At 28.8% G+C, this 57,671-nt stretch carries 49 protein-coding genes (1 of these 49 running past the window's edge); 13 read left to right on the top strand and 36 right to left on the bottom strand.

All coding sequences use genetic code 11. The annotated features are described in order from the left end of the window. The 6 genes from CP965_RS07715 to CP965_RS07690 all read left to right on the top strand — a co-directional run. Nucleotides 1-39 carry the final stretch of a dihydrofolate reductase gene (locus CP965_RS07715; protein ID WP_129061521.1) on the top strand. The gene continues 465 nt to the left of window position 1, outside the view, so 39 of the gene's 504 nt are visible here — the last part of the coding sequence; its start codon lies off the left edge, out of view; its stop codon occupies nt 37-39. Between the two features lie 184 nt (nt 40-223). After that, entirely contained in the window at nt 224-1,129 is a 906-nt protein-coding gene (locus CP965_RS07710) for a bile acid:sodium symporter family protein (protein WP_129061520.1), read from the top strand. Between the two features lie 37 nt (nt 1,130-1,166). After that, nucleotides 1,167-1,892 (top strand): amino acid ABC transporter ATP-binding protein, encoded by a 726-nt coding sequence (locus CP965_RS07705; protein ID WP_228712706.1) that lies wholly within the window; start codon nt 1,167-1,169, stop codon nt 1,890-1,892. A gap of 17 nt (nt 1,893-1,909) precedes the next feature. Further along, a complete protein-coding gene (locus CP965_RS07700; RefSeq protein WP_323807970.1) occupies nt 1,910-2,689 on the top strand; it encodes an NUDIX hydrolase in 780 nt (259 codons plus the stop codon). 36 nt (nt 2,690-2,725) lie between these two features. After that, nucleotides 2,726-3,109 (top strand): RidA family protein, encoded by a 384-nt coding sequence (locus CP965_RS07695; protein WP_129061517.1) that lies wholly within the window; start codon nt 2,726-2,728, stop codon nt 3,107-3,109. A 142-nt stretch (nt 3,110-3,251) separates the two neighbouring features. Next, the gene (locus CP965_RS07690; RefSeq protein ID WP_129061516.1) at nt 3,252-4,325 is read left to right on the top strand and encodes a hypothetical protein; all 1,074 of its coding nucleotides are present in this window, start codon (nt 3,252-3,254) and stop codon (nt 4,323-4,325) included. Between the two features lie 45 nt (nt 4,326-4,370). Here CP965_RS07690 and CP965_RS07685 read toward each other — a convergent pair whose 3' ends face one another. Then, on the bottom strand, nt 4,371-6,494 hold the full coding sequence (locus CP965_RS07685; RefSeq protein ID WP_129061515.1) for a helix-hairpin-helix domain-containing protein: 2,124 nt from the start codon (nt 6,492-6,494) through the stop codon (nt 4,371-4,373). Then, on the bottom strand, nt 6,487-7,221 hold the full coding sequence (locus CP965_RS07680; protein WP_129061514.1) for a phytanoyl-CoA dioxygenase family protein: 735 nt from the start codon (nt 7,219-7,221) through the stop codon (nt 6,487-6,489). The genes CP965_RS07685 and CP965_RS07680 overlap by 8 nt, the downstream gene beginning before the upstream one ends. Nucleotides 7,222-7,408: 187 nt before the next feature. Here CP965_RS07680 and CP965_RS07675 point away from each other — a divergent pair, with 187 nt between their 5' ends. Beyond that, a complete protein-coding gene (locus CP965_RS07675; RefSeq protein WP_129061513.1) occupies nt 7,409-7,837 on the top strand; it encodes a hypothetical protein in 429 nt (142 codons plus the stop codon). A gap of 3 nt (nt 7,838-7,840) precedes the next feature. On the opposite strand, the gene sucD is transcribed toward CP965_RS07675, so the two are convergent. Together sucD and sucC are read right to left on the bottom strand one after the other, a co-directional pair. Next, nucleotides 7,841-8,710, bottom strand: coding sequence for a succinate--CoA ligase subunit alpha (gene sucD / locus CP965_RS07670; RefSeq protein WP_129061512.1), 870 nt, complete (start codon nt 8,708-8,710; stop codon nt 7,841-7,843). Beyond that, complete coding sequence (sucC, locus tag CP965_RS07665; protein ID WP_129061511.1) at nt 8,710-9,879, bottom strand: ADP-forming succinate--CoA ligase subunit beta; 1,170 nt, start codon at nt 9,877-9,879, stop codon at nt 8,710-8,712. Before sucC ends, sucD begins: the two co-directional genes overlap by 1 nt. Nucleotides 9,880-10,079: 200 nt before the next feature. Here sucC and CP965_RS07660 point away from each other — a divergent pair, with 200 nt between their 5' ends. Continuing rightward, nucleotides 10,080-11,426 carry an MBL fold metallo-hydrolase gene (locus CP965_RS07660; RefSeq protein ID WP_129061510.1) on the top strand — a complete coding sequence of 449 codons (1,347 nt, stop codon included), beginning with the start codon at nt 10,080-10,082 and terminating at the stop codon, nt 11,424-11,426. 26 nt (nt 11,427-11,452) lie between these two features. Here CP965_RS07660 and CP965_RS07655 read toward each other — a convergent pair whose 3' ends face one another. From CP965_RS07655 to CP965_RS07615, 9 genes are all read right to left on the bottom strand, one after another. Further along, the gene (locus CP965_RS07655) at nt 11,453-12,418 is read right to left on the bottom strand and encodes a multidrug resistance efflux transporter family protein (protein ID WP_129061509.1); all 966 of its coding nucleotides are present in this window, start codon (nt 12,416-12,418) and stop codon (nt 11,453-11,455) included. Between the two features lie 87 nt (nt 12,419-12,505). After that, complete coding sequence (locus tag CP965_RS07650) at nt 12,506-13,897, bottom strand: aldehyde dehydrogenase family protein (protein ID WP_129061500.1); 1,392 nt, start codon at nt 13,895-13,897, stop codon at nt 12,506-12,508. Nucleotides 13,898-13,926: 29 nt separating this feature from the next. After that, a complete protein-coding gene (locus CP965_RS07645; RefSeq protein ID WP_129061508.1) occupies nt 13,927-14,364 on the bottom strand; it encodes a universal stress protein in 438 nt (145 codons plus the stop codon). A gap of 9 nt (nt 14,365-14,373) precedes the next feature. After that, on the bottom strand, nt 14,374-15,699 hold the full coding sequence (locus tag CP965_RS07640) for a TRAP transporter large permease (protein WP_129061507.1): 1,326 nt from the start codon (nt 15,697-15,699) through the stop codon (nt 14,374-14,376). Further along, nucleotides 15,689-16,234 (bottom strand): TRAP transporter small permease subunit, encoded by a 546-nt coding sequence (locus CP965_RS07635; RefSeq protein WP_129061506.1) that lies wholly within the window; start codon nt 16,232-16,234, stop codon nt 15,689-15,691. Before CP965_RS07635 ends, CP965_RS07640 begins: the two co-directional genes overlap by 11 nt. A 17-nt stretch (nt 16,235-16,251) precedes the next feature. Next, complete coding sequence (locus tag CP965_RS07630) at nt 16,252-17,277, bottom strand: TRAP transporter substrate-binding protein (RefSeq protein WP_129061505.1); 1,026 nt, start codon at nt 17,275-17,277, stop codon at nt 16,252-16,254. A gap of 110 nt (nt 17,278-17,387) precedes the next feature. Next, nucleotides 17,388-18,668, bottom strand: a complete 1,281-nt coding sequence (gabT, locus tag CP965_RS07625) for a 4-aminobutyrate--2-oxoglutarate transaminase (protein ID WP_129061504.1) — start codon at nt 18,666-18,668, stop codon at nt 17,388-17,390. A gap of 275 nt (nt 18,669-18,943) precedes the next feature. Beyond that, nucleotides 18,944-21,424, bottom strand: coding sequence for a transporter substrate-binding domain-containing protein (locus CP965_RS07620; RefSeq protein ID WP_129061503.1), 2,481 nt, complete (start codon nt 21,422-21,424; stop codon nt 18,944-18,946). Between the two features lie 24 nt (nt 21,425-21,448). Next, complete coding sequence (locus CP965_RS07615; RefSeq protein WP_129061502.1) at nt 21,449-22,642, bottom strand: hybrid sensor histidine kinase/response regulator; 1,194 nt, start codon at nt 22,640-22,642, stop codon at nt 21,449-21,451. 180 nt (nt 22,643-22,822) lie between these two features. On the opposite strand from CP965_RS07615, the gene CP965_RS07610 reads away from it, so the two are divergent. Next, nucleotides 22,823-23,554, top strand: a complete 732-nt coding sequence (locus CP965_RS07610; RefSeq protein ID WP_129061501.1) for a response regulator transcription factor — start codon at nt 22,823-22,825, stop codon at nt 23,552-23,554. A 65-nt stretch (nt 23,555-23,619) separates the two neighbouring features. Here CP965_RS07610 and CP965_RS07605 read toward each other — a convergent pair whose 3' ends face one another. From CP965_RS07605 to CP965_RS07500, 22 genes are all read right to left on the bottom strand, one after another. Further along, nucleotides 23,620-25,011, bottom strand: a complete 1,392-nt coding sequence (locus CP965_RS07605) for an aldehyde dehydrogenase family protein (protein ID WP_129061500.1) — start codon at nt 25,009-25,011, stop codon at nt 23,620-23,622. A gap of 29 nt (nt 25,012-25,040) precedes the next feature. Further along, nucleotides 25,041-26,696: an acetolactate synthase large subunit gene (locus tag CP965_RS07600; protein ID WP_129061499.1), complete on the bottom strand. Its 1,656-nt coding sequence runs from the start codon at nt 26,694-26,696 to the stop codon at nt 25,041-25,043. Between the two features lie 217 nt (nt 26,697-26,913). Then, on the bottom strand, nt 26,914-28,932 hold the full coding sequence (locus tag CP965_RS07595) for a dynamin family protein (RefSeq protein ID WP_129061498.1): 2,019 nt from the start codon (nt 28,930-28,932) through the stop codon (nt 26,914-26,916). Continuing rightward, nucleotides 28,929-31,268, bottom strand: a complete 2,340-nt coding sequence (locus CP965_RS07590; RefSeq protein ID WP_228712693.1) for a dynamin family protein — start codon at nt 31,266-31,268, stop codon at nt 28,929-28,931. Before CP965_RS07590 ends, CP965_RS07595 begins: the two co-directional genes overlap by 4 nt. A 90-nt stretch (nt 31,269-31,358) precedes the next feature. Next, the gene (locus CP965_RS07585) at nt 31,359-32,090 is read right to left on the bottom strand and encodes a fumarate reductase iron-sulfur subunit (protein ID WP_129061497.1); all 732 of its coding nucleotides are present in this window, start codon (nt 32,088-32,090) and stop codon (nt 31,359-31,361) included. Continuing rightward, nucleotides 32,090-34,075, bottom strand: coding sequence for a fumarate reductase flavoprotein subunit (locus CP965_RS07580; protein WP_129061496.1), 1,986 nt, complete (start codon nt 34,073-34,075; stop codon nt 32,090-32,092). The genes CP965_RS07585 and CP965_RS07580 overlap by 1 nt, the downstream gene beginning before the upstream one ends. A gap of 1 nt (nt 34,076) precedes the next feature. Beyond that, nucleotides 34,077-34,868, bottom strand: a complete 792-nt coding sequence (locus tag CP965_RS07575) for a fumarate reductase cytochrome b subunit (RefSeq protein WP_129061495.1) — start codon at nt 34,866-34,868, stop codon at nt 34,077-34,079. A 219-nt stretch (nt 34,869-35,087) separates the two neighbouring features. Further along, entirely contained in the window at nt 35,088-36,596 is a 1,509-nt protein-coding gene (locus CP965_RS07570) for an NADH-quinone oxidoreductase subunit N (protein ID WP_129061494.1), read from the bottom strand. Beyond that, complete coding sequence (locus CP965_RS07565) at nt 36,593-38,074, bottom strand: complex I subunit 4 family protein (protein WP_129061493.1); 1,482 nt, start codon at nt 38,072-38,074, stop codon at nt 36,593-36,595. Before CP965_RS07565 ends, CP965_RS07570 begins: the two co-directional genes overlap by 4 nt. A 1-nt stretch (nt 38,075) precedes the next feature. Beyond that, nucleotides 38,076-39,965 (bottom strand): NADH-quinone oxidoreductase subunit L, encoded by a 1,890-nt coding sequence (gene nuoL / locus CP965_RS07560; RefSeq protein ID WP_228712692.1) that lies wholly within the window; start codon nt 39,963-39,965, stop codon nt 38,076-38,078. Further along, entirely contained in the window at nt 39,962-40,276 is a 315-nt protein-coding gene (gene nuoK, locus CP965_RS07555) for an NADH-quinone oxidoreductase subunit NuoK (protein ID WP_129008480.1), read from the bottom strand. Before nuoK ends, nuoL begins: the two co-directional genes overlap by 4 nt. Next, complete coding sequence (locus tag CP965_RS07550; protein ID WP_129061492.1) at nt 40,273-40,791, bottom strand: NADH-quinone oxidoreductase subunit J family protein; 519 nt, start codon at nt 40,789-40,791, stop codon at nt 40,273-40,275. The genes nuoK and CP965_RS07550 overlap by 4 nt, the downstream gene beginning before the upstream one ends. Further along, complete coding sequence (locus CP965_RS07545; RefSeq protein WP_129061491.1) at nt 40,784-41,290, bottom strand: NuoI/complex I 23 kDa subunit family protein; 507 nt, start codon at nt 41,288-41,290, stop codon at nt 40,784-40,786. The genes CP965_RS07550 and CP965_RS07545 overlap by 8 nt, the downstream gene beginning before the upstream one ends. 1 nt (nt 41,291) lies before the next feature. Continuing rightward, nucleotides 41,292-42,575: a complex I subunit 1/NuoH family protein gene (locus tag CP965_RS07540; RefSeq protein ID WP_129061490.1), complete on the bottom strand. Its 1,284-nt coding sequence runs from the start codon at nt 42,573-42,575 to the stop codon at nt 41,292-41,294. Then, complete coding sequence (locus tag CP965_RS07535; protein WP_129061489.1) at nt 42,572-44,008, bottom strand: 2Fe-2S iron-sulfur cluster-binding protein; 1,437 nt, start codon at nt 44,006-44,008, stop codon at nt 42,572-42,574. Before CP965_RS07535 ends, CP965_RS07540 begins: the two co-directional genes overlap by 4 nt. Before the next feature lie 28 nt (nt 44,009-44,036). Next, nucleotides 44,037-45,323 (bottom strand): citrate synthase, encoded by a 1,287-nt coding sequence (locus CP965_RS07530; RefSeq protein WP_129061488.1) that lies wholly within the window; start codon nt 45,321-45,323, stop codon nt 44,037-44,039. A gap of 22 nt (nt 45,324-45,345) precedes the next feature. After that, a complete protein-coding gene (gene nuoF / locus CP965_RS07525; protein ID WP_129061487.1) occupies nt 45,346-46,605 on the bottom strand; it encodes an NADH-quinone oxidoreductase subunit NuoF in 1,260 nt (419 codons plus the stop codon). Continuing rightward, nucleotides 46,605-47,081, bottom strand: coding sequence for an NADH-quinone oxidoreductase subunit NuoE family protein (locus CP965_RS07520; protein ID WP_129061486.1), 477 nt, complete (start codon nt 47,079-47,081; stop codon nt 46,605-46,607). Before CP965_RS07520 ends, nuoF begins: the two co-directional genes overlap by 1 nt. Beyond that, nucleotides 47,081-48,715, bottom strand: a complete 1,635-nt coding sequence (nuoD, locus tag CP965_RS07515; protein WP_129061485.1) for an NADH dehydrogenase (quinone) subunit D — start codon at nt 48,713-48,715, stop codon at nt 47,081-47,083. Before nuoD ends, CP965_RS07520 begins: the two co-directional genes overlap by 1 nt. Further along, nucleotides 48,708-49,223, bottom strand: a complete 516-nt coding sequence (locus tag CP965_RS07510) for an NADH-quinone oxidoreductase subunit B (RefSeq protein WP_129061484.1) — start codon at nt 49,221-49,223, stop codon at nt 48,708-48,710. The genes nuoD and CP965_RS07510 overlap by 8 nt, the downstream gene beginning before the upstream one ends. After that, complete coding sequence (locus tag CP965_RS07505; protein ID WP_129061483.1) at nt 49,214-49,576, bottom strand: NADH-quinone oxidoreductase subunit A; 363 nt, start codon at nt 49,574-49,576, stop codon at nt 49,214-49,216. Before CP965_RS07505 ends, CP965_RS07510 begins: the two co-directional genes overlap by 10 nt. A gap of 131 nt (nt 49,577-49,707) precedes the next feature. Then, nucleotides 49,708-50,856, bottom strand: a complete 1,149-nt coding sequence (locus CP965_RS07500) for a MalY/PatB family protein (RefSeq protein ID WP_129061482.1) — start codon at nt 50,854-50,856, stop codon at nt 49,708-49,710. 84 nt (nt 50,857-50,940) lie between these two features. Between CP965_RS07500 and CP965_RS07495 the strand changes: the two genes are divergently transcribed. Beyond that, complete coding sequence (locus tag CP965_RS07495; RefSeq protein ID WP_129061481.1) at nt 50,941-52,755, top strand: menaquinone biosynthesis decarboxylase; 1,815 nt, start codon at nt 50,941-50,943, stop codon at nt 52,753-52,755. A 13-nt stretch (nt 52,756-52,768) separates the two neighbouring features. Here CP965_RS07495 and CP965_RS07490 read toward each other — a convergent pair whose 3' ends face one another. Continuing rightward, the gene (locus CP965_RS07490; protein WP_129061480.1) at nt 52,769-55,045 is read right to left on the bottom strand and encodes a diguanylate cyclase; all 2,277 of its coding nucleotides are present in this window, start codon (nt 55,043-55,045) and stop codon (nt 52,769-52,771) included. 94 nt (nt 55,046-55,139) lie between these two features. Here CP965_RS07490 and CP965_RS07485 point away from each other — a divergent pair, with 94 nt between their 5' ends. From CP965_RS07485 to CP965_RS07475, 3 genes are read left to right on the top strand one after another with little or no spacing between them, the layout of a single operon-like run. Next, a complete protein-coding gene (locus tag CP965_RS07485) occupies nt 55,140-55,709 on the top strand; it encodes an aminodeoxychorismate/anthranilate synthase component II (protein WP_129061479.1) in 570 nt (189 codons plus the stop codon). Further along, complete coding sequence (locus CP965_RS07480; RefSeq protein ID WP_129061478.1) at nt 55,706-56,911, top strand: glycosyltransferase family 39 protein; 1,206 nt, start codon at nt 55,706-55,708, stop codon at nt 56,909-56,911. The genes CP965_RS07485 and CP965_RS07480 overlap by 4 nt, the downstream gene beginning before the upstream one ends. After that, entirely contained in the window at nt 56,901-57,521 is a 621-nt protein-coding gene (locus tag CP965_RS07475) for a type II secretion system protein (RefSeq protein ID WP_129061477.1), read from the top strand. The genes CP965_RS07480 and CP965_RS07475 overlap by 11 nt, the downstream gene beginning before the upstream one ends. Nucleotides 57,522-57,671: the final 150 nt, after the last annotated feature.

Below are 57,671 nucleotides of genomic sequence, written 5' to 3'. Positions count from 1 at the left end.
CCAGCTTGGAAATTTAAAGTATATGAGAAAAAGGATTAATCCTTTTTCTTTTTTATTTTATTTAATATCTTCATCTACAATACTTATTTCCTTAAAGATAACAAAAGATACTTTTTTTAACTTCTATAGAATATAAAATTAAGCTTACAAGAAATGAGTAAGAACAGATAATAAATATTTGTGATAAAATTCTTACTAAATTACAAGTAAAAGAAGGATACAAATGATAAAAACTTTTTCCACATTATTCCCTTTATGGGCGATAGCTGTTTCAGTTTTTGCATATTTTCAACCAGATTTAATGAGTGGCTTTAAGTCTTGGATAATTCCATTATTAATTTTGATTATGTTTTGTATGGGGGTTACTCTTAAAATAGAAGATTTTAAAAGAGTTTTAAAGCGTCCAAAGATTATTGCAGTAACAGTTCTTTTACAGTTTTTATTAATGCCTTTCATTGCTTTTGGTATTTCTACTATTTTTGATTTTTCCACTGAGTTATTAATTGGAATGATATTAGTTGGGGCTGTTTCTGGTGGTACAGCATCTAATGTAATTGCATACTTAGCAAAAGCTGATGTTGCTTTATCTATTACAATGACTGTTGTTTCTACTCTTTTATCAATTATTGTAACTCCTTATTTAACTTTATTATATGTGGGACAGACTGTTCCAGTTCCTGCTTTTAGTATGCTTTTAAGTATTTTAAAGATTGTTTTTATTCCAGTTGTTATTGGAGTTATAATAAACCATTTTTTCAATAAGCATATTGAAAAAAGAGAAGATCTTTTTGCTTTTCTTTCTATTCTTTCAATTGTTTTTATTGTTGGAATAGTTGTTGGACTAAATCAAAGTAAAATAGGAACTGTAGCTGTAACACTATTTTTAGGAATTATTTTACATAATTTATTAGGTTTATTTGGTGGTTTTTATATATCAAAACTATTAGGTTATAGTAAAAAAGAGTGTAAAACTGTTGCTATAGAAGTTGGAATGCAAAATTCAGGTTTAGCTGTTGCTTTAGCAATGAAATACTTTACTCCTTTAAGTGCTTTACCTGGAGCTATTTTTAGTATTTGGCATAATATATCAGGTTCAATACTTGCTGGATATTGGTCTAAAAAAGATTAAATAATAAGTAAAAAAAGGTATTAGTATCAGTAATTTTATAACTATAAAAGAAGTTAATAAGTACTTTGATGATTTTCATGTCTTGAAAAATATAAATTTTTCTGTGAAAAGAGGAGAAATTGTTGTTGTTTGTGGACCTTCAGGTTCTGGAAAATCAACTTTGATTAGATGTCTAAATGGACTTGAAGAAATAGACTCGGGTCAAATTATTATAGACAATATTGATATTTATAAAAATAAAAATAGTTTACAAAAAATAAGAAAAGAAGTTGGAATGGTATTTCAACATTTTAATTTATTTCCTCATTTAACAATTTTGGAAAATATTACTTTAGCTCCTATGCTTGTAAAGAAAGAGAAAAAAGAAATTTCTAAAGAATTTGCAAAAGAATTGTTAAGAAAAGTAAAATTAGAAGAAAAAATATTATCTTATCCTTCAGATTTAAGTGGAGGACAAAAACAAAGAGTAGCTATTGCAAGAACTTTGGCCATGAAACCTAAGGTTATACTTTTTGACGAACCTACTTCTGCTTTGGATCCTGAAACTATTGGTGATGTTCTTTCTGTTATGAAGCAATTGGCAAAAGAAAATTATACAATTGTTTGTGTAACTCATGAAATGGGTTTTGCAAAAGAAGTATCAAATAGAGTAGTTTTTATGGATAAAGGCGAAATAGTAGAGGAAAATACTCCTGAAAAGTTTTTTCAAAATCCAAAAAGTCAAAGAGCAAAAATCTTTTTAAATGAAATTTTGAGTCATTAAAATATTTATATAAAGGAATTAAAATCTTACAAAATTGTGGTGTAGAAACTATTGCAAGTTTTACTTTAATATTAGACCCTTATAATGGAGTTACTATAAATAAAGATAAACTACCAAATGCAAAAGATAGTTTTGAATTTAATCTTGAACTTTTAATAAAAGAAATAGAAAAAAGAAGAAACCTTATTTGGATATATGTTCCTATAGAAAAATCAGATTTTATTCCAGTATGTGTTAAATATGGTTTTTTCTTTCATTCTTGCGATGAAGATTATGTTTTATTGGTAAAAAGACTAAAGGAAAATGCAATTGTTCCTACCGCAGCAAATCATACTTTAGGTGTAGGAGCTGTAGTTATAAATGAAAAAGATGAATTACTTGTAATAAAAGAAAAAATATCTACAATTGGATATAAACTTCCTGGAGGACATATTGATAATGCTGAGCAAATTTCAACAGCTGTAGTACGAGAAGTTTACGAAGAAACAGGTATAGACGTAGAGTTTGAATCAATAATTTCCTTAGGACATTTTTATCCTCATCAATTTCATAAATCAAATCTTTATATTCTGTGTTTAGCAAAACCATTAAGCCATAAAATCAATATCCTAGATACTGATGAAATAATTGATGCTAAATGGGTAGCTGTTGATAAGTATTTAAATGATGAAAAAGTTCTTGCTTATTCTAAGGCTATTGTTAATGCAGCTTTGAAATATAAAGGCTTAAAATTAGATAATAACACTTTATCTCATATCAAAAAAGATATAGAGTTATTCTTTCCTTTAGAAAAATAAAAGTATAATCTCCTCAATTTTTACAAAGGATTATAAATGAAAAAAATAGTATCAACAAATAAAGCCCCAAGTGCAATTGGACCATACAATCAAGGTACATCTTTAGATAATTTAGTATTTACATCTGGTCAAATTGCATTAGTTCCTGAAACAATGGAATTAGTTGAAGGTGGAATAGTAGAACAAAGTAAACAGGTTATGGAAAATTTAAAAGCTGTATTAGAAGAAGCAGGAAGTTCATATGAAAATGTTTTAAAAACAACTTGTTATTTATCTGATATGGATAATTTTGCAACATTTAATGAAGTATATTCAGAATACTTTAAAGCTGAAACAGCACCTGCTAGATCAACTGTTGCAGTAAAAACTTTACCAAAAAATGTTTTAGTTGAGGTAGATGCAATAGCTTATAAAAACTAGAAGTTTCTTCTAGTTTTTATATTTTTATATTTTTATATAATATTCAATATTTTACTTTCATTATTTCTTTTTAAATAAATAATTTTGATAATTTTTAAATTATATGATACAATTCTTATTATTAGTTTAAAAAGGATAAATTATGATTGTAGAAAATTCACAAGTAGGTCTTTATTCAGAGTCAAAATTCACTTTTGAACATAAGTCAAGTACAAATGTACAGTTACATTATGGATATGAAAATCAAAATGAGGAATCCCAAACTAACAGAAATGAGGCATTTTCTTTAGATTTTCAATATTCATATACTTCAAGTATTCAGTATGAAAGGGTAGTTTATAATTATGAAGATAATCTAAGCTTAGAAGACAGGATAAAAAAAGCTATTATTGAGAAACTACTTGAACGACTTTATAATGAAGATGAGATTTCTTTATATCCAAATAAAAAATCCCCTGTTAGTCTAAAAGAAGATATGTTTAAGTCAACTCTTCCTTCAAACCCTTATGAAAAAGCTGAACAGCTTCCTACACGAGAACTAAAAGCAATGACTTTTGATACAAAAGAATCATACTATCACAAACAAAGTGTAGAGTTTTCTGCTTCAATTAAATTTCAAACTCCTAATAAAAGTTATGAAATGAGTATAGACTTATCCTTTTCACAAGAATTATATGAATCAAAAAGTAGTCGTATGATAATTGGAGATGAACGTTTTGTTGATCCTTTAGTTGTTAATTTTGATGAAGATATAAACCCTTTTGATAATATCAGTCCTTTCAGGTTTGCCTTTGATTTAGATAGTGATGGAGAGACTGAAATGATTCCTTATTTGAAGCATGGAGCAGGTTTCTTAGCTCTTGATAAAAATGAGAATGGAAAAATTGACAATGGTAAAGAGCTTTTTGGACCTCAAACAAATTATGGCTTTAAAGAACTTGCTATGTATGATGAAGATAATAATAGTTTTATTGATGAAAATGATTCAATCTTTGATAAATTAAAAATTTGGAGTATTGATAGTTCTGGTAATAATTCTTTAATTTCATTATTAGATGCAAATGTTGGAGCTATTTATTTAGGCGATGTACAAAGTGGATATGCATATAAACAAAGTATAGAAAGTACGGATGCTATTCAAAAAAGTAATGGTATTTTTATAAAAGAAGATGGCTCAGGTTTGGGAGTAGTAAATTCTATTGATGTGGTTGTTTAAACAATTTGTAGGTATAAATAAACAAAAAATAATTTTATTTTTTGTTTATTTTAAACTCAAACTTACTCTTTGCTTCTCTACATCAACACTTAAAACTTTTACTTTTTCTAAATTTTGATTGATACTTAAAACCTCACTTGGGTGAGAGATTCTTTTATTTGATATTTGTGAGATATGAAGTAGGGCGTCATTTTTTAATCCCACATCAATAAAAGCTCCAAAGTCAGTTATGTTTCTAACTATTCCAGATAAAATAAAACCTTCTTTTAAATCCTCTATTGAAGTTACATCGCTAGCAAATTTTACTTGATTGAAGTTTTCTCTGATATCAAAACCAGGCTTTTTTAGTTCTTCAATTATATCTTTTAGTTTAAGTAAAGAAGAACCTAGCTCCTTGGATATACTTTGTATTTGTGACTCTTTAATATCTTCTATTTTATAATTTTTTTGCAAGTTTTTTGTTACTTCATAATCTTCTGGGTGAATAGCAGTGTTATCTAAAATTGATTTACCATCTTTGATTCGTAAGAAACCAACTGCTTGTTCATAAGCTTTTGCTCCAATCCCTTTTACTTTTAGAAGTTCTTCTTTTGAAGTAAACTTTCCTATCTTTTCTCTGTGTTCTACAATATTTTGTGCTAGTTTTTCAGTAATACCAGAAACAAAAGATAGTAGTTTATATGAAGCAGAGTTTATATCAACACCTACTTTATTTACTAAGTCAATTGTTGTATTTTCTAATTTTAGTGCTAACTCTTTTTGATTTACATCGTGTTGATATTGACCAATACCTAGTGATTTTGGATCTATTTTTACTAAAGCTGCCATTGGGTCACGAAGTCTAGCCGCAATTGAAATAGCTCCTCTAATAGTTACATCAAGATTAGGATACTCTTTTTGTGCAATTTTAGAAGCAGAATAAACACTTGCACCTATTTCACTAACAATTGCATAATTTATATTATAGTCTACATCAAGGTTTTTTTCTTTGATTAATCTTGCTATAAAATCAGCACTTTCCCTTGAAGCAGTTCCATTTCCAATTGCTATTGCTGTGATATTATATTTTTCAATTAAAGAGCAAACTATTTTAGAAGAGTTTGTAAAATCTTCTTTAGGTTTTGTAGGATAAATTACAGTAGAATCAAGATATAAACCATCTTCATCTATAACTGCTAATTTACAACCAGTTTTATATCCTGGGTCAAGCCCTAAAATAACTTGATTTACTAATGGTGCTGTTTGGAGTAACTCTTTTAAGTTTTTACCAAAAAGTTCAATAGCTTCGCTACTTGCTTTTTCTTTTAAAGTTGTAAGAGCTTCTCTTTTTAAACTAGGAAGCAAAAGTCTTTTTAGTCCATCTTTATAGGCATCAAATACAATCTCTTTTGAAGAGTTTGCCCAAGAAGGGATTTTGTATTTTTTAATATTTTCTAAAATATGCTTTTCATCAATATTTATTTTAATAGTTAATTGTTTTTCATTTACTGCTCTTAAAATTGCTAATGCTCTATGGGATTTAATATATTTTATTTTTTCTTCTTTTTCCAGAAAGTTTGAGTAAAGACCATCTTTTTGAAACTCTTTCCCTTCTTTTATCTCTATAGTTCCCCAGTTTGAGATTAGCTTTCTTATTATCTCTTTTGATTTAAAATCATCGGCATATCTTTGAGCTATAATATCTTTTGCACCAGTTATAGCATCTTCAGTAGATGTAACTTCTTTATTTAAAAATTGTTTTGCTTTTTGTGAAACTTCTTCTTTAGTGTATTTTAAACTTTGAATAATATTTGCTAAAGGCTCTAAACCATTCTCTATAGCCTTACTTGTTCTTGAAGATTTTTTATCTTTAAAAGGAGTGTAGATATCTTCTACTGCTTGTAAAGTTGTTACTTCACTTAATTGTGATAAGACTTTGTCATTTAAAAAGTTTTTCTCTTTTAAAATAGAGATTATCTCTTCTTTACGTGAAAGTAATTTTTGAGAGTAAGAATAAACTTCCTCAAAAGCTCTTAATGCTTCATCACTTGCATTGTTTGTTAAGTCTTTTCTATATCTAGCAATAAATGGAATAGTACAGCCTTCATTTAGAAGGTTGATTATATTTTTTATAACAGAAGTTGGTAGTTGTGTTTTCTCTTTAAGTAACTCTAACAAATCTTTAGTCAAGAACTATTTCCTTAAAATCACTTCTTGTATTTTTAAGTGGTTTATTACTTTTTGCACGTACAGTATATACAAAAGATATTTTTGCTTCATCTGTAGTATTTTTACTTGCATGGTGAAGTGTTTTACAGTGAAATAATACAATGTCACCTTTTTCTAGATTTTGGTGAGTTCTTTTTTCTATGATTTTTTTATTTTCTTCATTTTCATCTAAAAAATTATCAGCATCATCAAAACAGGCTTTTGTAAAGTTTATTTTATGTGTTTCAGGAATAAATTCTAAAAGACCATTTTCTAAATATTCATCTCCTAAAGCTAACCAAACTGATACTAAATCATCATTTTCAAAATGCCAATATCTTCTATCTTGATGCCAATAAGTTCTTGTACTTTCATGGGGAAGTTTAGTCATTATTGAGTTGTGATGTGCTAAAGTTAAAACAGGAGTATCATTTAAGATTTGTTTTAAAATTGGTCTTATTTCCTTATCTGTCATCCACTCTTGGAAAATTTCTTCTCTATCATATACTTGTCTTAATCTTCTAACTGTAATTTTATCTTCATTTAGACTCATATATTCTTGTTCTGTTTCTATTGGAGCTTGTTTTTTTATTAGATGTTTTTTTGCTTTTTCTAATATTTCATCACATAGTTTAGGATTAGCAAAATTTTTAAGAATTAAAAAACCATCCTTTTGGAATTGTTGTAGTTGTTCTTGCGTTAATTTCATTTTTTACTTTCATGTAAATTTTTTGTATTATACAAAAAAATCTATTTTTATTAGGTTATATATCAATTAGAAAATTATAATATAAGTAAAACTAATAATATATTTATAAATATTTATTATAATATAAGATTAAAATAAATATACTGTAAGCACTCATTTATGAGAATGACTATTATTAGGAGAAAAGATGAAAAAAGTAGTATTTCTATCAGCTTTATGTTTTTCTTTATTGGCTTCAAGCTCATTTGCAGCAGAAGCTAAAAAGGGATTAAATGTAGTTTTAACAGCAGCAGATGCACAAACTCAGCAAATGGCAATGGTATTGTCTTTAATGACTTTAAAGCAAGGTAAACAAGTAAATATGACACTTTGTTCAAAAGCAGGGGATTTAGCTGTAAAAGGAATGAAAAGTGAAAAACTAAAACCTAAAGGTAAAAGTCCTAAAATGATGTTACAAGCTATTATGAAAAATGGAGCAAAAGTAGAGGTTTGTCCTTTATATTTACCAAATGCAAATAAAGACAAATCAGTATTATTAGAAGGAATTAATGTTGCAAAACCAGCAAAAGTTGCAGAACAACTTTTAAATAGTGATTTTACAACTTTAAGTTATTAATACTTATGGGTGAACAGCCTTTAGGGCTTCACCTATAGCAGTTATAGTTTTAACTGTAGTCACACCAGCTCTTTGAAGTGCTGCATATTTTTCATCAGCAGTTCCTTTGCTTCCATCAATAATTGCTCCTGCATGTCCCATTCTTTTACCTTTTGGTGCAGTTACTCCTGCAATATAAGAAACCACAGGTTTTGTAATATTTGATTTAATAAATTCAGCAGCAGCTTCTTCTTTTGCCCCACCAATTTCACCAATCATTACAATAGCTTTTGTATCTGGATCATTCTCAAATCTTTGTAAGATATCAATAAAGTCACTTCCTGGAACAGCATCTCCACCTATTCCTACACAAGTACTTTGTCCAAAACCAGCTAAAGTTGATTGATTTACTGCTTCATAAGTTAGTGTTCCTGATCTTGAGATAATACCAACACTTCCTGACATATGAATAGATTCTGGCATAATTCCCATTTTACATTGACCTGGTGTTATTATTCCTGGGCAGTTTGGTCCAATAAGCGTAGAACCATTTAAATCAATAGCTGCTTTAACATCTAACATATCAATTGTTGGAATACCTTCTGTGATACATACAATTGTTTCAATACCATTTTCACTAGCTTCAATAATTGCATCTTTACAAAATGGAGCTGGAACATAAATGATTGAAGCATTTGCTCCAGTTAATCTTTTAGCACATTCTACTGTATTATAAATTGGTAAGTCTAAGTGTTTTTGACCTCGCTTACCTGGAACTACACCACTTACAACAGTTGTTCCATATTCTATAGCTCTTTGTGTATGGAAGCTTGCTTGTGCTCCTGTTAAACCTTGAACTAGCACTTTTGTATTTTTATCAATTAAAATTGCCATTACTTTTTCCCTTGTGTTAATTCAATAATTTTTTCTGCTGCTTTGTCTAGGTTTGCTTCTTCATAAACTGTTACATTTGAATTTTTAATTAATTCTAAACCTTCTTTAGCATTTGTTCCTTCAAGTCGCACTACAATTGGTATATTAATATTCATTTTCTCAACGGCTGAAATAATACCTGAAGCAATAATATCACATCTTACAATACCACCAAAAATATTTACTAAAATTCCATTTACTTTTTCATCTGAAAGGATTATTTCAAAAGCTTCAATAACTCTTTTTTCATTTACACTTCCACCAACATCTAAGAAGTTTGCAGGATTTGCTCCATGCGTTTTAATTAAATCCATGGTAGCCATGGCAAGACCTGCCCCATTTACCATACAACCTATATTTCCATCTAAACTTACATAATTTAAGTCTAATTTTTCTGCTTTCAATTCCCTTGCATCTTCTTGTGATTCATCTCTTATTTCATTTATTTTGGCTTGTCTATAAAGAGCTGAATTATCTACTTGGATTTTTCCATCAAGACACATTAAATAACCTTGCTTTGTTACAACAAGGGGATTTACCTCTACTAAAGATAAATCATTTTTTATGAACATTTTATACATTTTTTGTAGAATATCAATCATTTGAGCACTTAAAGTTTTATCTAAACCTAAATCATCACAAATTTGCCTACACTGTGCAGGCATAATACCTACAACAGGGTTAATAGGGTTTCTTAAAATTTTTTCAGGAGTTTTATCTGCAACTTCCTCAATTTCTACACCACCTTCACTTGATGTGATAATCATAACTCTTTGAGTAGTTCTATCTACAATAAATGCTAAATAAATTTGTTGAACAACATCACAAGGTTCTTCAATATAAATAGAGTTTATAGGTTGACCTTCTTTTGTAGTTTGTTTTGTTACTAATCTACTTCCTAAAAGTCTTCTTACTTCTTCATTTGCTTGAGCTTTTGAGTCTACTAAAACAACTCCTCCAGCTTTTCCCCTTCCTCCTGCATGTACTTGAGCCTTTATAACCCATTTGTTAGTACCAATTTTTCTTAGAATATCATCTAATTGAGAAGGGTGAGTAAGTAGCTTACCTTTAGTTGTAGGAATATCATATTTTCTATATAAATTTTTTGCTTGATATTCATGAAGATTCATAAAAGTTCCTTTCAAAGTGGCTCCACTTTTCATAGGAACCTATTATATTATCTTATAAAATGTTTTCAAATAGGAACTTATATCAAAACTATCTTGTAATAGTCCTTAAGCTTAATATGATATTAAAAAAACTTAAAAAATATCTAATCATAAATCAATTGAAAAGATTGTATCATTCCTTATAAATATAAAGGAAAATTATGGCTTATTATTCGTCTTATGGTGCAGCTCAAGGAGTAACAGGTTCTTGTCATCTTCTTGAAGTAGGTTATTTAAAGATTTTAGTTGATTGTGGTCTCTTTCAAGGAAGAGATGAAGAGTTAAATATTGAAGAGTTTGAGTTTGACCCTAGTGAAATTGATTATGTTATTATCACTCATGCTCATTTAGATCATATTGGAAGATTACCTTTATTAGTTAAAGAAGGCTTTAATAAAAAAATCATCTCTACAAGAGCTACTTATGAAATAGCAAAATTAATGTTGGCAAATGCAGCTGGAATTATTCAAGAGAGTAAAAACCCAATTTATAATGAAAATGATGTGGAACCAACTTTACGATGTTTTGGAACTTTTTTAGAATATAATGAAAGTATGCAATTATCAGAAGACATAAAAATCTCATTTAAAAATGCAGGACATATTTTAGGTTCGGCGAGTTTAAAAATTGAATATAAAGAAGATGGTATGGATAAAAGTGCTATTTTTTCTGGAGATTTAGGTCAAGATTCAAGAATTATTACTTCTTCTGTTCAAGCTTGGGAAAAGGGTAATTATATTTTTCTAGAGTCTACGTATGGTGATAGGCTACATGATGACTTAAATATTTCAATTAATAGTTTTAAAGAGAATATTTTAAAAACTATAAATAATGGCGGCGTTGTTTTATTACCTTCTTTTGCTTTAGAAAGAACTCAAGAATTATTGTATTTATTAAAACAAATGAGTGAAGAAGGTTTATTGTCAAATATCCCAGTTTATTTAGATGCTCCTTTAGCTACTAATGTTACAAAAGTATTTAAGAAGTTTCCTTATTTAATGAATGATGAAATAAAAACAGTCTTTGAAGAAGGGAATGACCCCTTTTCTTTTAAAGAATTAAAAGTAACTTTATTAAAAGAAGAATCAATACGTATCAATGAAGTAGCAGGTCCTAAAATTATTATTGCTGGGTCTGGTATGTGTGAAGGTGGTAGAATAAAATACCATTTAGTTAGATATTTACAAGATCCTAGAAATAAAGTAATATTTGTAGGCTTTCAAGTTCCAGGAACACTTGGAAGAAAAATATCAGATAGTGCAAATGAAACAATAAAAATAGATGATACCCATATAAAAGTAAAAGCAGATATAGAAGTTATTAATGGTTTTTCAGCCCATGCAGACCAAGGGGATTTAATTAATTTTGTGAAAGATTTAAAAGATGTATTTTGTATCTATTTAATTCATGGAGATGAGCAAAGGTTGAAAATTTTTAAAGAAAAAATTAATGATGAATTAGAAAGTAAAGTACATATTGTAAAAAAGAAAGAAAGAATATATATTTAAAAGAGGAAAGTTCCCTCTTTTAAATTTTATTTTAGTCTTATTAAAAATAATAGACCTACAACGGTTATTATTATTCCAAATATTCCTATTGTATTAGGAAGTGCAACATTTAATAATATTAATTCTCCTAATAAAGAAAAGAAAACATCTCCTGATTGAGTAGAGTCTACAAGTACTAACTTGTGGGGTGTATTACATAAAGAGCGGGCATATAAAAAAAGTGAAGTTGCAATAATTCCAGAAAATATTGTAATTAAAGCAACATTTATATATTGTTCTTTACTAGGTATTTGTGAATCAGTAATAAAGAATAAAACTATCCATAAAGGTAAACTTCCTAGTGTAAGTAAAAAGATTTTTACAAAACTATTTTTTATTATTGAAATATCTTCATTATTATTTTTTCTTCTTTCTTTCTCTTCCCAAACCATTTGATTTCCAATAGGAAATGAAAATGCAGCAATTAAAACTGGTAAAAAACCAAGGAGTAAAAGCTCAAGATTATTAATATTAAAATGACTTATATTTACAAGGGTTACACCGATAAAAATCATTAATGTTATTGCCCAAATTTTCTTTGATAGTTTTTTACCAAAAAATGAAAGAACAAACAATGAGGCTAGAATTGTAAATTGAAATGTAGTAGCAATAATCCAAGCTGGAGAATAATATGAAGCATAACAAATTAAAGAATAGAAGAAACCAAACCCTATGCTTCCTGCTATACTCCAGAATTTAAAGTTTTTTATATATTCATTCATTACTAATTTAAAATATGAGAAACCTTTAAAAAAAATAAATCCAATTGATATAAAAATTATAGTAAATAAAAAACGTAAGGATGCAGACCAATACCAATGCCCACCATCAAGAGATATTGCTCTATTTATTAGAAAGGTAGCAGAGAAAAAAAGTGCAGCAATAAGTCCAATTATAAGTAAATAAGTGGGACTATTTTCATATTTTTTAAAAAATGTTTTGATTTGATTCAATTTTTAATCCTAAAAAAGTAAGGTAAGAGAGAAGAGGGAGAAAAAAGAGTTCCTCTTCTCAATAGAGTAAAAATAAGTAAAAGAGGATTATAACTCAGGAGATTTAATAACCATCATTTTTTGATTTTGCATTTCATTCATAGAATCAGGGATACCACCTAAACCTAAACCAGAAGTTTTAGCACCACCAAACGGCATCCAGTCAACTCTAAATGCAGTATGATCATTAACCATAATAGTAGTACCATTTAATTTCTTAACAGATTTTAAAGCAGTGTCAATGTTCTTAGTGAATACAGCAGCTTGGAAAGAAACATCTAAAGAATTAGCTCTAGAAATAGCCTCATTAATGTCTTTGTATGAATAAATAATAACAACAGGACCAAATACCTCTTTCTGAGAAACAATAGCGTCATCAGAAGGATTTAAAATAACAGTAGGCTCATAACAAGAATTAGAGATTCTCTTACCACCAGTTAAAATTTTACCACCTTTAGTAACAGCCTCATTAACCCACTCTTCAACTCTGTCAACTTCAGCATTGTTAATAAGTGGACCAACTTCAGTTTTAGGATCTAATTGGTTACCAACAACAAGCTTAGAAGCATAGTCAGTTAATCTAGAAGCAACATCATCAACAATAGATTCATGAACATAAACTCTCTGAACAGAAACACAAACTTGCCCAGCATGATAAAAACCACCTTTACCTAAATCAGGGATCATAGCATCAATGTCAGCATCAGGCTCAACAATAACAGGAGCAACTCCACCATGCTCTAAAGCAGATCTAGTACCAGGAGATGATTTAGAATTAAGATACCAACCAACAGGACCAGAACCAATAAAAGTAAAGAAAGCAGTCTTAGGAGATGTAACTAATAACTCTCCACCTTGTCTATCACAAACAACAGCTTGAGCCCAACCATCAGGAAGACCAGCTTCTTTAAGTAACTCGATAAGTCTAACAGCAGACATAGGAGTTTGAGTAGCAGGTCTAATAATAACAGGACAACCAACAGCAAGAGCAGGGATCACTTGGTGAATAGCTAAGTTAAAAGGATGGTTAAATGCAGAGATAGCAGCAACAACCCCAATAGGTTCTTTCATAGTATAAGCCATTCTGTTTGCAGATGAAGCAGTATGACCCATAGCAATTTCATGACCTTCTTGTAAACCAATTTGCTCAATAGCAATCTTAACACCATTGATAGCTCTTTGAACTTCAACTTTAGAATCAATGTAAGGTTTACCACCTTCACTAGCACAAAGAATAGTAAGTTCTTCAACTTGAGAAGACATAATTTCCATAAGCTTTTCTAAGATTTCAACTCTTTTAAACTTAGGAATCCAGTTATCAACATCTAAAAATCTTTCATGTGCAATATCAATTGCTTTTTCAACACCTTCAATACTTGTAAATGGAACTTCTCCAACTACGCTATCATCATATGGTGATTTTACTTCTATTGTTTTCATTCTTTTCCTCTTAATTTATAATTTAAATTTTAATATTCTGTAAGTCTAATTACAAAAACTGAACAAGCAGCATGTCTTACAACACGTTCAGGTGTACTACTAATAAAATAACTACTAAGTCCAGGTTTTGTTGCCATCATTACAATTGCATCACTTTTAATTCTTCTTGCTTCTTCAAGTATTTCTCTATGGGCTGAACCATCTCTAATATTAAAAGATATTTTATCCTCTGGTAAAGAGTGTTTCTTTGCAATTCTTTTTAATTCTACAAAAGCACTATGATTATAGTGCTTTTCATTTTCTTCATCAAAAATTGGATAAACAGAACCATGGGCTTTATTTTCATTAACATAAAGTAGTGAAAGTTTACCTTCATCTCTATCTAGAATTTCCAATGCCCCTGCAAAAAGTTTTTCATGATTATCTGTATAATCTAAATGTAATGGTACTAAAATATTTTTGAACATTTTTTTCCTTTATCCCATAATTTTGTCTGGTAACCATAAAACAATTTCTGGAAAAACCATACAAATAACTAGGACTGTAAAATTAACTAAAATAAATGGTGTAACTGATTTATATATTTCTCCCATTCCAACCTCAGGTGGTGCAATACCTTTTAAATAAAATAGTGCAAAGCCGTAAGGAGGGGTTTGAACAGCAATTAAAATATTAATAATCATTAAAACACCAAACCAAATCGGATCATATCCAAGAGATACTGCAATTGGTGTGAATAAAGGAGCACACATTAATACAATAATAAATTCATCAATAATAAATCCTAAAAATAGCATTATCAATTGAAACATTATTATAATCATAATTGGAGGTAAATCTAGTCCATGAGTAAAGTTAGCAATCATTCCTTGAATTCCCATTAATAAATGAAAATTACTAAAAACAGAAGCACCTAAAATGATCCACATTGCTACACTTACAAGAATACCTGTTTGTAAACCTACTGTTTTTATCATTCCTAATTTAAAACGTTTAAAAAATATAGCAAGTAGTATAGCTCCTGCAACCCCCAATGCCCCTGATTCAGTTGGAGTTGCTATACCACTTATGATACTTCCTAGTACAACAAAAATCAAACCTATAGACAGAAAACCATCTCTAAATACTCTTAATTTTTCTTTACCTTTTAATTCAGGTAAACCAGGATTGTTTTCACTAAGTAAAGGTGCATTTTCTGGGTTCAATCTTGAACTTATTACTATATAAGCAATTAGTAAAGTAATAGTTACAAGTGCAGGAACCATAGCTCCTAAAAACATTCTTCCTACAGAATTTTGTGTAGAGGCTGCAAACATAATCATTGGAATACTTGGAGGAATTAAAATTCCTAATGCCCCACCTGCCATAATTGTACCTAGTGCTAATCTTCTATTGTATCCTGCATCAAGCATTGGCTTTAAAGCAATACTACCAGAACTCATAATTCCTGCTCCAATAATACCAACCATAGCTCCAATCATAGAACAAATAAAAACTACACTAATAGCAAGAGAACCTCTAATTCTTCCAATCATCATTTGACTTGCTTTAAACATTGCATCACCAATTCCGGAGTGGGTTAGAAGTTGTCCCATATATATATAAAGAGGGATTGCTAATAAAATGAAGCTAAAAAATGTTGCTTCAACAGTTGTTGGAATAACATTAAAAATTCCATCTCCCCAAGTGAAGTATCCGACAAGCATTGCTATTCCACCTAGTGCTAATCCTACTGGTGCTCCTAATGCAAAGAAAATTAAAATGCAAAATAATAAGATAACAGTTAATAATTCAACACTCATCTTTTATCTCCTTTTCATCAACTAATGGAGAACCAGTAATTAAATTATAGCTCTCAGTTATAATATCTCTAATCAATTGTAGACTAAACAAAACACTTGCAACACATAACATAAGCCAAAAATGCCACATTGGTGGTGCCCATTCACTTTGTCTTCTATATCCATATTCTAATGCTTCATTAAATTTTGTAACACCCATATAAAATATGATTATTAAGAAAAAGACTCCAAGAGAGAAAGATATGATGTTGAAAATATTTTTAACTTTAGGAGAAACTGATAAATATAAGATATCTACATTAATATGAGATCTCTTCTGTTGAGCATAAGCTCCTCCTAAAGCTGCAATATAACCAAATAAGAACAAAGATAAATCATAGGCCCAAATTGTTGGTGCATCAAAAATATATCTTGCAATTACTTCATATACAACTATAAAGGCAAGAAGAGGCATCAGATATGATGCCACTTTGCCAAACCACATAATAATTTTGTCAATTACTATACAAAATATTTGTAAGCTTTTTTTTAACATAATTTAGCCTAAACTAATTATTGAGCATTTTTTTTCAAAACATCAATTAATTGTTTACTATATTTGTCTTTTGATGAATACTCTTCCCATAAACCAGCTCCTGCTTCTTTCCAAGCTTCTTTATCAGCTTTTGATGGTTCAGGAGACCATTTAAGACCTTTTGCTTCCATTTGTGCAACAGCTTCTTTTTCCCATTTTCTACCCATTTTTAATTGAGCTTTTGCATGAGCTACAGTAGCTTCATAAACACCTTTTTTTTGAGCATCATTAAGTTTGTTCCAAGCATTTCTATTAACAACAATTGGTAAAACTTGTGCACCAGCAAGTGGTAGTTTATACATGTATTTAGCAACTTCAACGTGGTTTCCATCTCTATGGTCAATCATATTAGAACCAATTGAACCATCAATAACACCAGTAGCCAAACTAGTATAAATCTCACTCCAAGCTAAAGAAACAGGTGAAGCTCCTAGTTTTCTTAAAAACTTACCATATGCTCCAGGAGCTCTTATTTTTAAACCTTTGAAGTCTTCAACTGATTCAATTGGTTTTTTTGTAATAATATATACAGGAGGTTGAATATATGGTTCTAACCAAGTTAAACCTTGAGATCCGTAAGCTTTTTTAAGTATTTTATCCCAACCATCTTCATGGAAAAGTTTATATAGTTCATCAGTATCTGCAGTTCCCCCTGGAAGTCCAATTTCAACAATACCTGCAGGTAATTCTCCAGCATGCATTGATTGAAATGGTGCAGCCATAGTAATCAGACCAGATTTAGTTGCTCCTAATAGTCCTGATGCCCCAACACCTTCACCTGAAAAAAGTACTTGTACTTTTACTTCACCATTTGTATTTTTTTCAATATCTTTTGCTAATTGTTGATAAAGCTCACCAAAAGCAGTACCTCTACCATATAGATTTGAAAATCTCCAGTTATGTTGAGCTGCTGTTGCAGTATCAACCATAAACATAATTCCTAATAATGCAACAATTGATGTTGTCATTAAATTTCTTTTAATGCTTGAAAATAATTTTAACATTAGTTCGTCTCCTTTTTAGTTTTTGTTTTTCATAAAATAAATGAAAACTTATTTCTCTAAAGCTTCCATAGATAGATATTTCAGAATACACCTCCTATATATAAGTTAACTTACTTCACTAAACTTGTAAAAAGTTCATCAAATTTATCAAGTCCTTCATTTAATGTTTCATCACTAATAGTAAGTGCTGGTAAAAATCTAATAACATTACTATTAAATCCACAAGATAATAAAACTAATCCATGCTCAACTGCATTTGCAGTAATTGCTTTAGTTAATTCTACATTTGGATTATAAATATCTCCATCTTTCATAAGTTCAAGTGCAATCATTGCACCTTTATTTCTTACATCAGTAATTAAGTCTGGAAATTTTGCTTTTAAATCATTTAGTCTTTTACTAAAAATTGCACCAACCTCATTTGCTCTCTCAATTAAGTTTTCTTCTTCAATTACATCTAATACAGCTAAACCTGCAGCACAAGCAACTGGTGAACCACCATAAGTTCCGCCAAGTCCACCAGGTATTGGAGTATCCATAATTTCAGCTTTTCCAACTACACCCGATAATGGGTAACCACCAGCAATACCTTTTGCCATAGTCATTAAATCAGGTTCAATTCCTGAGTATTCCGTACAAAACATTTTTCCAGTTCTTGCAAAACCTGTTTGAATTTCATCTAAAATTAAAATAATTCCATGCTCATCACAAATAGCTCTTAGTTCTTTTAATAATTCAACAGGAGTTTGATAAAAACCACCTTCTCCTTGGATAGGCTCAATTATAATTGCAGCTACATCTTCAGGTAGAATATCAGCTTTAAAAAGATTTTTAAGTGCTACTAATGTATCTTTTACAGATGTATTATTAAACTCTGTTGGATATGGTAAGTGATAAATTTCAGCAGGGAATGGTCCAAAACCTTTTTTATATGGCATTGTTTTTCCAGTTAGTGCCATTGTAAGATTTGTTCTACCATGAAAACCACCATTAAATGCGATAACTCCTCTTCTTCCTGTATGTGCTCTTGCAATTTTTACACAGTTTTCAACAGCTTCTGCTCCAGTTGTAACAAAAATTGCTTTTTTTTCAGTTTCTCCTGGAGCTAATTTTGTTAATTTTTCTGCTAATTCAACTGCTACTTCGTATGGATTTACCATTACACAAGTATGACTAAATTTTTCAATTTGATTTTTTACTGCTTCAATAATCTTTGGATGACTATGTCCTGTGTTACAAACAGCAATACCTGTACCAAAATCAATAAATCTATTTCCTTCAACATCCCATATTTCAGAATTCTTTGCTTCCTTTACATATACTGGATAAGCATTTCCTTGACCTCTTGCGAAAACTTTGTTTTTTCTTTCTTGTAAATCTTTGTTATTCATTTCAAGCCTTCTTCTTTATTTAAATATTTTTTTGTTTTTCTCTAAAATATTTAATCTAAACTACTTTCCTATAAAGTCTTAATAATTTAACCATACTAATATTCTAGATATTTAATTATTACTGAAAAAAGTAGTGAAAAAGTAACCATATAATCTCTTTTTAATATGATAAATAAGTAAGGGTTTATCTATTTGTTTAGATATGATAAAAAAATATACTATATATAAAAAGTATAGTTTAAAAAATAAACAAAAGTATCTTTTTTAAGAAAATTTTATTTTAAGTTAATAGGAATATAAATAGAAAATTGAACACCGTCTTGAATATTTTTAGCACTTAGCTGTCCTTGCATATTTTGTTCTATAATCATTTTACTCATATATAAACCAAGACCTGTTCCATTATAGCTGTCTTTAGTTGTAAAATAAGGTTCAAAAATTTTATTTATTATTGATTCATTAATTCCACCAGCATTATCAGAAATCAATATTTTAATATGGGTTTGAAGGTGTTTAGTTTTTATTTTTATATATGGACTTTCTATGTTCTTTTCTAAAAATGCATCCTTTGAATTAGTAAGAATATTTAATAAAACTTGAGAAAGTTCATTTTTAAAACCATAAATTGTTATATCATCAGAAATCTCACTTTCAATTTTAATATTATGACTTTTAAAACTATCATCAATAAGAAATATTGTTTGATGAATAGCATCTTTTATAGAAAAAGTGTGTTTTTCTTTGTTTGGCTTAAAAAAGTTTCTAAAATCATCAATTGTAATTGACATTTTCTCTGTAAGAGCATTACTTAAAACTCTTTGTTTATCTAAGTACTCTTTATCTAGTTTGTTAAGAGAGTGACGTAAATGAATATTTTGAATTATAGTACTTAATGCACTTAAAGGTTGTCTCCATTGATGTGCAATCATACTTATCATTTCTCCCATTTCTGCAAGTTTTGATTGTTGTATTAAAAGTTGCTCTTGTTTTTTTCTATTATTTATTTCTTCTTTTATTTTTGTATCTAAGTTATTATTTAAATTCTCAAGTTCTGAAGTTTTAAGTTTAAGTTTTTTATTAGAAAGTTCTAATTCTCGAGTTCTAAGTTGCACTTTATCTTCTAATGTACTATTTAATACTTCTATTTCTTCTTTTGCTTTTTTCAGTTTTTTTATATATCTGTGTTGAACAAGATAAGTATATAATATTAATAAAAGAATAAATGATAAAAATCCTATAATACTCCAAAAGAGTTTATAGTCAATACTTTTTTCATATTTAACTGTTACCCATTTGCTAATAATTTTTTGTCTAGTTTCTTCACTTATTGAGTTAACTACTTTTTCAAAGATATTTAAGAGTATGGGGTCATCGTTTCTTATTCCAACTGATAGTTGCCATCTCTCATCAAATTTACCTGATATTTGTAAACTACCATAAAACTCTTCTTGAAAAGCATATGCAACATTTAGATGGGTAGTAACTTGTCCAAATATTTCTCCTCTCTCAACTTTTTTTAATCCAGCTCTTAAATGTTCAACATCTACTATTTCAAGGTCTGGATATTTGTTTCTTATTATTTCATTATAAGCAAAATTCTTTTGAATACCAATTCTTTTATTGGTTAAATCTTTTAAATCACTAATAAAACTAACATTTCTTTTTGTAACTAAAACTAAAGGTGCTGTAACATATGGCTTTGTAAAGTTCATATATCCACGTCTAGATTCTATATCCATTACAAAAGACAAAACATCACATCTTCTAGTTTTCATAAAATCAAGGGCTTGTGTCCAATCTTTTGTTTCTATAAGTTTTAGTGGAACTCCAATTTTTTTTTCAAAGTTTTTCATATAGTCTGCAACAATTCCAATGTGTTTATGATTTTCTATTTTTTCATAAGGCATCCAGTCTGGGTCAACACATAATTTAATATTAGTTCTTTTATCTAAATAATTAATTTCTTCCTTTGTAAAGATTATTGGTAAATTAGCTAAATCTTTTAAAAACCATTTATCAAAAAGTTCTTTTTCTTCTTTTATTGAAATAGAATTTAATCCTTTTTCTAGAATTGATTGTAAGTATGTTTTATCTTTACTTGTAAAAAAATATAATTTTGATGGTTCAAAAGTTATTAAGGGCATTGCTTTTAAATCAATAATCAAGTTTTCTTCTAAATATTCTTGTATAATAATTGGAGAAGCAACAAGAGCATTAACTTCACCAGCTAAAAGTTTTTGTACAGATTCTTTTATATTATTAGTTCTTTCTACTTTTATATTTATATATTTTTTCTTTATGTGAGGTATTGTTCCTAGTTGATTAACAACTGCAATTTTCTTACCTTTTAAATCATTAAAAGATTTTATACTTTTATCTTCTTTTTTTACAAATAAAACTCTTTTAATTTGTAAAATTTCTGAAGAATAGACACCTAGAGTATTTTCTATCTTTTCATTATTTATTATAGGTGCAATATCAATTCTATTTTCTTTAATAGCAAGTGGAATTGCGGCTTGTTTCACTTTTGTTATTTTAGTATTAATATTATATTTTTTAATTATTAGTTTTAGTATATCACTAACAAAACCATCCATTTGTGTATCTTTATTGATATAAGTTAAAGGGTAAAGTTCAGATAAACCTATTCGTACTTCATTGTTTTTTATCCATTGTTTTTCTTCTTCAGTTAAGGATGATGAATCTGCAAATAAAATGCTTGCAAAAAATAAAGAGATAATAACAATAAATTTCAATCAAAAGCTCCAGCGTTTTTGTAATTATATCATAGAATGTAATATTATTGAAAAGCAAACATTACCTTGCTTATTACAAACATTAAGATTTCCTTTATGATTATTTTCAATTATAATTTTAGACATATATAAACCGATACCTGTTCCATTCTTCTCTTTTTTTGTTGAAAAATAAGGTTCAAAAATAATATTCAGATTTTTTTCTTCTATTTCCCCTCCATTATCACAAATTTCTATTTCTACACTATCTTTAGTATCAAAAGTTTTAATTTGAATTTTTGCCTTGTCTATATTTTTTTCTAAAAATTTATCTTGAGCATTTTTTAACATATTCATAAAGACATGCATAAGTTCATTTTCATAAATATGGATTTCTTTTTTACTTTCTAAATCAAGTTCTACTTTTATGTTATTAGCTTCTAAATCTTTTTCAATAATTTTTAAAGCATTTTTTATAGGAGTTTCAATATTAGTATTTATAAGTTTTTTGTCACTTTTATAAAAATTTCTAAAATCATCAATTGTTGTAGTGAGATTTTGTACATAAAACTCTATTTCATCAAGTTTCTGTGTAAAAAAAAGAGTTTGTTCTTCTCTCCCTTTGGCAGTTTCTAAATTAAATTTATTTGAAAGTAGTTTATATTTTAAGTTAAATGAAGCAGTTCCTATAGATGCTAAAGGTTGTCTCCATTGGTGGGCAATCATATTTATCATCTCTCCCATTGCTGCAAATCTTGATTGTGTTTCAATAATTTGCTGATTTTCTTTATTTTTCTGAATTTCTATTTCTAATTTTTTATTTTTTTCTATTAATTCTTCTTTTAATATTTTTGACTCAATTGCTTTAATAAGACTTTCTTTTAATTTATAAATATCAATGGGTTTTAATACATAAGCACTAATATTTGACTCAATAGACTGCATTAAAAAATTTGTTTCTTGGTGTGCAGTTGTAATAATTATAGGGATATTTTTATCTATTTTTCTAATTTCTTCAATCATCCCTAAGCCATCAAGTTTAGGCATTTTTATATCTGTTAAAATTAAGTCTATTTTCTCAGAAAAGTTTTTAAAAATAGATAAACCTTCTTGTCCATTTTTAGCACAAAGTACATTTATTTCAAAAAGATTTAAAGTTTCAGTTATTCCTTCTTGAATTATAGATTCATCTTCAGCATAAAGAACAGTAATATTTTTTAAAATTTCATTTTCTAACATGATATCTCTTTTTGCTTTTTTATAAGTATACTACCAAATAGTAGTCAAATAATATTCAAATGTATCATATAATTCATAATAGTTATATATTATGAAACTATTTCAAATGTCAAATTTATGTATAAATATAAGAAATAAAATGCTAATATATTTCATAATACTATATTTTGAAGGGATTTAATGGATTATGACTTATTAAAAAAATATACTAAAAATCTTAATGTACTTTTTGTAGAAGATGATGTAGATTTTAGAAAAGAGTTTTCTGAATTACTCAAAGATATTTTTCCAAAAGTCTCAACAGCTATTGATGGGCTAGATGCTCTTAATAAATATAAAGAATATTATAATAAGACAAATAGCTATTATGATTTAGTTATTTCAGATATAAAAATGCCAAATTATGATGGAGTGGAATTAGTTGAATCTTTATATAAAATCAAAGAAGATCAATTAGTTATAATTTTATCTGCTAGAAATGAATTTAACTATTTATTACCATTAGTTAATTTAGGTATTCATCAGTTTTTTACAAAACCTATTGATTATTCAACTTTTTTAGAAGATATATTTAAATTATGTAGTCAAATTTATCATAACAACTTAAATAAAAATGAAGATATTATAAGAATAAATGAATCTTTATTTTGGGATAAGAAAAAGAAAAAATTAATTAAAGATAATAAAGCAATAAACTTAACAAAAAATGAAATTAGATTTGTAGAAACAATATTGGAAAATAATGGGAAAATATGTACAGTAGATGAACTTATAGATATTATTTGGTTTGAAGAATTTGATTTAAATGCAGATATAACACATTTAAAAAGTCTTATTTATCGTTTACGAAAAAAAGCACCAGATTTACATATAAAAAATATTTATGGTATGGGATATATGCATGAGTCTTAATCTCTAATGCTAAAAAAAGAGTAAAGAAAAGGAGGGGTGACCCCTCCTAAGATAAAAAAAGAGGATTATAACTCAGGAGATTTAATAACCATCATTTTTTGATTTTGCATTTCATTCATAGAATCAGGGATACCACCTAAACCTAAACCAGAAGTTTTAGCACCACCAAACGGCATCCAGTCAACTCTAAATGCAGTATGATCATTAACCATAATAGTAGTACCATTTAATTTCTTAACAGATTTTAAAGCAGTGTCAATGTTCTTAGTGAATACAGCAGCTTGGAAAGAAACATCTAAAGAATTAGCTCTAGAAATAGCCTCATTAATGTCTTTGTATGAATAAATAATAACAACAGGACCAAATACCTCTTTCTGAGAAACAATAGCGTCATCAGAAGGATTTAAAATAACAGTAGGCTCATAACAAGAATTAGAGATTCTCTTACCACCAGTTAAAATTTTACCACCTTTAGTAACAGCCTCATTAACCCACTCTTCAACTCTGTCAACTTCAGCATTGTTAATAAGTGGACCAACTTCAGTTTTAGGATCTAATTGGTTACCAACAACAAGCTTAGAAGCATAGTCAGTTAATCTAGAAGCAACATCATCAACAATAGATTCATGAACATAAACTCTCTGAACAGAAACACAAACTTGCCCAGCATGATAAAAACCACCTTTACCTAAATCAGGGATCATAGCATCAATGTCAGCATCAGGCTCAACAATAACAGGAGCAACTCCACCATGCTCTAAAGCAGATCTAGTACCAGGAGATGATTTAGAATTAAGATACCAACCAACAGGACCAGAACCAATAAAAGTAAAGAAAGCAGTCTTAGGAGATGTAACTAATAACTCTCCACCTTGTCTATCACAAACAACAGCTTGAGCCCAACCATCAGGAAGACCAGCTTCTTTAAGTAACTCGATAAGTCTAACAGCAGACATAGGAGTTTGAGTAGCAGGTCTAATAATAACAGGACAACCAACAGCAAGAGCAGGGATCACTTGGTGAATAGCTAAGTTAAAAGGATGGTTAAATGCAGAGATAGCAGCAACAACCCCAATAGGTTCTTTCATAGTATAAGCCATTCTGTTTGCAGATGAAGCAGTATGACCCATAGCAATTTCATGACCTTCTTGTAAACCAATTTGCTCAATAGCAATCTTAACACCATTGATAGCTCTTTGAACTTCAACTTTAGAATCAATGTAAGGTTTACCACCTTCACTAGCACAAAGAATAGTAAGTTCTTCAACTTGAGAAGACATAATTTCCATAAGCTTTTCTAAGATTTCAACTCTTTTAAACTTAGGAATCCAGTTATCAACATCTAAAAATCTTTCATGTGCAATATCAATTGCTTTTTCAACACCTTCAATACTTGTAAATGGAACTTCTCCAACTACACTATCATCATATGGTGATTTTACTTCTATTGTTTTCATTCTTTTCCTTTACTTTGGTTTTTTTATTATTATATCATACAAGTTTTATTTGCTAATAAATCATTTAAAATAGAATGATTTAGTGAATAATCTACTGCTAAGTCAATTAGGTGAACACCTTTTGAATTTACACATTTTTCTAATGTTTCTTCAAACTCTTCACAAGATTCTGGTCTATAACCTTTCGCACCAAAAGACTCTGCAAATTTAACAAAATCAGGATTATCTAAATCTAATCCGAAAGTATCGAATCCCATACCTGTTTGTTTCCATTTAATCATTCCATATGCGTTGTCATTTAGAATAATTACTGTTAAATCTAGACCTAATCTTACAGCAGTTTCCATTTCTTGGTCATTCATCATGAATCCACCATCACCACAAACTGCAACAACTTTAGAATCAGGGTTTACCATTTTAGCTGCCATACCAGATGGAAGTCCAGCACCCATTGTAGCAAGAGCATTATCTAATAATAGTGTGTTAGGCTTAGCACATCTATAGTTTCTTGCAAACCAGATTTTATAAACACCATTATCAAGTGTTACAATATCATCATCACTTGTTAAAGTTTGTCTAATAGTTCTAACTGCTCTTTGTGGTAAGATAGGGAATCTTGTATCACCAAAGTATTTAGAAAGTCTATTTCTAATCTCATCTGCTAATCTTACATAGTAATCAAAGTCCCAGTGTTCTTGTTTAGAAATATTATTTGTGATTCTTTCTATACTTGAAGAGATATCACCTACTACATCAAGTTGTGGGAAATAAGTATCATCAACTTCTGATGGAAAGAAGTTTATGTGTAATACTTTTGTAGCTCCTTCTTCATTTTCCATAAAGAATGGTGGCTTTTCAATTACATCATGACCAACATTAATAATTAAGTCAGCTTTATCAATTGCGCAGTGGATAAAGTCATCTTTTGAAAGTGCAGCAGTTGATAAACATAATTTATGGTTTTCATCAACAACACCTTTACCCATTTGAGTTGAGAAGAAAGGAATACCAGTTTCATTAACGAAATCAGTTAATGCAGTAGAGATATTATCTCTATTTGCAGCATTACCAATACATAACAATGGTCTTTCTGCCTTTTCAATCATTTTAACTGCATCGGCAATAGCTTTTTTATGAGCTTGTGGATATTGAAATGCTTGAACTGGATAGATATTATCATCTACATCTTCTTCAGCCGAAATATCTTCAGGGAACTCAATGTGAACTGCACCTGGTCTTTCAGTTGTAGCAATCTTAAATGCTTCTCTTACTATAGAAGGAACATTGTTACCATTTACAATTTGTTTAGCATATTTTGTCATTGGTCTCATCATTCTAACGATATCAATGATTTGGAATCTACCTTGCTTAGATTTTTTAATTGGTTTTTGACCAGTAATCATAAGTATTGGCATAGCACCTAATTGTGCATATGCAGCAGCAGTAGCAAAGTTAGTAGCTCCAGGCCCTAAAGTTGAGATACATACACCAACTTTTCCTGTTAACCTACCATAAGTAGCAGCCATAAAGCCTGCACCTTGTTCATGTCTAGTTAAGATTAACTTGATTTTCTTTGATTTTCTAAGTGCTTCTAGTAAGTCTAAATTTTCTTCTCCAGGAATACCAAATATATATTCAACACCTTCATTTTCTAACGCTTTAATAAATAAATCTGATGCGTTCATCTTATCTCCATTTTATTTTAATTAATATTTGTAAAAGTTTCACACAATTTGTTTTAAATAGTTGTTAAGTAATCTAATTATTTCTTGAGGTTTTGATTTTTTTTAACTAAGTGCGAATATTCGACACAGTAGGTTCTCTATTATTATAATAAGTTTAAAGAAAGATATTAAAAGGATAATATAATTCTATATATGAATATTACACAAAAGAAGAGTTTTAAATCTCTTCTTTAATGTTTTTAAGGTCAGTTATTTTATTTAAGTAATTCTCTTTTTTTGAGCTAACAAAGGTAATTCTATCTTTATTTATTTCTAAATATTGATTTTTAGAATATTGAATAATTTTATAAAGATAGTTTCTTTTTGACGTTAAAAAATCTTCAATTTTTTCAAATCCAAAATTTGCTTTAAGCTTAGTCAGAATTTCATCTTCTCTTGGGTAATAGATATTGAATTTTGCAGGTTCTTTTTCATATAAAACAACAGATTCCGCGATTTGTTGCTCAAAATGTGCAATTGTAGCTTGAGTAGTTTGTATATAAGAATAAGATAATGCACCATTAAAATATGCAAATTTTTTTCTTAAAGCTGATATGTTTTCCAAAATGGCACGGTGAAAAGATCTTAAAACATTTTCATATACTTTAGCTGCAAAGTGCCTAGTAGTAGAGAATTCTAAATCTGAAGCAATTTCTCTATGTTTTTTTATAAGTTCATAAGGCTCTTGCCATCTATGAATTCTTTGTTTGATATCTCTATATACATTTCTAAATGATTCATCACTTGCAAGCTCCACTTCTTTTAATTGTTTAATAGCTCTTTTAAACATTTTATCAATAGTTTGGTCATCATAGAATAGATTTTTGTAAACATTGTCACTATCAATCCAATAAGTTTCATATTCTATTTTTTCAAAAGTGTCTTTACTTAAAAAACCACTTTTTTCTTCATATCTATATGCTTTTTGTTTTTTTATATTTTTATGAGTTTCGTGAGCCATTTTCTCCATGATTGATTCTAAAGAATTATAAATTGTAAATAATTGCTTAGAATAAGTTTTATGTATTTCATCAAAGTTTTCTAAGATTTCCTCTTGGCTGTCTTCTAAAATTTCACATAATGAGTCATAAACTCCAATAATTGTTTCATACTCTTTTACTAGAATATCACAAATTCTTCTTAAGTCTTTTTTTATAGCATACTCTTTTGCTTCTGCTGCTTGTGGTCTAATTGTATTTTCAATAAAGTCTAAGACTTCTTGAATATTTGATTCTTCTAGTAATTTAGTATTTCCTGAAGAATCTAAGTCTTGTATTTCTGTTACTTTTTGTTTGTACTTTTTGAAATCCTCTTCAAAAAAGTTTAATGAAATTACATCATTTAGCTTCAAGTCTTCTTTGAATTTGTTAACAAACTTTTCATATTCATCATGTATTAAAATATCACTATGTGCTGCTCTAGATTCTAATGCCATTTTTGCAGAGATAGGGGTAACTTGAGCAAAATATTTAGAGAATTTATCTTTAATATAATTAGTTGTAGTTTCAATTTGTTCTTTTGTGAATTTATCTTTTTGATTTAATACACAAAGAGATTTGTTTTTAAAGTGTTCCATATATTCTTCAAGTACTTCTGCTTCTGACATTTTCCCTGCATTATCAATTAGAGTAAGCCAAATAATTCCACCAACATCTCTTAAGACTCTTCTTGTAGTATCTGTATCACTTTGAGATTGAGAGTTAAGCCCTGGAGTATCAACAAAAGAGATATCTTTTAAAATATCCATTGGTGCATAAAGTGTTAGATATTTGATATCAGCCATCTCATGTTGTCTTTGGTCTGTAAAATCTGCAATTGATTCAATAGGTGCGTACTCATGAGCTCCTGAGTAGTATGTAATCTTTAATTTATACTCATCTCCATAATTGATAAAATTAACTTTAGAAGTAACAGGAGTAATACCTGTAGGTAGAATATTTCTTGAAAGTATTGCATTTAAAAAAGTTGATTTTCCCGATGAAAATTGTCCAGTAATTGCAACTTCCATGGGGTATCTTGCTCTTCTAATTTGTTTATCTAAAATACTTTTTAACTGTATTGAGGGATGAAACTTTTCATCTAAAAGTTTATCTTTTACTCTTTTTATATCCCCACTTAAACTTTTTTCATATTCTATTTCAATTGACTTATTGTATATTTCATTATATTCTTTTACAAAGTTACTTAGAATACTCATGATTTAAGTCCTTTATTTATATTTTTTAATTTTTTAATTTTTTTATGCGTACTTATTGTAATTTCATCTTTATTTACTTCATTTTGCTCAAAGTTTGCAATTCTTTCTTGTAAAGACTTTTCATCTTTTTTTAACTTATGTTCAAAAGTTTTTAAAGGTTCTTCTATTTGATTAAAAAAGCTTTCTATTAAATTTCCTGATACAGATTTCGCTTTTTGTAAAATATTTGTTTCTATTGAAGAAAATTCATCTTTAATAAAACTTTCTAAACTTCTATTTAATTCAGCTAATTTTGAAGCTTTTGTTTTTGAAACTTCATTTGTAATTTTAGAAACTAAAACTTCATTTGAAGATGTTAAAAAACCTGCTTTAAAATCATCTTGAAAAAAACCTCTTGCATCAAAGTTATCATTTTTATGACCAATTACAAAACCTAAATCTTGGTATTTTTGTTCACAAACTTCACCAATACTTTGAGATTTTTTAATAAATTTATATCTATAATCTCTAATTATGTCAATAATACCATCTTTTATTGCTGTTTCTATAATTGTTTTTACTCTTGAGCTAGGAGGTCTTTTTTTTGTTTTTTCAAAAGAGTATTTAACATCATTGTAAACTCTTTGTCTAATAATGTTCTGAAGTTCCACAAGTTCTGTATTTAAGAATGTTTCTAATGTATTTAAGTATTCTTTTGCATCATTTTTATATAAATTAATATCCTCTTTCAAACTTGTAAATATTCTTTTATTAGTATCTTTCTTTTTATTAAACTCTTCTAAGTCAGCTTCAAGTTCTTCTTTTGATTTTGAAAGAAGAATAAGTTCATAATTAAAAGATTTTATCTCTTTTTCTATTGTTTTTTTTATTTGTGCTTTTGCACCTTTTATAATAAGTTCAGATTTATTAGAATTTGTACCAAATAAAGTTTCTTGTAGATATTCTTCAATTTCCAAAATACCTGTATTTTCAATAGGATATCCTGCTTCAATGGCTTTTTGAGATCTTCCTGTTCTATGTAGTAATGCCATTTTCCCTGAAATTGGAATAAATTTTATATTTTTTAGTATATAATCTAATTTACTATCTTTATTTTGTGCTTTTAGTTGATTCTCAATTGAAGTTTTTGTATAGTTAATAACTTCATTTAATTGCTCTTTTGAAACAGTATCAGCTCTTGTAATAACAATTAATAGTTTTGTAATATTTTGATATAGCAGGGCATCAATTATAAACTCAACATCTTTTAAAGTTGCACTTTGAGATACATTCATTAGGTGTAGCATTAAATCACATTGAGATAAATACTCTTTTGTAATTTCTTCCCTTTGAATAACAGGGTCATCTAATCCAGGGGTATCAACAATTTCAATTCCATCTTTTAAAAAATCTAAATCAGATTTTAACTCTACATATTTTACAAGATTGCACTTTTTACCACTAGCTTCTGCTGATGTAAATTTTGCAAGGTTTTTAATGTCAACTTCTTCACTTATGGATTCTTCTTTTATTAGCTCATCTAATTGATCTTTAAAAATAGATTTTGTCTCTTTTACAAAATCTGCAATTGACTCTATTTGCTTGGCTGATGATTCAATTCTATCCCATTCATTTTTATTCCAATAAAAAACACTTGCAGAAGGTTCACCATGTTTTACAATAGTTAAGTTTGCTGTTTCTGGAACAACTGCACTTCCAAGAATTTCTTCTCCCATTAGAGCATTTAGCATCGTAGACTTACCAGCATTCATAACACCAGTAATTCCTATAGAGAACTTTTGATTTCCTAAATAATTTTTTGTACTTTCTAATTCATCTATAAAATCATCTGTTTTAAAAATTTCTTTTAAATCATTTATTGTATTTTCTAATGTAGACTTGGCTTCTTTAAATGAGATTTTTTCTTCAGATATTGTTTCTTCATTATCAATTTCATCATTTGCAGTTAATTCCTCAGGATCAAATAAAGAAATTAATATTTTATGAGAAGAGTTGTCAATAATATTTTCTTCTAATAAATAAGTAAATGCATGGTGTAGTTTTTCTAAATGTATGTTTTTTGTATCAACTTTTAATGAATCTAATAAGCAGTGTTGAAGTTGATAAATATCATCTAAAGTTTTTACTTCTTTGTTTGTAACTTTTGATACTAGGTCATTGAAACTTCTCAAGGAGATAAATTTTTCATAATTCTTTCTTGATGCGCATAAAATTAATGCTGAAATATCAAAAAAGTCATCTTGATTCTTATTATCAATGGTCCCATATGTAGTTGTTTGTTCTATATGTTTCCCATGAAAAAGTAAGAAGTAATCATTTGCTAATCCCATTGCCATATCTCCTAAAATATAAAAAGTTAATTACTCCAAAGAATAATTAACTTTTTATATTTAAAACTTTAAAAAGAGGATAAATCCTCTTTTTATTTATCTTAGTGATACTAGCTTTCTTCTTAAATAAGCAATTTTATTTTGTAATGGTAAATGTTTAGGACAATGGTCTTCACAAGCCATTAATGACATACAACCAAAAATACCATCATCATCACCAATTAGCTCATAATAGTCTTCAGCCGTTCTATTATCATGTGGATCAACTTCAAATCTTGCAACCCTGTTTAATCCAACTGGACCAACAAAGTTAGGTCTCATTAACATAGTTCCACAAGAAGCAACACAAATACCACATTCAATACATCTGTCTAATTCGAATGTTTCATTTGCAACATCTGGATCAACTCTTTCTTCCATTTTTGCAATATCTGGTTCTTGATTAGTATGAATCCATGATTCAACTCTTTTTGACATATTATCCATCCATTTACCAGTATTAACTGATAAATCTTTGATAAGTTCAAATGCAGGCATAGGTAAAAGTGTTAATTTCCCTTCAGGATAATTAGCAATTAAAGTTCTACAAGCAAGACTAGGTTTACCATTTACTACCATACCACAAGAACCACAAATTCCTGCTCTACATACGAAGTCAAATGATAAATCAGGATCAATTGTCTCTCTAATTTTCATTAACGCAATAAAAAGAGTCATCCCTGGAGTCTCTTCTAATTTATAATCTACATAATGAGGTTTTGAAACCTTACTTCTTGGATTAAACTTAAGTACTGATATCGTTATTTCTCTACCTTTTTCTACGCTCATTACTTGTCTCCTGCTCTTTCATTTTTCTCTTTATAGTTCATAGGTAAATCAAATGGCATTAATGCATCTTGAATTTCATGTCTATCTTTTCCTTCAGCTTCCATTTTTTCTCTTAAAGAATCAACTTCATCTTGTCTTTTAATAGATAGTTCATTTTCAATAATCATTCCTTTTGCCCCATAACCTCTAAATGCTGGAGGCATTTCCATTTTCATAATATCTAAGTCTGCATACTCAATTGTAGGTTCAATATCATCTTTGTTTGGCCAAGTACAAAGTGTTCTATTTAACCAGTTTGCATCATCTCTTTTTAGATAGTCTTCTCTATAGTGTGCACCTCTAGATTCTGTTCTATCTCTAGCTCCTTTTGCAACACATAATGCAACTTTTAACATTTTAGGAACCCTATATGCTTCTTCAAGTTCTGGGTTACCAGCTCTTTCTTTAGATTTAACATTAATTTGTTTAGTTTTAACTAATAAATCTTTTAATTCTTCTACAGCTTCTTTTAAGTGTGGACCATCTCTAAAGATACCAACTTTTTCATCCATTAAGTTTTGCATTCTATTTTTGATTTTGAAGATATCTTCATTTCCATTGTAAGATAAAATTTCATCTAAATAAGCATCTTGTTCATCAAGGAATCTTTGAACTGTTGATGTTGGAATTGTTACATCATTTTCTAAACAAAAGTCTGCAAAATAGTTACCAATAATCATACCCGCAACAACTGTTTCAGAAACTGAGTTTCCTCCAAGTCTATTAAATCCGTGCATATCCCAACAAGAAGCTTCACCACAAGCAAATAAACCAGATAATCTAGTTGATTCTCCTGTTGGTTTTGTTCTAATTCCACCCATTGAGTAGTGTTGCATTGGAAGTACTGGAGCCCAACCTTTTGGACCTTCATCAGCAGGATCAATACCATTAAAAATTTGACAAATTTCTTGAACATCTCTTAAGTTTTTTTCAATATGTTCTCTACCTAGAATAGAAATATCTAACCATACGTGGAAACCATATGGAGAAGGAACACCTTTACCATTTCTGATATGCTCAATCATTCTTCTTGAAACAACATCTCTTGATGCAAGCTCTTTCTTCTCTGGCTCGTAATCAGGCATAAATCTATGACCATCAACATCTCTTAAGATACCACCATCACCTCTACAACCTTCTGTTAATAAAATACCAGATGGAACAATTGGAGTTGGGTGAAATTGTACAGCTTCCATATTTGATAATGTTGCAATACCAGTTTCAAGTGCAATAGCAGCACCTGTACCTTCACAGATTACAGCGTTTGTAGTTTGTTTAAATACTCTTCCATATCCACCAGTTGCAATACAAGTCCCTTTAGCAACATAAGCTTCTAATTCCCCAGTAATTAAATCTCTAACAATTGCACCATAACATCTTCCATCTTCATGGATTAAAGATAATGCTTCTTTTCTATCTCTAATATCTACATCATGTTTTAAAGCTTCATTTGCAACACCGAATAGCATTGTATGTCCAGTTGCATCAGCTGTATAACATGTTCTCCATTTTTTAGTTCCACCAAAGTCTCTTGATGTAATTAATCCATGTCTATCTTCTTCTTCAACAATTGTAGTTTTCTTTGCATTAATAACTGCTTCTCTTTCTCCAGCTTTAACTCTTGACCAAGGTACACCCCAACCAGCAAGTTCTCTAATTGCTTTTGGTGCAGTATGTACAAACATTCTAGCAACTTCTTGATCGCATCCCCAGTCTGAACCTTTTACTGTATCAGCAAAGTGTAAATCTTCATTATCCCCATCAGACATTTTTGAGTTACCTAAAGAAGCTTGCATACCCCCTTGAGCAGCAGCACTATGTGATCTTTTAACAGGAACTAATGATAAAACTATTGTACTTAATCCTTTTTTTTGTGCAGCAACAGCAGCTCTAAGACCAGCTAATCCTCCACCAATAACCAATGAATCACAGTAATTAATTTTCATATTATCCTAGCCTCCCTGTAGTATTATCTAATTGCATAACTTTTGCAGTTGGTGTATATCTTTCTCCAACTTTTCCAGCTTGGGCATTTTCATAACCAATTTTCATATATGCTGCAAGTGTAGCGAATCCTAAAATTAAGAAAAACCAAGTTAAAACTCTTTTCCATGTTTTTAATCTTTTTCTTGTAGTTTTAGGATCATTACCATCAAACCATCCCCATTTAACAGCTAATCTATATAATCCAATTGTTCCATGGAATTCAACAGCTAATAGTAAAAGAATATATAAAGGCCACATCCATTCAGACCATACTCTATCTGCTGAAGCATAAGGACCGATATCTGCTGAGTGTGTCATAATGATATAAATATGAACTGAACCTAAGAAGAACATAGCAAAACCAGTAAAGGCTTGGATAAACCAAAGTTTTGTATCTTCATGTCCCATATTGTCTGCATGTGCTTTCATTACTTGGTATTGTTTGAAATTTCCTGGTAATTTTCTCATACCTAAAGCAGCGTGTGTAATGAATATTATAAATACAACAAGTGCAACAATTGAAACTAATAATGGATTCCCTCCATCAAAAATAAAACTAGCTTCAAAGAATTTTGTAACAGCATACATAAAGTCTTTACTTATTAGAATTGAAGACACCATAAACATATGTCCCCACATAAAAAGACCTAGAAATAATCCAGTAGCACTTTGAATATAATCAAGTTTTGCTGGAACTCTACTCTTTTTTCTCTCTACAGTCTTCCCTAAATAACCTTCTATTAGGTCACTCATTTGACATCCTTTCCTGTTAATTTAATTTTTATATTAATAGCATAATAATAGCAAAAATGTCCTTATAAGGGTTTTTAGCCTATGAATTAACTTTGTACAATTATTGTGCAGTAAATATATAATAGAAATGTAAAAAGCCCCTTAATAGGGGCTTTTTGTTTTGTTTAAAATATAATCATAATTAAAAAAAATACTAAAAATGTGTTACATTTTAACACATTAAGATTTTATAAATAATGACTGAATTGCTATTTGAGTCATATTGATTAATGTATCAATATTTAAGGCTGGTATAAAGAATACAATTGCTGAACCAATACCTCCAACTACAGTGATAATTGCTAAAAATGCAATAGCGTAAGTTGAAACTCTTTTATCATTGAAGTCATTATCTAAACACTCTTCTTTTGTAGGGTAGAAGTACATCATTGCAATTAATTTAAAATAATAATATACTGATACAAATGTAGCAACAATAGCTAAAACTGCTAATAAAATATATCCTGCATTAATAGCTTCAGTAAATACGTAAAATTTACCAATGAAACCAATTGTTGAAGGAATACCAGCAAGTGAGAATAAGAATATAGTCATCATTGCAGCTAAATATGGTCTTTCTTTTGCTAGACCTTTAAAATCATCATATGTTACTCTTACTTTTGTTTCAGAAATAATATGAGAAATAATTCCAAATGAACCAAGTGCAGATAATAAATAAGCAATTAAATAAAATACTGTAGCATATGCTGCATCAATGTTTTGACCTAAAGCGATAAAAGCTAATAATAAGTAACCAGTATGAACTATAGATGATGCTGCTAACATTCTTTTAACAATTTTTTGTGTAATTGCCAACCAAGTACCAAATACTAAAGTTAAAATTATAATTATATATATAATTGAATCCCAAAAATCAATTAAAGGTTCTATATCTTGTAATACTGCTCTTAAGAAGAAAGAGAATATGGCAATTTTAAATGTTGACGCCATATATGCAGTAATAATCATAGGTGCACCCCTATAAACATCTAATACCCATTGTTGGAATGGAAATGCAGATATTTTAAATAGGAATGTAAATAAAATTAAAGTTAATCCAATATAAACTAATGTTAATTCACTATTTGAGTGTGTTGAAATATATGTTGCAATTTCTGTTAAATTTGTAGTAGCAGTTGCTCCATAAACTAAAACAACACCTAATAAATAAAATGCTCCAATAAATGAACCTAAAACTAAATATTTAAATATTGCTTCAACTCTTTTACTGTCTTGACTATCATATCCAACCATAACATATACTGCAAAAGAAGCAATTTCTAAAGCAATAAAAGCAGTTACAAGTTCATTTGCATTTGCTAATAACATCATTCCAAATAGAGCAAATAATAAAATTGAGAAAAACTCACCCTTAAAATATTTATTTGATCTAAAATAGTTTTCACCAATTAATAATGTTAATAATGTTCCTAGAATAAGTAAAATATTGAAAAAATTTGAAAATGAATCAAAGATTAAAACATCATTGAAAATATTATTATATGGTCTTACTGCATACAGTTCACCTAATGGAATAAATGTGAAAACTAAGGCAACAATTAATACAACAGATGAAACAGTAATATATTGTTTTGTACTAAATTTATTTTCGTACATACTCATAAACATTAATCCAACAGCTGATATTAAAATCAATGATACTGGTAATATATGTATTAATTCATTCATTTTGCTGCTCCAATTTGTAAAATATCATTTAAGTAGTGTGTTACTGTTGGTTCAAATTTATCAATAAAAATATCTGGATAAATACCCATTAGAAATACAAGAATAACCCAAGGAGCTAAACCTACAATTTCTTTGATTTTTAAATCTCTGAATTTTAAAGCTTCACCTTCTCTATCTTGTAAGATTGCTCTTTGAAACATCCATAGCATATATGAAGCTCCAATAATAACTGTAAGTGCAGAAATATAACCTAATGTATGATTAAATTCATAAATACCAAAAATGATTAATAACTCTGATACAAAACCATTAGTTCCTGGAAGTCCTACATTTGCAAATAGCATAATTGCAAAAATAGTAGTAAAGATTGGAGATTGTTTTGCTAATCCACCTAAATCTTTAATTGTTTTGTAACCAGTTTCATCATGGATAATACCAACAAGTAAGAATAACGCACCTGTTGCAATTGCGTGAGCAATAATTAAATATAAAGCACCATTAATACCAAAAACATTCAGTGAAAAAATTCCCGCAGCAATAAAGCTTAAGTGTGATGCTGAAGAATATGCAAACATTCTTTTAATATCATCTTGCATAAGTGCAGCAATACCAAAATAAATAAGACCAAACAATCCAATAAATACAAACCATGATGAAAATTCTACATAAATCTCTGGAAAAATAGGAATTAAAAATCTAACAATTGCATAAACACCTAGTTTTGCCATGATTGATGATAATAAAAATACTGCACCAGTTGGAGCATTTTTATATGTTTCCATAATCCATGTATGTAATGGGAAAATAGGAATTTTAATAGCAAAAGCTGAAAGGAATGCTAAAAATAACCAAATCTTTTCGTTATATGATAATGATGTAATTTGAGTTAGGCTATCATATTGAAATGACCAAGTACCAAATTCTGCGTGATATGTAACTCCTAAGTAAAGCATTGCAACAAACATTAAAAGTGAACCAAGCATGGTATATACTGTTACTTTAATGGTTGTAAATACTTTGTCTCCAAATCCATAAATACCAATCATTAAGAATACTGGTAATAGCATAACTTCCCAGAAGAAGTAGAATAAAATCACATCTAATGCTAATAATGAACCAGTTACACCAGCTTGTACTAATAGCATATTAATCCAGTAACCTTTAGTTCTACCTTCCCATAATAAAAGATATGCTGTAGGAATTAAAATAGCAATCATCATTAAAATAGTTAAAGAAAAACCATCAACACCAATGTAGTAGTTAATACCATAAGAAGAAATCCATGGAACATTTGTAACGAACTGCATACCTGCACTTGGTTCAAACTCAATATAAAGTTTTAATACAAGTGCTAAGATAACTGTTGTTGTTAAAAATGCAATGTTTCTAACTGTTTCTACATGCTTAGTAGTAATCATTAACCCAAATGCTACTACTGCTGGTAAAAATATAATAAACGATAAAATATCTGCACTCATATTACAATCCTAAAGAAATATATAAATAGATAAACACAGCACTCATACCTACAAGCATAAATGCAGCATAAAATCTTACATTAGCATTTTGAATAGTTGCAACTTTTTTACCAAACTCAACAAATTGTTCACAAGTTGTCATGATAAATCCATCAATGATTTTAGAATCTAAGATTTTATCTATGAAAGATGATATTTTTTTAGAAAACTGAACAAATACTACGTCATAGAATTCATCTACGTAGAATTTATTAGCAATAATACCTTTTTCATCTTCAGGTTTGTACACATCAAAGTTTGCGTATTTTTTGTATGCAACAAAAATACCTGCTGCTGCCACTAAAATAGATGCAGCCATTAATATGTACTCAGTTGTATGAGACATATGAATTTTTATAGAGTTAGTTTGAGCTAACCAATTATCAACTAAATTTGAACCACCAAAAATAGCTGGAAAGTTTAAGAACCCAGCAAATACCGCTCCAATTGCTAAAATCATAAGTGGGAAAGTAATTGTTTTTGATGTATAAACATATGGCACAGTCTCTTTATTTGGTGCAACGAATACAATAAAATAAAGTCTAAACATATAGAATGCCGTTAAGAATGCTGTAAATATTCCAATTCCCCAGATTAAATATTCACCCTCTTGGAAAGCTGATGCTAAAATAGCATCTTTAGAGAAGAAACCTGAAAATGGTGGAATACCAGAAATTGCAATAACACCAATTAAGAACGTAAATTTAATAATTGGAAGATGTGCTCTATGTTGCGCAATTTTAAAGATATTTTGCTCATGGTGTAATGCAATAATTATACCACCAGCACCCATGAATAACATTGCTTTAAAGAATGCATGTGTAAATACGTGAAATAAACCTGAACTATAAAACCCAAGTCCTACAGCAATAAACATATATCCTAATTGTGACATAGTCGAGTAAGCAAGGATTTTTTTAATATCTTGTTGTCTTGTTGCAATAATAGCTGCAAATAAAGCTGAAAATGCACCAATATACGCAATAAAAATCCCAATATCTTCAATTCCTGAATATAAAAAATGAAATCTAGCAACCATATAAACCCCAGCTGTTACCATTGTAGCTGCGTGAATAAGTGCTGAAATTGGAGTTGGTCCTGCCATTGCATCTGGAAGCCAAACATATAAAGGAATTTGTGCTGATTTACCCATAGCACCAACAAATAGTAAAAAACCAGATAATGCTAGTAATCCTGTTGATGCATTAGAGATATTTGCTTCAAGAGAAGAAAAACTTAAATCAACTTGCCCAAGTGCAAAGAATAAAGTAACAATTCCTAATAAGAAACCAAAGTCTCCAACTCTATTTGCAATAAATGCTTTATTTCCTGCGATAACATTTTCTTTATCACCATAATAAAATGCAATTAAAAGATAAGAACAAAGACCAACACCTTCCCAACCAATGAATAAGATAATTGGATTATCTGCTAGTACTAAAATTAACATTGAAGCTAAGAATAAGTTAAAGTAAGCAAAGAACTTACCAAAACCTTTATCTCCTGTCATATATCCAATTGCATAAATATGAATTAGCCATCCAACAAAAGTTACAAACATTGCCATAAAAATAGCGAGATTATCACCTAAGAATGCCATAGTAATATTTAAATCACCAATATTTACCCAAGTAAATAAATCTTGTTTATAAGTTATTCCTTCTTCGTACATATTTAAAAATAGACTTAATGTTATTAAAAATGCAATTAATGGTGTAAATGTACCAATAATAGAGAAAGCTAATTCTGAAACAGGTTTTCTTTTTATATGATAAAAATATAATCCACCATTTAATATTGCACCAAATAATGGCACAAGAATAATCCACACTAACATAGAAGTATCAATCATGATTTTTCTCCTTGTGTAAGTGTTGTAAAGATATCTGTATCAAGAGATTTTTTAGTTCTGAATAATAAAATAATTACAGATAAGAAAATTGCTGCTTCTGCAGCTGCAATTGAGATAACCATAACTGTAATAATTTGAGGATCCATATTAAAATGGTATCTTGCAAATGTTATAAGGAAAAGTGCAATTCCATTTAACATAAGTTCAATTGACATATAGATAACAAAAATATTTCTTCTAGCAATTACACCTATAACTCCTATTGAAAAAAGAATCATAGAAACAAAAGCATATGATGTTAAACTAATCATGCATTCTCCTTCTTAGCTTTTTTTCTTTTAGCTAAAACAATTGAACCTACAAGTGCAACTAATAATAAAATAGAAATTAACTCAAAAGCTAAAATCCAATCATTATATAAAAGTTTTCCAATAGGCTTAATATCTCCAAAAGTACTATTTGCAACAATATTCATATCAGCTTCTGGAAGATTTGCAACAGCTTTTAAAATAACCATATTAAAAGGAATCATTATTATTGCACCAATTGTTATTAATAAATATTTCTTAGGTTCTTTTGGAAGATGTTCTTCTTTAATATTAAGAAACATAAGTAAAAATAAAATTAGTGTCATAATTGCCCCTGCGTAAACTATAATTTGAACCATAAAAAGGAAAGTTGCATTTAATAATGCAAATAGTCCAGCAACAGCCAAAATTGAAATAAGTAATCCAAGTGCTGAATACATTGGGTTTTTATATACTAGCATCATAATTGCACCTAAAATTGACAAGCCACTAAGTGCTATAAAAATAAAATCACTCATCATCAAAATCCTTTGAACGTTCATTAGACATTAGGTATTTTTTATCTACTACAAAGTCTTCTCTTTTATCTCCAGTAAAACTAAAAATACCTGTATCCATTCTAATTGCATCACAAGGGCAAGCTTCTACGCAATAACCACAGTATACACATTCTAAAAGGTCTATTTTGAACTCTTTTGGTCTTTTTTCTGCTTTATCATCAAATCTTTCTTCTGCATCAATAAAAATACATTGAGCAGGACAAGCAGTAGCACACATATAACAAGCAACACATTTCTCACTTTCATCTTCCCATTTAGTAAGTCTGTGTACACCTCTATATCTATCTGTGATATCATCGGGTTGAACTTCAGGGTACTGCATTGTTTTAAGATTTGAGACATCGCTCAAATTTTCTTTAAAGTGTGTAAAAGTAGTCTTCATCCCACCCATAATGGCAGGAATGTATAATCTATCTTTTAGAGACTTTCCATGTCTTTCTACAATTTTAATTCCCATATTAACTTCCTGTTACAACAATGAATGTTGCTGTTATTACAATATTTAATATTGATAATGGAATAAGAACTTTCCATCCTAACATTTGCAATTGGTCATATCTAAATCTTAATAGAGTCCATCTAATCCAGATGAATACTAAGTTCATAAGTAAGAATTTAACTACAAATGTACCAATTTGGATAACTGCTGTTGCAATATTTACGCCATTTTCACCAAGTCCTGTAACTAAGAACATAATTAAAACAGCAGAGATAATAATTGCAATTAACCAGAATCCTCTAATTAAAATATTTTTCTCTTTATTTCTTTTATCTTTAGGATCTAACCAATCATAGTTTTTACTCATCCATTTAGCAAAAAGGTATGCTTTAATTGGTAATAAAATAACAATAGCTAAAATTACATAGTTGATGTTATTTTGAATAGTTGCTGTATCCATCCATGGAATATGATATCCACCTAAGAATAGAGTTACAATAATAGCAGATGATGCACTCATTGCAGCATATTCACCAACTTGGAAAAGACCAAATCTCATTGCAGAATATTCAGTATGATAACCAGCAACAATCTCAGACTCACCTTCAGCAATATCAAAAGGTGTTCTATTTGTTTCAGCAAATGCAGTAACAATAAAGATTAAAGCTGCAAGTGGTTGCATAAAGATACCCCACGATGGAATAATACCAAAGAATGTTCCACCTTGAGCTTGTACCATATCATTTAAGTTAATTGAACCATATGTTAGTAAAACAGAGATAATAGATAAGCCCATTGCTGCTTCATAAGAGATAACTTGTGCAGAAGCTCTAATACCACCTAATAAACCATATTTATTTTGAGATGAATATCCACCTAAGATAATACCAAATACAGATAAACCAGCAAATGCTAAGAACCACATAATTCCAAGTTGAGTTGGAATTGCTTGCATCATAAAACTTTCACCATCAATAACTAAATTATCAGCAAAAGGAATAACTGCCATTGTTAAAAATGAACAGATAAATACTAAAGCTGGTGCAATTGTATAAAGAAATTTTTCTTTTATATGTGAAGGAGTAAAATCTTCTTTAAATACAAGCTTTAACATATCTGCAATTGCTTGAATTAAACCACCAAGTCTAATTCCACCGATATCACATCTATTTGGTCCTGTTCTATCTTGAATAAAACCAGCAACTCTTCTTTCCCACCAAACCATAATTGGTGTAGTACCAACTGAAAGAATCTTAGCAAGAAGAATGTTTACTATAATAATTACTATTGCAGCTGTACTCATAGGCTACCTTTTTCAATCATAGATTTAATATGTTCAATAATTGAAGATATTGATTCCATTGGATTATCTTTTTTTATTTTTGAAATAACTTTTTGCTTAGTTCCTTCAAAATTTATGTATGTACCATTTTTTTCATAGAATGATGAAATAGGAATAGCTACATCAGATTTCGAAATTGTTAAACAGTTATGTGAGAAACAAGAAATAACAATTTTACCCTCTAAAATCTCTAGGTTTTGGTCGAAGTAGTTATTATTTAATATAATTACAGTTTTAGCTTTTGCAATTTTATTTTTAAAATCTTCTTCTGATTCATTAATATTTAACTCTTTAAATGAAGCTCTATTTGGACTTTTATCATTTTTCTTTAAATAATCATCTCCAAAACTCTCATCAATATATTGAGGAGAATAACCTGTAACTTCTGCTTTTACAACTTCGGCTAACTTACATGTATTTTGCATTTCTTCTAAAGATAAAGATGGATCTAAAACAAAAAGGATATCTTTTTCTTCTGTTAAAGTTTTATATACTTCAGTGATGGTATTACTAAATACAGTTTCAGCTGAGTTTATTAAAGGTGTTGTAAATCTATTTTCTTCTTCATTTTTATATGAAAGTCTACCTTCATCACAGATGAACCAACCATTTACTTCTTTATTAACTCTTGGTCTAAATCTAAAGATTTGATCATCTTTGTATTTTTCTTTTCTATGGTCTACATAAATATTGCACCCTCTTGAACAACCATTACAAATTGCATTAAAAGATTCCATAAACCACACTCTTTGTTTAAATCTAAAATCTTTTGAAGTTAATGCTCCCACTGGGCAAAGATCAACTACATTCATTGCATATGGATTACTAAGAGGTCTCCCTGGGAATGTACCAATTACTGAATGGTCTGCTCTACTAATTACTCCTAGTTCATTTGTTCCTGTAATGTCAGAACAGAATCTTACACATCTTGTACAAAGAACACATCTTTCTTGGTCTAACATTACATTAGAACCTAAATCAACTCTTTTTCGTGCAGTTACTTTTTGATTTACATTTATTCTTGATTCATAAAATCCAGATTTCATGTAATAATCTTGTAATTTACACTCTCCTGCTTGGTCACATGTAGGGCAGTCAATAGGGTGATTAATAAGTTCAAGTTCTAAAATATCTCTTCTAACTTTTTCGATATTTTCACCTTTTGTTCTTACAATCATACCTTCTTTAACTGGAGTATCACACGCGATTTGAGGTCTTTTTTGACCTTCAATCTCTACCATACACATTCTACAATTACCATCTTTACCTAAGGCTTGATGGTAGCAAAAATGAGGGATATGAATATCTCGGTCTAAAAGAGTGTCTATTAAAAGACTACCCTTTTTGGCCTCGTGTTCTTCCCCATTTACTGAAAATTTAACTAAGTCACTCATGGTGCGTCATCTCCTTTTTTGACACTTGTTATTTACCTGTATACAATTGTCTTGGTCTTGCAATTTTAGCTGTAGGATCTTGTTTTAACTCAGACCATTGTGAAATCCATCCTGGAATTCTTCCAATAACAAAAATTGGTGTAAACATTTCTACAGGAATTTTAAGTGCTGTTAAAATAACACCTGAATAGAAATCAATGTTTGGATATAATCCTCTATCTTTAAAATAGTCATCACTTAATGCTGCTTCTTCAACTGCTGCTGCAACATCTAATAATCTTGAATCTAAATTTAATTCTTTTCTTAATTTATCTTGTAGTTTTTTAAGAGTTTCTGCTCTAGGGTCTCTGTTTTTATATACTCTATGCCCAAATCCCATTAATCTGAATGGATCATTTCTATCTTTTGCTTTTGCAATATAAGTTGGTACATTTTTAACATCACCAATTAATCTTAATTGATCCATTACTTTTTCATTAGCACCACCATGAGCAGAACCCCATAGTGCAGAAATACCAGAAGCAATTGCAACATAAGGGTGAGCTTCAGTCGAACCAACGTTTCTAACTGTTGTAGTAGATGCATTTTGTTCATGATCTGCATGTAAAGTTAAGATTGCATCTAATGCATCAACTTCAACTTGTCTTATTTCTTCATTTTTACCATCACCTAAGTATTTCATTGTTCCACCTGGATAAGCTCTTAACATATATAAGAAGTTTTCAGTAAAGTATTTATTTACATTAGGATAAATTAATGGAGTACCAATTGAGTTTCTATAAGCCATAGCTGCAATAGTAGGCATTTTTGCAAGAATTCTTCTTCTCATTGTTTTAAATTGTTCTTCATCTTCTAAATGTAGGTGATCTTTATAAAATGCAGATAATGCCATTGTTGCAGCACCCATAGTTGCCATTGGGTGAGCACCATCAGGTAAGGCATCAAATAGTCTAATTATTCCTTCATTTAGGAAAGATCTATGTCTAATCTCTAGGTCAAAATCTTTTGACTCTTCTTCGCTAGGTAGTCTTCCCATCATTAAAAGGTGACAAACATCTAAATAAGATTTTTTACCAGCTAAATCTCTAATATCATATCCTCTATATCTTAGTTCAGAGTTCTCCCCATCAATAAATGTAATTTTAGATTCACAAGATGCTGTTGAAGTATATCCTGGATCATAAGTAAACATTCCTGAATCTTTATAGAATGTTCTAATATCTAATACATCAGGACCTCTTGTCCCACTTAAAACATCATATTCATAAGATTTACCATTTCTGTTATCTGTTAGTGTAAAAGTATTTTTTGCCATCTTTATTTTTTCTCCTTATATTTTAGCTTTTAAAATGTTCTTCAAATTCATGTCTATATTTTTCAACGATACTTTGGATAATATCTTTAACTGCTGGTGCAAACACACAAATAGTTTTTCCATTCATTGTTCCACATACATCTATGATAGTATCAAGATCTTTTTCTGAACCATTTCCATCAAGAATTTTTTTGATAGTTTTATCTATCCATCCTGTTCCTTCTCTACAAGGAGTACATTGACCACAAGATTCATGATGATAAAATTCAATTAAATTTTTAGCCACATCCACCATTGAAGTACCTTCAGGGATAATCATCATCCCACCAGTACCAAGTGTTGAACCAATGTCCCACATAGATTCATAATCTAAATATGCTTTTTCTACTTCTTCGGCTGTAAGAATAGGACATGAAGCACCACCTGGAATTAAAGCTTTTAATTTCATTCCATTTTTCATTCCACCACCGATGTCATTAATAACATCAATCATTTTTTCACCATATTGAAGTTCATAAACTCCTGGGTTTTTAACTGGACCACTCATAGCAAATAGCATAGTACCAGGTGCTTTTTCAGTTCCCCATTTTGTATATGACTCATATCCATTTAATACAATATTAGGAACAGATGAAATTGTTTCAACATTGTTAACTGTTGCAGGCATTCCATAAAACCATTCACATTCTTTGCCATGTGGTTTAAGTCTTGGGTGACCTCTTTTACCTTCTATTGATTCAATTAAAGCAGATTTTTCACCACAAATATAAGCTCCACCACCTCTATGAACAGTAATGTCAATTCTATAATCATATTTATTCATTACTTTTTCACCAATGATTCCAGCTTCATATGCTTCTTCTATTGCTTCATTTAATCTATCAATAAACCATTTATATTCACCTCTGATATAAATATATGCATCATGGGCACCGATTGCATATGAAGAACAAATTATTCCTTCAATCAGTAAATGTGGATCATATTGGAAAATTTGCCTATCTTTGAATGTTCCAGGTTCTGATTCATCACCATTTACAATTAAATATCTTGGTCTTTCATCAACTGGTGGCATTAATTTCCATTTTGGTCCACAGGCAGCACCACCACCACCTTTACCCCTTAAACCTGATTTACAAACTTCTTCTGTAATTTCATCTGGTTGCATAGAAAATGCTTTATCAATAGATTCATATCTTCCATTTTTTAAAGCTACTTCAAGTTTATGAGAATCTGGAATGTCAAAGTTCTTACTAACAATTTTTACTAATTCAACTGCCATTACTTACACTCCTCAATAATCTTTTTAAGTTTATCAACAGACATGTTTTCATGGTACTGATTATTTAATGCAATCATTGGTGCACCACCACAAGCTCCTTGACACTCAACTTCAGAGAAGTGGAATTTTCCATCTTCACTAGTTTCTCCTGGACCAATACCTAAAGTATCTTTTACAAATTTTTTAAGTTCAGGTGCACCCATTACCATACAAGAAAGTGTTTTACATAATTCTATATGATATGTCCCAATTGGTTTTAGATTAAACATTGTATAAAATGTTGCAAATTCGTAAACTTCAATTGGAGTTTTACCTAATTTATCAGCTACAAAAACCATTGCATCTGGACTTACCCATCCTTCTTGTTCTTGAACAAGCCATAATGCAGGTAACATCATTGCATCAATTTTTGGGTATTTTTTAGCAATTCTTGCAAACTCTTTTTCATTTTCTTCTGTATATTTAAATTTACTCATTATCTATCAAACTCCCCTGCAATAAAGTTCATACTAGCCATTGTTACAATAGCATCAGCTAACATATCACCTTCTACAATTCTTGAATAAGCACCTAAAGAGTAAAAGCAAGGTGGTCTACATTTAACTTTATATGGAATACCTGAACCATCACTTACGATGTAGAATCCAAGTTCACCATTTCCAGCTTCAGTTGCTGAATAATATTCACCCTTAGGAACTTTGATACCTTCAAATGTTAGTTTGAATTGATTCATTAAACCTTCGATATTTCCATAAACATCTTTTTTATCAGGAAGAATAATACCTTGATGGTCAACATTTAGTGGTCCATCTGGAAGCTCTTTCATTGCTTGTCTTATGATTCTAATTGATTGTTTCATCTCTTCAAATCTACACATCATTCTGTCATAAACATCACCATGTGAACCAACAACAACATCAAAGTCAAAGTTTTCATATCCATAATATGGATTATCTTTTCTCATGTCATATGCAACACCAGCAGCTCTTAAGTTAGGACCAGTAATACCAGCACTAATAGCAAATTCTGCATCAATTACACCTACATCTTGTGTTCTATCATGGTAAATTCTATTATGTAAAATTAAAGATAAGGCATCTTCAATAGCTTTTTCAGTATCTTTTAACACTTGAGAAAGGTCTTGCTCAAAGCCATCATATAAATCATATTCTAAACCACCAATTCTTGTATATGAGTTTGTAAGTCTAGCCCCTGTTAATTTTGAAAATAAATCATAGGCTTTATCTCTTGGAGCAAATAAATACCATAAACTAGTAAGTCCCCCTAAATCAACCATATTTGCAGCATTACAAACAAGGTGGTCAATAATTCTTGAAAGCTCACCTATTATTACTCTAATCATTTTTGCTCTTGGAGTAATATCAATACCTAACATCTCTTCAACTGCTTTTGAATAACCAATATTATTTAAAATGGCAGAACAATAGTTAAGTCTATCTGTATATGGAATAATTTGAGAGTAGTTATGAGTTTCACAAGATTTTTCAAAACCTCTGTGTAAATAACCTATTTCAGTTACACAAGCAGAAATAGTTTCCCCTTCCATTGCAACGAAGTTTCTAATTGTACCGTGAGAAGCGGGGTGAGAAGGTCCAACATTTAACATCATTAGCTCTTCCATATCATCTTCACTGTAGCCTTTTCTTTTTAGTAAAGGAAGCATTTCATCCATCAAGTCTTCAGTTTCAGTACAAACTTGGCCTTTAGTGATTTCATAATCTTTTCTTAGAGGGTGACCAACAAATTGATGGTGGTTTAATACTCTTTTTAAATTATGATGACCCTTGAATTTAATTCCATACTGATCAAAAGTTTCTCTCTCTGCCCAATCAGCAGAATAATAAAGATCAGAAATAGAATCTACTTCTAAAGTATTATCATCAACATATGATTTAATAGAAATTTGTTTTTTAAAATCACTAGTTCTTAAAATATAGATAACTGCAAATCTAGATGGAGTAACATCTGGATATTGTAAATAATCAACTGCAGTTACATCTAATAATAATGTATAATCTTCTTCATTTTTAAGTCTAGTAATCGTTGATTTTATATCTTTTGCATCAATGAGCATATCTGTTTTAAGCATCTAAAATCCCTTTGAAGTTTTGGTCTCTTTCTTTGATAATAGATTCATCATAAGATTTTTTCTGAATATTCATAATTGCATCTAAAACAGCTTCAGGTCTTGGAGGACAACCTGAAATATATTCATGTACAGGAATAATTTCATCAATTCCTTGTAAAGTAGTATAGTTATCATAAAATCCACCAGAACATGCACATGCTCCCATAGAGATAACCCACTTAGGTTCACACATTTGATCCCAAATTTTCTTTAATACAGGAGCTTGCTTGTATGAAATAGTTCCTGCAACAATCAATAAGTCTGCTTGTCTTGGCGAAAATCTTACAACTTCCGCACCAAATCTTGATACATCATATTTAGAAGCAGCAACAGACATAAATTCAATCCCACAACATGCAGTACCAAATGCCATTGGCCACATTGAGTATGATCTAGCCCAGTTAACTGCTTCATCAAGTTTAGTTGTGATTATAGAATCACCTAAATTAGCTTCAGCTCCTAATCCCATGATAACGCCTTTTTCTTATACATATAAATAAGACCAGCAAAAAGTAGTCCAATAAAAATAAACATTTTTACTAAACCTGCATAGCCAAGGTCAACTATATTAACAGCCCAAGGAAACATAAATATTATTTCTACATCAAATAATAAGAATCCAATAGCTACTAAGTAAAACTTAATAGAAAACCTAATATTTGTAGTTCCAACAGGGTTGGAAACACCACTTTCGTAAACTGTGTTTTTTAATTTATCTTGTGTATTGTTTGGTCCTAAGTACTTTGTTAGTAGAAAAACTCCTACTAAAATAAAAGCAATAGAAACAAAAATAACAGATGAAAGAATTAAATGTGTCGACATAATCTATCCCATTTGTTTAGAATGTTTTATAGATTGTACTATATTTTGAGTTACTATTTGGGCATATGTTAAAAATTCTTAAAATATTAGAATTTAGTGAGAAGATTTGTAATACTAATAGTAAAATAGTACTAAAAAACTGTAACTATTTTACTCAATGATCTTTCCAACTCTATCTTTGGGAGAGCACAGTTTAGCCTAAAATACGAGTCTCCCTCCACTCCAAAGCTTCTTCCATCATTAAGAGCAATTTTAGCTTCTTCCAATAATTTATTTTTTATTTCTTTATGTGATAAGCCTGTCATTTTAAAGTTTAACCATAATAGATATGTTGCTTCAGGCTCTAAAAATTGTACTTTTGAGTTACTTTTTATTAAAAAATCTTTTGTGAAAGTAATATTACTTTTAAGATATTTTTTTAAGTCTTCTAACCATTTTTCACCAAATTCATATGCAGCTTCTAATGCTGTAAATCCAAATACATTTACAGAGCCTAATTCTCTTTTTGTAATCTCTTTGTCAAATTTTTCTTTTATATCTTTGTTTTCGCAAATTGCATATGAGCAATTTAATCCAGCAATATTGAAAGTTTTTCCAGGAGAATTTAAAGTTAAAGTAATATTTGAAATTTCTTTTGATAATGATGCCATAGGTGTAAATTTTTTAAATACTAAATCAGCATGGATTTCATCACTTATTATTAAAAGATTATTTTGAATACAGATTTTTCCTAGTTCTTCAAGTTCTTCTTTACTCCAAACTCTTCCAACTGGATTATGAGGAGAACATAAAACTAAGATTTTAGATTTAGAAGTAATTTTATTTTTTAAATCTTCTATGTCCATAGTATAGTAACCATTATCTTCTTTTAGAGAATTTCTAACTACTTTTCTATTATTGTTTTTTATAGAGTTAAATAGAGGAAAATAAACTGGTGTTTGAACAATGATCTCATCCCCTTCTTCAGTAAAAGCTTCAATTGCAGCACTATAAGCAGGTACAACTCCATTACAAAAAGATATCCATGAAGTGTCAATTTCCCAAGAGTGTCTTTTTTTCATCCACTCTTTAACAAGATTGTATGTTTTAGCAGTAGGTTTTGCGTATCCATATATACCATGTTGAGCTCTTTTTATGATTGCATCATTTATAATATCAGGAGTTTTAAAATCCATATCAGCTACCCAAAGTGGTTGTAAATCAGAATATCCAAAGTATGTTTCAAGGGCATCATATTTTGCACAAGATGTTCCTTTTCTATTTACTATTTCATCAAACATATATATTACCTCTATTATAAACTATTTTTTAATGATAAAATGATATAAAACTTATACTAATAACTAGTTTACTATGAGGGAAAAATGAAAGAAGCTATTGAAATTTTAAAAAAGAATGATTTATTAAGAATCATAGACGATGAGTTGGATATTTACTTAGAAATACCTCACATTGCATATGTAGAAGTAAAAAAAGAAGACTCAAAGGCATTATTATTTACAAATGTAGTAGATAGAAAAAACAATAAAAAGTTTGATATTCCAGTTTTAATGAATGTATTTTGTAATGAAAAAGCAGTAAAACTTTTTATTGGTGATGGAGATAAAATTGGAAGTGAGATAGAGTCTTTATTAAAAATGAAGCCACCTACAACCTTAAGTGAAAAACTTTCAAGATTTGGAAAGTTATTTGCTCTTAAAAATACTATTCCTAAAAAGAATAAAGGAAAAGGTGAGTGTCAGGAAGTAATTAAACTTGGAAAGGAAGCTAAGCTTTCAGATTTACCTGTATTAACTACTTGGGAACAAGATGGTGGTCCTTTTATTACTATGGGACAAGTTTATACTACATCATTAAATGGTGAAATGAAAAACTTAGGTATGTATAGACTTCAAGTATATGATGATAATACCTTAGGGATGCACTGGCAAATTCATAAAGACTCAAATCACTTTTTCCATGAGTATAAAAAAGCTGGGAAGAAGATGCCAGTTTCAATCGGAGTAGGAGGTGATCCTATGTATATATGGTGTGGACAAGCGCCACTTCCAATTGGTATTTTTGAACTTATGCTTTATGGTTTTGTAAAAAATAAAAATGCACAACTTGTAAAATCAATTACAAATGATATATATGTTCCAAGGGATAATGACTTTATAATAGAAGGTTTTGTTGATACAAGTAAACTAAGAATAGAAGGACCATTTGGAGACCATACAGGATATTATACATTAGAAGAAGAGTATCCTTTTATGGAAGTAACTGCTATTACTCATAAAAAAGAACCAACATATTTAGCAACAGTAGTTGGGAAACCACCACTTGAAGATAAATATATGGGGCATGCAACGGAGAGAATTTTCTTACCATTACTTAAAACAACTGCTCCTGATTTAATTGATTATTATATGCCTGAAAATGGAGTATTCCATAATCTAATTATTGCAAAAATAAAAACACTATATCCAGGACATGCTTCTCAAATGATGCACGCATTTTGGGGAGTAGGGCAGATGAGTTTTGTAAAACATGCTATTTTTGTAAATGAAGATGCTCCAGAGTTAACAGAACACGAAGCAATTGCAGAATATATATTAAATAGAATAGATATTGATGAATTATTAGTATCAAGAGGTGTAGTTGATGCACTTGACCACTCAAGTCCAAAATTTGCAGTAGGTGGGAAACTAGGACTTGATTGTACAGGTGAAGAAGTATCAGAGCTTGGAATTACATTGTTAAAAGATGATGAATTGTTAGCAAAAATGCAAGAAATAACTGATGAGGTAAAGGATTTAAAACAGTATTTTACCAATACAAAAAATCCATTGACAGTTATTACAGTTGATAAAAAAAGAAATCAAAAAGAAGTTTTTGAAAGTTTAAAACCTCTTTATGAAAATATTAAAATTCTTATAATAGTAGATGCAAAAAATCAAAATGACGTAAATAATCCATATATGTTATTATGGAGAGTTGTAAATAATATTGATTCAAATAGAGATTTATATATTGAAAATAGTACTATTTGTCTAGATGGTACAAATAAAAACGAATTTGATAATTTTAAAAGAAGATGGCCTGATGATGTTGATTGTTCAAGAGAAGTTCTTGATAGTCTAAAACAAAGAGGTATTTTAGATATTTCAGATGAGTTTATTAAAAAATATCAATTATAAAAAGTTAAAGTAGTTAGACTACTTTAACTTCATTCTTTCCATTTCTTTTTACATCATACATCGCATTGTCAGCTCTTGTTAATAAAGAGTCTGCACAATCTGATTCTTCAAATTGAGATACTCCAAAACTACAAGTAACTTTTCTATCTATTTCAAAATCAAAGTTTGCAATTTTTTCTTTTAATAAATAAGCTACTACTTTTGCTTGTTCTTTTTTTGTTTCAGGTAGAATAATTATAAATTCTTCTCCTCCCCATCTTCCAAAAAAATCAGTTTTTCTCACGGTGTCCTTTACTAAAATAGATATTTTTTCTAAAACTTCATCTTCTAATGAATGACCCAATTCATCATTTATTAATTTAAAATTATCTATATCAAAAAAGATTAAAGATAAGGCTCTTTTGTATCTTTTGGCTCTATTTAACTCTAAATTAAGAATTGATTCAATCTTTCTTCTATTATAAATATTAGTAAGGCCATCAAAATTTGCAATTTTAAAGAGTTCTTTTTCTGCTAGTTTCCTTTTTTTTATTTCTTTATTTAACTTTCTATTATTTAAAATTATTACAATAATAACTATCAACAAGAAGAAAATCACTTTATAAATCCAAGAATAATCTTTTTGTGGCTCATAAATTATGGAGTTATACTTATCCCTTATTTTTTTTCTTTCTTGTTCACTAATAGTAGAAACTGCTTTGTTTAATATATTATATAATATTTTATTCTCTTTATTAATTTGTAGTCTTAAATCATAGGAATCCTCAAAAATTCCTGTAATTTTTGCATTAGGGATAATATTTTTTGTAATATTATATGAAAGTGCAGGCAATTTACTTATAAAACCATAAACTTTATTTTTTTGTAAAAGTTCGAAGCCCTCATTTATATCTTTAACTTCAGTATATTCAAGAAAAGGATGTTTGTTTTTAAACTCTTCTGCATATATAGCGCCTTTAATTATGGCAATTTGTTTATTTTTCAACTCTTTTACAGAGGAAACATAAGGTTTATCAATTAATGTAGCCATTGCAATTTTAATTCTATCAATACTGTAGCTTATTGAAGTTTCTTCATTATCATAATCAATTTTTCCAAAAGCAAACTTTGCAGAAGAGAAATTTCTTTTTATAACTTCATTTGCTTTTTTATTATTATTTATTATCTTTATAGAATTAATACTATTAATTTTCTTGTTTATTAATTGCCAGTAATCAATTTCTAAACCTGATATTTTACCATGTTTATTAATTGTAAAAGGTGGAAAATTTGAGTTAGAAATTAAAGTTATTGTATTGTTTTTTAAATAATTAATTTCTTTAGAGTTCAAACTAAGTTTATTTGGTTTATAAATTAAATCATTCAATTTGTAATTTATTGTACTATTTGTTAATCCTAATAATAAATAAAGTCTTTTTATTTCTTCAATTTTATCTAAAGTTATATTACCTAGTTCTCCTTCTTCAAACTTCGCTAGTTTTTTTAAGACTTTTCCTTCATAGATAAGTGCATTTAAATTTTTCTGTTGTGTATTATATTTTTCATAAATAATTTTTGCAGTTTCTTCTATATTATTAAATGCATATTGCCAACCTTTTAAAATAGATTTATATATTTTTTTTACCCTTAAAGGGTTTTCTTCTAATTCTTTTTGGGAAGTAAAAAAAATTCCTCCATAAAAATTAAAACCATATTCACTAGGGTTATAAATTCTGAAATCTATGTTTTTTTGTTTTAAATAATAAGGTTCATTTGATAGATAACAGCCCATAGCATGAATTTTTTTATTAATTAAGTCATCAATATTGAACGAGTGCTCTTGAAAATTTATATTATTTAAATTAATTCCTTGTGATATTATCATTGAGTTTATTGCTGCGGCAGTTTTAGCATCGTCTGTTAACATTACACTCTTGTTTTTTAAATCTTTTATTTTGTTAATATTTGATTTTAATGAAATAAGTACCATTGGAGAAGTTTGATAAATAGCAGCTAATAGTAAAATTTTTTTACCTTCAAGTCTATCAATTACTAATGATGATTTTCCTACAGCATAAGTATTCTTTGTATTCAAAACTTTTTCTACAATATTACTATTATCTGAAAATTCATTTATTTCTACATCAAGGTTTTCTTCTGCAAAAAAACCTTTTTCTTTTGCCATATAATATCCTGCAAATTGAAATTGATGTAACCAATCTAATTGTATAAAGACTTTATCGTTTTCTTTCGCATTTAAATTATAAAAAAATATAAAAAATGATATAAAAATTATTTTAAAATAATACATTGAAAAATTATATCAAAAAAAGATAAAATATAATCCATAAATATTTAATCATATTATTGCTATAATAAATCTTCTAAAAACAGGAGTATTTTTAATGATTTTAATGATTGATAATTATGATTCATTTACATATAATATAGTTCAATATTGTTTAGAATTAGGTGCAGATTTAAAAGTGATAAGAAATGATGAATTAAGTGTAGAAGAAATAGAAAAACTAAACCCTGAAAAGATAATAATATCTCCAGGTCCATCAACACCAGATGAAGCAGGTATTTGTTTAGATGTTATAAAATATTTTGCTGATAAAAAACCAATCTTAGGTATTTGCTTAGGACATCAAAGTATTGCCCAAGTATTTGGTGGAAAAGTTATTTGTGCTCAAAATATGATGCATGGAAAAACTTCAACAATAAAAGTTAAAAATAATACAAAGATTTTTAGTACATTACCTAATGAGTTTATTCAGACAAGATACCATTCTTTAATTGTAGAAAAGAATAATTTACCTGAAATTATAATTCCTACTTCTTATAGTACTGATGATAATGAAATTATGTCTTTAGAAATTAAAGATAAAGATATTTATGGAGTACAATTTCATCCTGAATCTATAATGAGTGAATATGGTCATAAAATTTTAGACAATTTCTTAAAATTATGATAATAAAATCTAGTGCATACAAATATATATTTTTATTTTTTTACTTTCTTGTTGTTTGTGCACTAGTTTACAATGCAAATTCACTTAGTATTTCTTATAAAGAGGCAGTAAATTTTTTTATAAATAACTCTCTTTTAAGTATAATCACAAATTTTTCTACCTCATTATTTGGTCAAAATGATTTGGCTTTAAGACTACCTTTTTTATTGTTATATATATTATCAATGGGATTAATGTATAAATTAACAGAAAACTTTTTTAAAAAAGAGATAGATAGATATGTTAATTTAGCAGTTTTCTGTGTTTTACCAGGACTACTTAGTGCTTCATTACTTGTTAATAGTGCAATTATTACAACTTTTTTTATTTTACTGTATTTATATGTATATAAATTAACTAAAAAGCATTGCTACTTATTATTAATTTTCTTTTTATTTATAGATAACTCTTTTGCAATTTTCTTTTTAGCTTTATTCTTTTATTCTCTTAAAGAAAGAGATAATACATTATTAATATCATCTTTAATTCTTTTTGGAATTTCTATGGGAATTTATGGTTTTGATACACAAGGAAAACCAAAAGGTTTTTTAGTTGATACTTTTGCAATTTATGCTTCAATATTTTCTCCTTTATTATTTATCTTCTTTTTTTACTCAATATATAGAACAGGTTTTAAAGAGGAAAGAACTTTAATTTGGTATATCTCAACTACATCTTTATTTTTTTCTTTATTATTCTCTTTTAGGCAAAGAATATATATAGAAGATTATGCACCTTTTGTTATAATCTTTTTACCTTATATGATAAAACTATTCTTCCATAGTTTAAGAGTTAGATTAAAACAGTTTAGAAGAAGGCATTATTTATTAACATCAATTACTTTATTCATATTAAGTATAAATGTATTATTAACTTTATATTACAAACCTTTATACTTATTTATGGAAGAACCAAAAAAACATTTTGCTTATAAATATAATTTTGTAAAAGAATTAGCTCAAAAATTAAAAGAAAAAAAAATTAATTATATTAATAGTGAGGATGAAAAATTACTATTAAGATTAAAATTCTATGGAATAGAAGAAGGTAATAAATATTATCTTACTACAAAAGAACAATATTTTTATGATTTAAAAATAGAAATCGATTATTTAAATAAAGTTCTTTTTACTACTTATCTTATAAAAGAAAATGAAAAATAGTTTTTCTCTCATTGAAACTATAGTTGTAATATTTTTAATTCTTTTAATATCAAGTATGACTTTTACTAAAATTAAAGAAGATAAATTGACAAATGCATTAAAAAGATTAGAACTATATATAAAACAGACAAGATATCAAAGTTTAATTGATAATAAAAATAACTTAAATGATTCTTTATGGCATAAAAAAAGATGGACCCTTAAATTTTTCAATTGTAAAGAAGAAGTAGGTGGTTTATATTATGTGATATATAGCGATACAAATAAAACAGGTCATCCTAATCAAAATGAATCATTAATTGATCCTTTAACAAAAAAAAGAGTTTATACTACTAATAATTGTAACTATCATGAAAATAGGAGTAAATATGTATTATTAACAAAAGAATTTAATATAAAAGAAATAAATATGAATTGTAATAGTACATCAACAATTGGACAAATATCATTTGGGTCAAATGGTAAGGTATATACAAAATTAAGTACAAATGAAAATGAATTTGATAAATATGAATTAATAAATAGATGTGAAATAAAATTCACAGATAAAATAGGGAGATATAAGATATTGATAGTAGAGGCAAAAACAGGTTATTCTTATATAAGATAAGAAGAGAGAAGAAGAAAAACCGGAAGAATTTCAAAATTTAAGCCAGGATTAATAAATAACTCTTGACAAGGGGAGAAAAATCTATTATAATTCCCATCCAATTTCAGAGGAACGGCATCAAAAGTGATTGATAAAGTTGTGAAGAGATGG

It is taken from the genome of Halarcobacter mediterraneus (assembly GCF_004116625.1).
Classification (GTDB): domain Bacteria; phylum Campylobacterota; class Campylobacteria; order Campylobacterales; family Arcobacteraceae; genus Halarcobacter; species Halarcobacter mediterraneus.
The sequence above is the reverse complement of the archived record's forward strand: the minus strand, read 5'-3'. Positions and strand labels throughout refer to the sequence as shown.

Excerpts from the sequence above, each read along its gene's own strand:
- CP965_RS07710 (WP_129061520.1), top strand. The coding sequence starts at position 224 with ATGATAAAAACTTTTTCCACATTATTCCCTTTATGGGCGATAGCTGTT.
- CP965_RS07695 (WP_129061517.1), top strand. The coding sequence starts at position 2,726 with ATGAAAAAAATAGTATCAACAAATAAAGCCCCAAGTGCAATTGGACCA.
- CP965_RS07690 (WP_129061516.1), top strand. The coding sequence starts at position 3,252 with ATGATTGTAGAAAATTCACAAGTAGGTCTTTATTCAGAGTCAAAATTC.
- CP965_RS07680 (WP_129061514.1), bottom strand. The coding sequence starts at position 7,221 with ATGAAATTAACGCAAGAACAACTACAACAATTCCAAAAGGATGGTTTT.
- CP965_RS07675 (WP_129061513.1), top strand. The coding sequence starts at position 7,409 with ATGAAAAAAGTAGTATTTCTATCAGCTTTATGTTTTTCTTTATTGGCT.
- sucD (WP_129061512.1), bottom strand. The coding sequence starts at position 8,710 with ATGGCAATTTTAATTGATAAAAATACAAAAGTGCTAGTTCAAGGTTTA.
- sucC (WP_129061511.1), bottom strand. The coding sequence starts at position 9,879 with ATGAATCTTCATGAATATCAAGCAAAAAATTTATATAGAAAATATGAT.
- CP965_RS07660 (WP_129061510.1), top strand. The coding sequence starts at position 10,080 with ATGGCTTATTATTCGTCTTATGGTGCAGCTCAAGGAGTAACAGGTTCT.
- CP965_RS07650 (WP_129061500.1), bottom strand. The coding sequence starts at position 13,897 with ATGAAAACAATAGAAGTAAAATCACCATATGATGATAGCGTAGTTGGA.
- CP965_RS07645 (WP_129061508.1), bottom strand. The coding sequence starts at position 14,364 with ATGTTCAAAAATATTTTAGTACCATTACATTTAGATTATACAGATAAT.
- CP965_RS07640 (WP_129061507.1), bottom strand. The coding sequence starts at position 15,699 with ATGAGTGTTGAATTATTAACTGTTATCTTATTATTTTGCATTTTAATT.
- CP965_RS07635 (WP_129061506.1), bottom strand. The coding sequence starts at position 16,234 with ATGTTAAAAAAAAGCTTACAAATATTTTGTATAGTAATTGACAAAATT.
- CP965_RS07630 (WP_129061505.1), bottom strand. The coding sequence starts at position 17,277 with ATGTTAAAATTATTTTCAAGCATTAAAAGAAATTTAATGACAACATCA.
- gabT (WP_129061504.1), bottom strand. The coding sequence starts at position 18,668 with ATGAATAACAAAGATTTACAAGAAAGAAAAAACAAAGTTTTCGCAAGA.
- CP965_RS07615 (WP_129061502.1), bottom strand. The coding sequence starts at position 22,642 with ATGTTAGAAAATGAAATTTTAAAAAATATTACTGTTCTTTATGCTGAA.
- CP965_RS07610 (WP_129061501.1), top strand. The coding sequence starts at position 22,823 with ATGGATTATGACTTATTAAAAAAATATACTAAAAATCTTAATGTACTT.
- CP965_RS07605 (WP_129061500.1), bottom strand. The coding sequence starts at position 25,011 with ATGAAAACAATAGAAGTAAAATCACCATATGATGATAGTGTAGTTGGA.
- CP965_RS07600 (WP_129061499.1), bottom strand. The coding sequence starts at position 26,696 with ATGAACGCATCAGATTTATTTATTAAAGCGTTAGAAAATGAAGGTGTT.
- CP965_RS07595 (WP_129061498.1), bottom strand. The coding sequence starts at position 28,932 with ATGAGTATTCTAAGTAACTTTGTAAAAGAATATAATGAAATATACAAT.
- CP965_RS07590 (WP_228712693.1), bottom strand. The coding sequence starts at position 31,268 with ATGGCAATGGGATTAGCAAATGATTACTTCTTACTTTTTCATGGGAAA.
- CP965_RS07585 (WP_129061497.1), bottom strand. The coding sequence starts at position 32,090 with ATGAGCGTAGAAAAAGGTAGAGAAATAACGATATCAGTACTTAAGTTT.
- CP965_RS07580 (WP_129061496.1), bottom strand. The coding sequence starts at position 34,075 with ATGAAAATTAATTACTGTGATTCATTGGTTATTGGTGGAGGATTAGCT.
- CP965_RS07575 (WP_129061495.1), bottom strand. The coding sequence starts at position 34,868 with ATGAGTGACCTAATAGAAGGTTATTTAGGGAAGACTGTAGAGAGAAAA.
- CP965_RS07570 (WP_129061494.1), bottom strand. The coding sequence starts at position 36,596 with ATGAATGAATTAATACATATATTACCAGTATCATTGATTTTAATATCA.
- CP965_RS07565 (WP_129061493.1), bottom strand. The coding sequence starts at position 38,074 with ATGAGTGCAGATATTTTATCGTTTATTATATTTTTACCAGCAGTAGTA.
- nuoL (WP_228712692.1), bottom strand. The coding sequence starts at position 39,965 with ATGATTGATACTTCTATGTTAGTGTGGATTATTCTTGTGCCATTATTT.
- nuoK (WP_129008480.1), bottom strand. The coding sequence starts at position 40,276 with ATGATTAGTTTAACATCATATGCTTTTGTTTCTATGATTCTTTTTTCA.
- CP965_RS07550 (WP_129061492.1), bottom strand. The coding sequence starts at position 40,791 with ATGAGTGATTTTATTTTTATAGCACTTAGTGGCTTGTCAATTTTAGGT.
- CP965_RS07545 (WP_129061491.1), bottom strand. The coding sequence starts at position 41,290 with ATGGGAATTAAAATTGTAGAAAGACATGGAAAGTCTCTAAAAGATAGA.
- CP965_RS07540 (WP_129061490.1), bottom strand. The coding sequence starts at position 42,575 with ATGAGTACAGCTGCAATAGTAATTATTATAGTAAACATTCTTCTTGCT.
- CP965_RS07535 (WP_129061489.1), bottom strand. The coding sequence starts at position 44,008 with ATGAGTGACTTAGTTAAATTTTCAGTAAATGGGGAAGAACACGAGGCC.
- CP965_RS07530 (WP_129061488.1), bottom strand. The coding sequence starts at position 45,323 with ATGGCAAAAAATACTTTTACACTAACAGATAACAGAAATGGTAAATCT.
- nuoF (WP_129061487.1), bottom strand. The coding sequence starts at position 46,605 with ATGGCAGTTGAATTAGTAAAAATTGTTAGTAAGAACTTTGACATTCCA.
- CP965_RS07520 (WP_129061486.1), bottom strand. The coding sequence starts at position 47,081 with ATGAGTAAATTTAAATATACAGAAGAAAATGAAAAAGAGTTTGCAAGA.
- nuoD (WP_129061485.1), bottom strand. The coding sequence starts at position 48,715 with ATGCTTAAAACAGATATGCTCATTGATGCAAAAGATATAAAATCAACG.
- CP965_RS07510 (WP_129061484.1), bottom strand. The coding sequence starts at position 49,223 with ATGGGATTAGGAGCTGAAGCTAATTTAGGTGATTCTATAATCACAACT.
- CP965_RS07505 (WP_129061483.1), bottom strand. The coding sequence starts at position 49,576 with ATGTCGACACATTTAATTCTTTCATCTGTTATTTTTGTTTCTATTGCT.
- CP965_RS07500 (WP_129061482.1), bottom strand. The coding sequence starts at position 50,856 with ATGTTTGATGAAATAGTAAATAGAAAAGGAACATCTTGTGCAAAATAT.
- CP965_RS07495 (WP_129061481.1), top strand. The coding sequence starts at position 50,941 with ATGAAAGAAGCTATTGAAATTTTAAAAAAGAATGATTTATTAAGAATC.
- CP965_RS07490 (WP_129061480.1), bottom strand. The coding sequence starts at position 55,045 with ATGTATTATTTTAAAATAATTTTTATATCATTTTTTATATTTTTTTAT.
- CP965_RS07485 (WP_129061479.1), top strand. The coding sequence starts at position 55,140 with ATGATTTTAATGATTGATAATTATGATTCATTTACATATAATATAGTT.
- CP965_RS07480 (WP_129061478.1), top strand. The coding sequence starts at position 55,706 with ATGATAATAAAATCTAGTGCATACAAATATATATTTTTATTTTTTTAC.
- CP965_RS07475 (WP_129061477.1), top strand. The coding sequence starts at position 56,901 with ATGAAAAATAGTTTTTCTCTCATTGAAACTATAGTTGTAATATTTTTA.